The organism is Roseburia sp. AF12-17LB, assembly GCF_003479605.1.
In the GTDB taxonomy this organism is placed as follows: Bacteria; Bacillota; Clostridia; order Lachnospirales; family Lachnospiraceae; genus Roseburia_C; species Roseburia_C amylophila.
This window is the reverse complement of record NZ_QUHR01000002.1, coordinates 288,357-346,027: the sequence shown is the minus strand read 5'-3', so window position 1 is coordinate 346,027 and position 57,671 is coordinate 288,357. Positions and strand designations below refer to the sequence as shown.

Below are 57,671 nucleotides of genomic sequence, written 5' to 3'. Positions count from 1 at the left end.
CAGTAATAGTAATCAGTCAACTGAAAATGGCAATGGTCCAGATGGAACAGCATCCTCTGGTAATAATGGACTTTCTGTTAATATTAATAATGGAGAGGGAAATTTATCCGGGACAGTTCGGATTTTTCTGGTACTGACTGTAATTGCGTTAGCACCATCTATTCTTATTATGCTGACTTCCTTTACCAGAATTATTATTGTGCTTCATTTTGTAAGAGCAGCAATTGGAACGCAGACTGTTCCGCCAAATCAGGTGTTGATTGGACTGGCGTTGTTCCTTACCCTGTTTATTATGAACCCGGTTTTCTCACAGATTAATGAAAATGCATTGAAACCGTTGGATGCCGGTGAAATCACGCAGGAACAGGCCTTTGAGGCAGGAATGGAGCCAATCCGTGAATTTATGTTTAAACAGACACAGGCAAAGGATATCAATACATTTTGTGACATTGCCGGCGTGACTTATGAGACACAGGATGATATATCCAATACTGTGCTGATTCCGAGCTTTATTTTAAGTGAGCTGAGACAGGCATTTATTATTGGATTTGTTATATATATTCCGTTTATTGTAATTGACATGGTAGTAGCATCTGTCCTTATGTCGATGGGTATGATGATGCTTCCGCCAACTACGATTTCTCTTCCGTTTAAGATTCTGCTGTTTGTGCTTGCTGATGGATGGAATCTTGTTATCAGGGAACTGGTAGAGACATTTTACTGATGAAAGAGGTGTAGAAATTGATCACACAGGGAGAAGTTTTAGATATTGCAAGGGACGCTATTTATAATATTATTTTAACTTCGGCTCCATTGCTTTTAATATCACTTATCGTAGGCTTGATTATTAGTATTTTTCAGACGGTTACATCTATTCAGGAACAGACGCTTACCTTTGTACCGAAGATTCTGGCTGTATTTGCAGGAATGCTTCTCTTTGGAGCGTGGATGCTGAATAATATGACTGATTTTATGACGAGATTGTGGTCTGATTTTAGTTTATATATCAGTTGATATACAGGTAGAGATAAAACATGGTTAATTATAGTTTCTCACTGCTTACATTTGAATATTTTTTGCTGGTTCTGGTGAGGATTACTTCTTTTGTTTTTTCGGCTCCATTTTTTAGCATGTCGAATACTCCGGGAAGAGTCAAAATTGGTTTCTCAGTATTTGTATCCATCCTGTTGATTGGAGTATTACCTGAAAGCACGATAGAATATGGAGGAGTAATTGAATATGCCACAATTGTCGTGAAAGAGGGAATTACAGGATTGCTGATTGGTTTTGGAGCAAATATTTGTAATTCCATTGTTTTATTTGCGGGTAATATTATGGATTTAAATATGGGCTTGTCCATGGCGACCGAGTATGATCCGGTAAGTAAAACAAATTCTCCGATAACAGGTAATTTTTATAATTATCTGGTCATGTTATTGCTCATGTCCAGTGGAATGTATCAGTATATCTTACAGGCAATTGTTGATTCTTTCACTCTGATTCCGGTAAATGGTCAGAATTTTATGTGGGATTCCCTGCTTCAGACCATGGTTTCTTATATGACGAATTCCATGGTGCTTGGTTTCCGGGTGGCACTTCCTGTTTTTGCAGTGTTAATGATATTGAACTGTATTCTTGGAATCATGGCAAAGATTGCACCACAGATGAATATGTTTTCTGTTGGTATCCAGCTTAAGATATTGCTTGGATTTCTGGTTTTGTTTTTGACGATACAGCTGCTTCCGTATGTATCCGATTTTGTGTTTACTGAGATGAAACGGATGGTTACCGGAATTGCATCAGGAATGCATGGATAAGCTGGTACATGAATAGGAGATTTATATGGAGGAAAGAGATTTACTTCTGAAATATAATCTGCAGTGGTTCGCAAAAGAGGGACCTGGCGGCGAAAAGACAGAGCCGGCAACTGCAAAAAAATTAAAAGATGCAAGAGAAGAAGGAAAAGTTGCAAAAAGCAAGGAATTTTCCGGAGCAGTAGATTTAATTGTTTTATTCCTGGGATTGAAGATTTTTGGAAGCTATGTTTCAGAAAACTTAATGAATGAGTTTTCAGGTTTCTATCGGAAAATCCCGGATATTTTATTAGAAAATAAGACGGGCATGACAGTAAAATCCAGCCATATGCTAATGTCGCAGGCTGTGATTGAAATGATAAAGGCCATGATACCGTTTCTTTTAATCGGAATGGTGGTAACGTTTTTAGTCAGCGTGCTTCAGGTGGGCTGGAAAATAAGCGGGAAGCCATTAAAACCGGAATTATCAAAGTTTAATCCTATCAATGGTTTTAAACGGATGTTTTCCAAAGATTCTCTGTTTGAACTTGTAAAGTCTATTGTCAAAGTGGCGCTGGTCATGTATGTGGCGTATTCCGAGATTAAGGACAGGCAGGGAGAATTATTTGTTATCTATGATATGGAACTGTTGCAGGCAGTTGCATTGATTGCCGGACTTATTGTGGATGTGGGTTTAAAAACAAGCCTGGTTTACCTGATTGTCGGAATCGCTGATTTGATTTATCAGAAACATAAATTCAAAGAAGAAATGAAGATGACCAAACAGGAGGTAAAGGACGAGTATAAAAATACTGAAGGAGACCCACAGATTAAGGGAAGACAGCGTCAGAGAATGCGTGAGGCATCGCAGCGCCGAATGATGCAGGATGTGCCGAAGGCAGACGTAGTCATTACGAACCCGACCCATTATGCAGTTGCGATAAGGTATGATGCGGAAGTATCCAAAGCACCGGTTGTGGTTGCAAAGGGTGAAGATTTTCTGGCTGCAAAGATTAAGGAAGTGGCAAGAGAAAATCAGGTGGAAATTGTAGAGAATAAACCGTTGGCGCGTATGCTTTATGCAAATGTAAATGTCGGAGCAGAAATTCCACCAGAATTGTATCAGGCAGTTGCAGAAGTGCTTGCGATGGTTTACAATCTAAAAGGCAGAAATTAATACGAATTTAAATGAAAGGAGGAAACCGGAATGAAAAAAGCGGATTTTGGTGTAGCAATCTATCTTCTTGCTGCAGTCATATTCTTTATTATTCCGATTCCTTCTATTTTATTGGATGTCATGCTGGCGATTAATATTTCACTGGCAATGATTATTCTTTTTAATGCATTATTTGCAAAAGAAGTGCTGGATATGTCATTTTTCCCGACACTGTTATTGTTTACCACCATATTCCGAATCTCATTAAATGTTTCTTCCACCCGATTGATTTTATCTACCGGTGAACCAGGAAATGTAGTAGAGACCTTTGGGGGCTTTGTAGGTGGTGGTAATCTTGTAATCGGAGCAATTGTATTTATTGTCCTGATTCTGATACAGTTTATCGTTATCAATAAAGGTTCTGAGCGTGTATCTGAGGTAACTGCACGTTTTACATTGGATGCAATGCCTGGAAAACAGATGGCAATTGACGCAGATTTAAATACTGGTGCCATCACAGAGAAGGAAGCAAGAGAACGGAGAACTAAGATTCAGCAGGAATCTAACTTCTTTGGTTCTATGGATGGTGCAACCAAGTATGTAAAAGGAGATGCAACGGCCGGCCTTATTATTACATTCATCAACCTGATTGGTGGAACAATTATGGGAGTCATGAATGGCGGACTGTCTGCCATGGAGGCACTTCAGAAATATGGTATATTAACCATTGGTGATGGACTGGTCAGCCAGGTTCCGTCTCTTTTGATTTCGCTGGCAACAGGTATTCTGGTAACAAAAGCATCCAGTGAAGCGGATTTTGGATCCATGCTGGTAAAACAGCTTTTTGGAATTCCCAAGGTATTGTATATTGTAGGTGCAACGATAACCTTTCTTGGAATTGCAACTCCGCTGAATCCGGTACTTTTCTGTGCGCTTGGCATTGCATTTTTAGCTGCCGGACGGAAGATACAAAAGGATGTAAAGGTGGAAGAAATCGAAGAGGAAACCAATGCAGATGAAACGGCGGCAGAAGAAATCCGGCGGCCGGAGAATGTGGTTTCACTGCTTCAGGTTGATCCTATTGAACTGGAGTTTGGTTATGGTATTATTCCACTGGCAGATGTAAATCAGGGTGGAGACCTTTTGGACCGTGTAGTAATGATCCGTAGACAGATTGCACTGGAACTTGGAACAGTGGTTCCGATTATTCGTCTGCGTGATAATATTCAGTTAAATCCTAACCAGTATATTATTAAGATAAAGGGAATTCAGGTAACAGAAGGGGAAATCCTTTTTGACCACTATATGGCAATGAATCCGGGATATGTGGAAGAGGAAATCACCGGTATTCCGACCTTTGAGCCATCCTTCCATCTGCCGGCAATCTGGATTACAGAGGGACAGAGAGAGCGTGCGGAGAGTCTTGGCTATACCGTAGTAGATCCGCCATCTATTATTGCCACCCATCTGACAGAGGTAATCCGTTCCCATATTGCAGAACTTCTTACCAGACAGGATGTATCTAATCTTATTAGTAATATCAAGGAAAACAATCCTGCACTTGTGGATGAGCTTACACCAAAGCTTCTTAGTATTGGTGAGATTCAGAAAGTCTTACAGAATCTTTTACAGGAGGGCATCTCTATCCGTGATCTGCTTACGATTTTTGAAAATTTAGCAGACCATGCGGTAACAACCAGGGATACCGATGTATTGACAGAATATGTGCGTCAGGGATTAAAACGTGCAATTTCAAGTAAATACTTTCCGGCAAATGAGACAACCAGCGTGGTAACATTAGATCCGAAGGTGGAACAGGAAATCATGGGTTCTGTAAAACAGACTGAGCAGGGGGCTTATCTGACTTTAGATCCGGAGAAGACCAAGAATATTATGGAATCCTTGAAGCAGGAAGTGGCGAAGTTAGAGAATATTGGAAAGAATCCGATTGTCATTACTTCGCCAATTGTGCGGATGTATTTTAAGAAACTCACCGAGGACTATTTCAAAGACCTCATTGTGGTGTCTTATAATGAAGTGGAATCAAATGTGGAATTACAATCAGTAGGGATGGTGACAGCATAAAATGACGATTAATAAATTTCAGGGCAGAACAAGAGAAGAGGCAGTTGATAAGGCGAAAAAGGAAATGGGAGAAGCCGTTGTGATTATGAATGTAAAGGAAATCAAACCGAAGGGTTTATTCCGGGCATTAAAGAGCACAACTTATGAAGTGACGGCAGCATTAGAGGAAAAGGAACAGACAGTTAATCCTCTTCCTGCGTTACATGCTCCATTAAAGATGCATGACAGCATAAATTTTGCAGCAAATGAAAAAATTGAAATTCCGGCACCGGAACCAGCAGCCATTCATCCGGAAAGCAGTCATGATTTGGAAGAAAAGATAGAAAGTCTTTCTAATTTATTAGAAAAGAAGTTAAAACCGGAAAAAGAAGAAGAACCAAAAGAAGAGGAAAAGCCGGAAAAGGAAACTGATGCTCCAAAGGATATGAAGCATCAGCAGTCTGAGACTTTCCGTTGTATCCGCATGATTTATGAAACATTACTGGATAATGAAGTGAATGAAAGATATGTCAACCAGATATTAGATGATGTGGAGAAGAATTTAAGAGGCAGTGCAAGCATGGACATTATCTTATCCAATGTTTACCAGAAAATGGTATTAAAATTCGGACAGCCTCAAAAGATTGAACTGGTACCGGGACAGCCTAAAATCGTATTTTTTATTGGACCAACCGGTGTTGGCAAGACAACAACCATTGCAAAAGTGGCTTCCAGATTTAAAGTGGATTATGGCAAAAAAGTAGCACTTTTAACAGCAGATACTTATCGGATTGCTGCGGCAGAACAGTTACGTACTTATGCGAATATCTTAGATACACCGCTGACAGTTATTTATTCATCGGAAGAAATGAATGCAGCCATAGAGCGTGTAAAGGATTATGATCTCGTTCTGGTAGATACCGCAGGATTCTCTTATAAGAATGAAGATCAGAGAAAAGATATGAGAAACCTCATAGAAAGTCTGGATGACAAATATGAGAAGGATGTTTATCTGGTATTAAGCGCAACTACAAAATACCGCGATTTGATGGAAATTGTAGATAAATACCATGAGATATCGGATTATAAGATTATTTTTACTAAATTAGATGAAACCAGTAGTTATGGTAGTCTGTTAAATATTCGCATGTATTCTGGTGCGGATGTTTCCTATGTGACAACAGGGCAGAATGTGCCAGATGATATTGAAATTTTCCAGTCACAGAAAATTGTAAAACAGTTATTGGGAGGCAGATAATAATATGGATCAGGCAGAAAAGCTGCGCAATGTAATTAAATTAAAGAACCAGAAGCTTCCCCAGAAAGCAAGAGTAATTACGGTTACCAGTGGAAAAGGTGGCGTGGGAAAATCCAGCGTTACAGTTAATCTGGCAATCCAGCTTCAGAAAATGAATAAGAAAGTTATTATTTTTGATGCTGATTTGGGACTGGCAAATGTAGAAGTTATGCTTGGAGCAATACCAAAACATAATTTGAGTGATGTTATATACCGGGGAATGGATATGCGGCAGATTATAACAGAGGGACCGGCAGGAGTAAGCTTTATCTCAGGCGGCTCCGGCATTGTGGGAATGAATAATCTGTCCAAGGATCAGATTACTTTTTTAGTACGTAATCTGGCACAGTTAGATGAAATGGCTGATATTGTACTGGTGGATACCGGAGCAGGAATTGCAGACAGCGTATTGGAATTTGTTATGGCTTGTCCGGAGGTCCTTCTGGTATCAACACCGGAACCAAGCTCACTGACCGATTCCTATTCTCTGTTAAAGGCACTGCACCGGAATCCGAATTTTGCCAAAAGCGGAACGCAGATTCATGTGGTTGCCAACCGTGTAAATTCTGTGGAAGATGGACAGGCAGTATATGATAAATTAAATACCGTTGTGTCACAGTTTTTAAATGGTAATCTTGAATATCTCGGCATGATACCGCAGGATTCCATGTTTGAAAAAGCAATACGCCAGCAGCAGACAGTATCTTTATATGCACCGGAGACCAAGTCGGCAAAAGCATTTGAGATACTTGCAAATAATCTTATAGAAGGTGCGCATGATATTCCGTTGATGAAGCGGGGCTTTGCCCAGTTGTTTGCTGAATTTTTTAATAACAGATAGGTGATAGAATGATTTCAAATGTTTTACGGGAAGGAATGAAAATTGATATTCATATAGTGAACCAGACGGAAAGGCCAGAATCTGCAGAAAAGGCTGCACCAGTTTACAAGAGTCAGATTTTTGAACTGTTTGAAAATGGTGAAATGGAGATAATGATGCCGATTCAGAGTGGAAAACTGATATTACTTCCACTGGGACTTCGCTATGAATTTGTATTCTATACACCGAATGGATTGTATAAAAGCATTGGTCAGATCTGGGAACGTTATAAGACGGAGAACCGCTACCTGCTCCGGATTGTATTAAATACACCACTGAGCAAATATCAGAGGCGGGAATATTACCGTATGGAATGTGTCCTTGATATGGGGTATTTCCATCTGACAGACGAAGAATCGGAAATGGAACAGACGGAAGACATCATCGCAAGTCTCAGGGATGATAATTTTTATAAAAAGCAGAAAAAGGGCACTATTGTTGATATCAGTGGAGGTGGTGTACGCTTTGTAACGAATGAGCAGTTAGAAGAGGGAAAAGCTGTTCTGATTATTGTGATGCTACAGACGCAGACCGGTGAAAAACAATATTATCTTCCAGGATATATCCTGCGAAGTACGAAGCTGTTAAATCGTGATAATATGTATGAAAACCGACTGAAATTTATTATTCGTGATGATAAAATAAGGGAAGAAATTATCAGGTATATTTTTGCAGAAGAAAGAAAAGCAAGACAGAGAGGAAAAGGATAGGGTTAAATTAATAGAATGAAAAAGAATATTCTGGTTGTTGATGACTCAGCACTCATGAGAAGAGTTATCTGTGATATAATTAATTCAGATAGTGGTTTTCAGGCAACGGATACATGCAGAGATGGCTTGGAAGCATATGAGAAATTGTGTCAGAAAGCATATGACGCAGTTGTTTTAGATGTAAATATGCCAAGAATGAACGGACTGGAACTACTTGAAAGATTACAAAAAGAAAATATAAAAGCAACAGTAGTAATGGTCAGTACATTAACGACAGATGGAGCTGAAGTTACACTCAAGGCAATGGAACGTGGTGCAATTGACTTTATCGAGAAACCAAATAATCTGATAGAGACAAAGGGACAGCGTTTCCGGGAAAAACTGATAAAAGTTCTTGCAACAATAACTGCAGCAGGAAGCACACAGACGTATCAGAAAAAAGTAATTACGAATGTGGTAAAACCGGCAGCTGTCCGGAAGATTAGAACGAAGGATGCAGCCCGGAGCAAGATTGTTGCAATTGCATGTTCCACAGGCGGTCCAAAATCCTTACAGAGTGTAATTCCATTGCTGAAATCCAATATGGATGCACCGGTTCTTGTGGTTCAGCATATGCCGGCTGGTTTTACAAAATCCATGGCAGCCCGGCTGAATGAACTCAGCCCGCTGGATGTGAAAGAGGCAAACGAAGGTGATGTCTTGGAAAAAGGACATGTTTATGTGGCACCGGGAGGAAAACATTTACTGGTACAGCGGTTAGCAGATGGAACGCACTGTATTGTTTTAAGTGATGCACCGGCAATTGGTGGATTAAGACCATGTGCCAATCTGATGTATGAGTCTTTGATGGACAGCGGCTATGATGAAATTACCTGTGTAGTTCTTACCGGAATGGGTGCTGATGGAACAAAGGGAATTTCAGAACTCCAGAAAGAAAAAAATGTATACGTAATTGCTCAGGATGAAGAAACATCTGTGGTATATGGAATGCCAAAGGCAATTGCAGAGACAGGACTTGTTGATGAAATAGTACCATTAGAAAGTGTTGCGGACACAATTCTAAAGAATGTGGGGGTAAATTAAAGATGGATGTAAGCCAGTATCTAGAAATTTTTATTGATGAGACAAGTGAGCATATCCAGAGCCTGAATGATTGCATTATGACTTTGGAAAAGGAGCCGGAAAACAAAGATACCATTAATGAAATTTTTCGTGCAGCACACTCCTTAAAGGGAATGGCAGGAACCATGGGCTTTAAGAGAATGCAGCATCTGACTCATGATATGGAAAATGTATTCCAGGAAGTTCGTAGTGACAAAGTAAAAGTCACCAGTGAAATGATTGATATTCTTTTCCAGTGTCTGGATGCAATTGAAAGTTACCTCGATACGATCAAGAGTACATCAGATGAAGGTACAGAAGACAACGAAGCACTGATTACAGCTTTGAACAAATTCTTAGAGAATGCAGAGAACGGCGGAGCAGCCGCACCTGCAAAGGAAGAGAAAAAAGAAGAAAAGAAAGCAGAAGAACCGGAAAACGGTGATGGTAAAAAGAAATACTTAAGCGTAGAATTTTCTTCCAAAGATAAAGATGCGTTAAAAGCAGCTGAAGAAAGTGGAAACAAAATTTACGGAATTACAGTAGAAGTACAGAAAGACTGCCTTTTGAAAGCGGCAAGAGCATTCCTTGTATTTAAAGCAGTAGAAGAGTTTGGACAGATTGTTGTTTACAGTCCAAGTTCCCAGGATATTGAGGATGAACGTTTTGAACTGGACTTCAGTTTGTTCTTATCATCCAATGCTGCATTAGATGATATTTTAAAAGCAGTTAAAAATGTATCTGAAATTGCGGATGCCGTTGGTGAAGAAGTGAAGACGGCAACCCTATTCCATGAGGGAAATGTACAGGAAAATCTTCCGGCAAATACATCAGCAGCAAAGCCGGCAGAGCAGGCAGTACATAAAGAGAATAAACCGGCACAGACTAAGTCAAAACCGGCAGGCAAACCGGTTACAAACCGTACCGTGCGTGTGGATATCGAAAAACTGGATGCACTGATGAACCAGGTGAGTGAGCTGATTATTGCAAAAAACAGTCTGGTATCCATTGGCTCCCAGGAAGGAGGCAATTTCCAGAATCAGTCATTCCATGAGCAGATTGAGTATCTGGAAAGAATTACAACCAGTCTTCATGAATCGGTTATGAAAGTGCGGATGGTTCCAATTGAGAGCGTTGTAAACAAATTCCCACGTATGATTCGTGACCTTTCCAGAAGATTGAATAAGAAGATGGAATTGTGCATGACCGGTGAAGATACAGAGCTTGATCGTACTGTAGTTGACCAGATTGGCGACCCGTTGCAGCATCTGCTTCGTAACTCTGCTGACCATGGTCTTGAGAGTGCAGAAGTTCGTAAGGAACGCGGTAAGCCAGAAACAGGAACCATTAATCTGAATGCATTCCAGGAAGGAAATAATGTAATCATTGAAGTAAGTGATGATGGTAACGGAATTGATACAGAGAAGGTTAAAGCAAAAGCAGTAGAGCGTGGACTGGTAACACCGGAACAGGCAGAAAAGCTGAGCCAGAAAGAAATTATCGATTTCTTATTTATGCCGAGTTTCTCTATGGCAAAACAGATTACCGATATTTCCGGACGTGGTGTAGGTCTTGACGTTGTTAAATCCAATATTGAAGCATTAGGCGGAGATGTTGAGGTAAAGAGCAAACTTGGCGTTGGAACCAAATTCGTAGTAAGACTGCCACTTACACTGGCAATCATTCAGGCGTTGATGGTAGAAATCCGCGATGAAAAATATGCAATTGCGTTAGGCGCAATTCAGACTATCGAGGATATTCCGGTTGAAGATATTAAATATGTAGAATCCAAGGAAGTAATTAATTTACGTGGTTCTGTTATTCCAATCATCCGGCTGGATCAGATACTTGATATTCCACCGAAGGATGAAGAAGTAGAAAGCCTTACTGTTGTTATCGTAAGAAAAGGCGACCGTTATGCAGGACTTGTTGTAGACAATCTTCTTGGACAGCAGGAAATCGTAATTAAATCACTTGGTAAGTATATTAATAATAATAAGACAATCAGCGGTGCAACAATTCTGGGTGATGGCGAAGTCGCATTAATCCTGGATGCAAATACATTGATTTAACAGGGGGTGTGCAGAGTGGCAGAGCAACTTGAAACAGTAGAAAATATCAGAAAACAGTATATTGTTGTAAAAATCGGAAATGAGCAGTACGGAATCGATATCAGTTATGTAGACAATATTGTCCGTATGCAGAAGATTACAAGAGTACCTAGAGTACAGAATTTCTTTAAAGGAATTATCAATCTTCGTGGAGAAATCGTACCGGTTATGAGTCTCAGAATACGTATGGAACTGGAAGAAGATGTATTTACCAATGCCAGCCGTATTATAATTTTAAAAATTGAACAGCAGAGTGCACTGGGAATAATCGTGGATGAAGTAAAAGAAGTTGTTACATTAGGAACCAATGAAATTGATAAAGTGAGTGGCGATATGAAGAATGCCAAGGTATCTTTTATCGATGGAATCGGTAAAAACGGAGATGAATTAATTTCCCTTCTGGATATTCATTCTATTATAGAAGAAAAAGAAAATGCGTAATTGTTATAGATATAGTGAGGCAAATGCCTCACTATATTCTATATCTTGAAATGACAGCAGGAGGATAAAATTGGCGGATTATACTTTGAACCAGGTAAATGACATGTATGTGGATGTCTTAAAAGAAATTGGAAATATTGGTGCCGGAAATGCAACAACTGCAATGGCAAATATGTTGAATATCCGGATTAATATGGATGTACCAAGAGTTGAATTACTGACCTTTCAGGAACTGGGTTCTGCAATTTGCCCGGAAGATGAGTCAATCGTAGGAATCTATCTGGAAGTAACAGATGATATTACCGGCAGCATGATGTTTCTTATGAAACTTGATTCTGCACATTATCTGGTAAATAAACTAATGGGACGTCCGGCAGATTATGCGGAAGATTTTGATGAGATGGATATGTCTGCATTAAAAGAAATAGGAAATATCATTGCCGGTTCTTATCTGAACGCGCTTTCTGCCATGACGCAGCTTACTATTGCACCATCGGTTCCTTATATTGCAATTGATATGGCGGGAGCTATTTTAAGTGTTCCGGCAATACAGTTTGGTAAAATTGGAGACAATGCACTTATGATTACGACAGAATTCGGAGATGAAGTGATGATAGAAGGATATTTTATTCTGTTACCTGACCTTGAGTCTTATGAGAAGATTCTGAAATCTCTGGGAATTACCTTATAAGGAGAAGGGTATCAATGGGTGAAGTAATAAAAGTTGGTATGGCAGACTTAAATATTTGCAAGGCTCCGGATACAATTACCACATTAGGACTGGGTTCCTGTATAGGAATAGCATTGCTAGACCCGGTTACAAAGATTGGCGGACTTGCACATATTATGCTGCCAGACAGTACAAAGATGAAAAATAATTCGAATATAGCGAAATTCGCAGATACAGGAATTGTAGAGCTGGTTCGCCGGATGACAGAAGCAGGGGCGGCAAAGAGCAGGCTTGTAGCAAAGATTGCAGGCGGAGCCAGAATGTTCGAGGTAAGTGGTAACTCTGAAGTGGGAAATATTGGAGCAAGAAATGCAGAAGCTTCCAGACAGAAACTGAAGGAGCTTGGTATTCCGCTTCTGGCAGAGGATACCGGGCTGAATTATGGACGTACCGTAGAATTACATTGCGATACCGGAGAATTCTATATTAAGTCTGTTGGAAAAGAATTGAAAATTATTTAGATTGAGGATGTAAAGATGAAGACAAAACCGATTCCTGCAATCGTAATGTTGACCGCAGGATTTATTACCTGTATTGTGGCAATTTTTCAGAAAATGGAATTGCTTGCCTTTACAAAGACATTATTGCTTGTACTGATTATATTCTATCTGCTTGGGGGCATTGCGGCGTATATTTTGGAAAAGAATTTTAAAGCTGCAAAGGATGAAGAAAGCAGTACAGAAGAAAAAGCAGATGGTGATGCAGAAGAGTCTGCTGATGAGAAAAAAGAAGATACATCAGAAAAGTCAGAAAAAGAGGAAGAGAAAAGAGCGAAAGAAGAGTAATTATAAGAAACCGGAGGCTATGGCATGAAAACAGTGGACAGAGAAAAACTGTGGGAAAGCTATCAGAAAAATCCAGTATCTGAAATACGGGAACAGATTATCATAGAATATGCTCCGTTAGTTAAATTAGTAGCGGGCAGATTGAGTATGTATCTTGGATATAATGTAGAATATGAAGATTTGGTCAGCTATGGAATCTTTGGACTGATTGATGCAATTGATAAATTTGACCGAAGCAAGGATGTTAAATTTGAGACATATGCAAGCCTTCGAATCCGTGGGGCAATATTAGACCAGATTCGTAAAATGGACTGGATACCGAGGGCTGTTCGCCAAAAACAGAAAAAGATTGACGAAGCAATAAAAAATATAGAAATGAAGACAGGAAAGACGGCATTGGATGAAGAGATTGCAAGCGAACTCGGGGTATCAGAGGATGAATACCTGAACTGGCAGTCCCAGTTAAAAGTTACCAATGTTGTTTCTTTAAATGAGTTTGTGGAGCAGGGAACAGAGCCTGCGATGGATGCGACAAAAAATTCCCATTTTGCACAACCGGAAGATGTGGTGGCAGAAAGCGAATTGAAAGAAGTTTTGGCACAAAGCCTTGAGACCTTGACGGAAAAGGAACGCAGGGTAATTGAACTTTATTATTATGAAGAACTTACCTTGAAGGAAATCAGCAGTATTCTTGAAGTATCTGAATCAAGAATATCCCAGCTTCATACCAGGGCTCTGGCAAAGATGAAAAAGAAAATGGGAAGTTATATGGATATATTGGTTGATGAAAGTTAAAAGGAGGGAAGCTATGGGACAGGCAAATGCTTATTTTCAATTTGTGATAAAGGAACATGCGACTTATATTAAGCTTTTCCCGGCAGCTCTGGAAGGAAATGTTATTGAAATTGGTGAACTGACAGAGTATCTGGAAAGGCATGGCTGCCCGGATTATAATTTAAAGGAACTGGTTGCAGCAATTAACAGCAATGAGATGACAGAGATTATGGTCGGAGATATTTATCCGATTCAGATAAATGAAGAGATGTCCGTAACAGTATCAGCAGATGCCATGGAGGCGGTATGCAGATTTTATCCGGCTGCAGGCGGCACGAATATGAATGTGCAGGAAATCTTAAGGGATTTAACTGCAAAAGGTGTCAAAGCAGGGGTTGATCAGGATGAAATTTTGAAATTTTTCCAGGATAGGGAATACTGTACCGATTTTGTGCTGGCAAAAGGAAAGAAACCGGTAGATGGTCAGGATGCCAGAATTGAATATTATTTTAATACAGATGTTGATTTAAAGCCGAAGAAAAATGAAGATGGTTCGGTAGATTACCGTGAACTGAATGTAATCAGCCATATCAAAGAAGGAGACCTTCTGGCAAAATTATTTCCGGAAGATCATGGAATCAAAGGATATGATGTACAGGGAAAAGAAATTAAACCAAAACAGGTACGCTCTCTCCGGTTAGAATATGGAAATAATATCCGGGTATCGGAAGACAAAACAGAACTGTACTCTGAAGTAACCGGACATGCAAGTCTGGTAAATGGTAAAGTATTTGTATCAGATGTCTATGAAGTGCCGGCTGATGTGGATAATTCCACCGGTAATATTGATTATCCGGGAAACGTTACCGTAAGAGGTAATGTAAAAGGTGGTTTTTCAATTATTGCAAAAGGTGATGTAGTAGTAGAAGGCGTGGTAGAAGATGCGCTGATACAGGCGGGTGGTCAGATTATTGTAAAACGTGGAATTCATGGAATGACCAAAGGAATACTTCGGGCACAGGGAAATGTTATCTGCAAGTTTATTGAAAATGCAACCATCATTTCCGGAGGTTATGTTGAAACAGATTCTATTTTACATAGTAAGGTATCCGCAGCAACGGAGGTTCGCGTAAGTGGTAAGAATGGATTCATAACAGGTGGCGTTATCCGGGCGGGCAGTCTGGTAGAGGCCCAGACCATTGGTTCCAGCCTTGGAGCAGGAACACGTATTGAAGTTGGTGTGGATCCGGAAAAGAAAGAACGTTATGTGAAAGTGCAGGAAGAACTGCTTCAGCTGAATAAGACCATTGAGCAGATTCGGACGATTCTTACTACCTATGGAGAGAAGCTTAAGAATAAAGAAAAACTGGATCAGGGAAAAATCCAGTATATTGAACAGCTTATGCGTGCTTTTAAGGAGAAGGAAGCTCAGCGTACACCATTAGAGCATGAATACGAAAGGCTGCAGAGTATATTAAATGGCAGTAGCAATGCAAGGGTGAAAGTATCAAAGATACTGTATGCGGGAGTAATTGTAAATATTACCGATGTAAGCCTTATTGTAAAGGATGACAGAAGCTTCTGTCAGCTTTATAAGGATGAGGGTGAAGTAAAAATCTCAAATATGTAATGACATATGGTTGAGACAGGCTGGAGGTGTGTGGATATGTCAATTCGTCCGGTAGATATGAATGGAGTTATTCAGAGAACACAGGATGTTGGAACACTGAAACAACAGCAGGATATGAAACCTATGGTGGATCAGCAAAATATACAGATGGAAGTGCAAAGAGAAGAATACCGCCAATCAGAGCAGGTGACCAGGAAAGATGATTCCCAGATGGAAGAACATCGTTTTGATGCAAAGGAAGAGGGAAAGGGTCAGTACCAGCGGCAGGAACAACGGAAAAAGAAACAGAAAGAAGACCGTGTGGTTATCAAAGGTGCAATTGGCGGCTTTGATGTTAAAATATAAAAAGGAGTGTATCTGACAGATGACAGGCGTGGAAATCATCCTGATTCTGGCTGGTCTGGTTATGATGATAGGAAGCTTTATGGTAACAGAAAAGCTATCCGGTGCAGAATTAGACCGTATTGCGGAACTGAGTCAGAATGAGATAAAAAAAATACTGGAAAACAAGTTGAAAGATGCAGAAGCTGCGATAGAAGACCAGATTGACCATGCAATTGAAGATTCCACAGATAAGGTGGAGCGGGCACTGGATAAAGAGACCAATGAAAAAATGCTGGCAATCGGTGAATATTCGGATACCGTTATGGAGAAGATGAATCAGACCCATAATGAGATTATGTTTTTATACAGCATGCTAAATGACAAGCACACAGAACTGACAAAGCTTGCAGGACAAATTGGCGAGATGTCAGCCGAAATCGGTGAGAGCTTAGAAGAGGCGAAAGAGTCTGTAGTTAAAGAAACAGAAGAAGTAAAAGCCACAGAGGAACCGGTGGAGACAGAAGCGGAACCGGCAACCGGAGAGATGGAAGAACAGCCGGAGCAGACGAATCATAACGAAAAAATCCTTGCCTTATACAGTCAGGGAAAATCGTATGTAGAGATAGCAAAGGAACTGGGCCTTGGACAGGGTGAAGTGAGACTGGTTGTAGGATTGTATAAAGGAGTAGATACAAGTGAAGTTTAAGTATTATCTGAGAGGCTTGGGAATTGGTATTCTGATAAGCACGATTATCTTATCCATATCATTTGCAATGAAGAAAAATGACCTTTCAGATGATGAAATCATTGCAAGGGCAAAAGAACTTGGAATGGTAATGGAAGATACCGGAAAGGACACCATACCAAAAGCTACAGAAACAGAAGATGAGATTCCAAAGAGCACGGAAGACGGTTTTAATACAGAACAGACAGATATGCAGCCGGGAACAACTGATTCAGGGGAGATATCGCAGGATGTGGGAACAGATGGAGCGGATGCCGTACCACCGTCACAGGATGGAAGCAATATGGTACAGAAGGAATTTACCGTAGAAGTAGGAGATTCTTCTAATGCGGTTTCGCAGCGTCTGCAGGAAGAAGGTCTTGTGGACAATGCAGAAGCATTTAATAAATATATGGTAGATAATAATTATGCCAATTTTGTCCTGCCCGGAACCGTAACGATTCCGGAAGGGGCTGGCTATGAAGAAATTGCCGGAATACTTACGGATAAAACGATTCATCATTAAAAAAAGGTTGCATAGCATGGCTGAGTATGATATAATCCATGCGTTGCGATAAATTTACACATATACCGATTGTCAGATTGGTGCCGCAAGGTTGTCTGATAATAAGAAGTATATGGAAGAATAACCAAATGGAGGAAAAACAATGAGCGTTATTTCAATGAAACAGTTATTAGAAGCAGGTGTTCATTTTGGACATCAGACCAGAAGATGGAATCCTAAAATGGCTCCATATATCTACACAGAGAGAAATGGTATCTACATCATTGACCTGCAGAAATCTGTAGGTAAAGTTGATGAGGCTTACAAAGCTATGGCAGATATCGCTGCAGATGGTGGTACTATTCTTTTCGTAGGAACAAAGAAACAGGCTCAGGATGCTATCAAAACAGAAGCAGAGCGTTGTAACATGTTCTATGTAAACGAGAGATGGTTAGGTGGTATGCTTACTAACTTCAAGACAATCCAGAGCCGTATTGCAAGATTAAAAGCAATCGAAACTATGGAAGAGGATGGAACATTTGATGTTCTTCCTAAGAAAGAAGTTATCAAATTAAAGAAAGAATTAGACAAATTACAGAAGAACTTAGGCGGAATTAAAGAAATGAAGAAGATTCCAGATGCTATCTTTATCGTAGATCCTAAGAAAGAAAGAATCTGCGTTCAGGAAGCTCATTCCTTAGGAATTCCACTTATTGGTATTGCAGATACAAACTGTGATCCGGAAGAGTTAGATTATGTAATTCCTGGTAACGATGATGCAATCAGAGCCGTTAAATTAATCGTTTCTAAAATGGCAGATGCTGTTATCGAAGCAAATCAGGGAACTGTTGATGTTGACACTGAAGCTGCAGAGGATGCAGAAGAAGCTGTAGAGGCATAAGAACAGTATTTTAAACGATAAGAAACACACAACGTGTGTATAAAACAGGACAGACAGTAATTGCCTGTCCTTACCTTTAGAAAAAATAAATGGAGGAAAATGAAGATGGCTATTACAGCAGCAATGGTAAAAGAACTGCGTGAATTAACCGGCGCAGGAATGATGGATTGTAAAAAAGCATTAGGTGAAACAGACGGCAACATGGATGAGGCTGTTGAATATTTAAGAAAAAACGGACAGGCAAAAGCTGAGAAGAAAGCTGGAAGAATTGCAGCAGAAGGTCTTTGTACTGTTGTAGTAAAAGATGATAAGACAGCAGCAGTTGTTGAAGTTAACTCTGAAACAGACTTCGTTGCTAAAAATGATACATTCCGTGAGTTTGTAGAGGCTGTTGCAACACAGGCAGTAAACTCTGACGCAGCAGACATGGATGCATTCATGGAAGAAAAATGGAATGCAGATGAAAGCAAGACAGTAAAAGATGCATTAGTAGAGAAAGTTGCAGTTATCGGAGAGAACTTAAAGATTCGTAGATTCGAAAAGGTTGTAGCTGAGAATGGTTGTGTAGTATCTTATATCCATGGCGGCGGAAGAATCGGTGTTATCGTTGATGCTGACACAACTGTTGTAAATGATGCAGTAAAAGAAGCATTAACCAACATTGCAATGCAGATAGCAGCTTTAAATCCAAAATATGTTTCCAGAGATGAAGTAAGTGCAGATTACATCGCACATGAGAAAGAAATTCTCTTAGCTCAGATTATGAATGATCCGAAAGAGTCCCAGAAACCGGAAAAGGTTATCCATGGAATGATCGAAGGACGTATCAGCAAAGAGTTAAAAGAAATCTGCTTAGTAGATCAGGTATATGTAAAAGCAGAAGATGGAAAACAGACAGTTGGAAAATACTTAGAGCAGGTTTCCAAAGAAGTTGGTGCTCCTGTATCTGTTAAGAAGTTTGTACGTTTCGAAACAGGTGAAGGTTTGGAGAAGAAAAATGAAGACTTTGCTGCAGAAGTTGCTGCTCAGATAGCAGGAAACTAAGCAAAAGCTTAGCACAAATTGTAAAGGTATATAAAATTCCCCTGTAGAGTGATTTCTGCAGGGGAATTTTCTGACAAAAGAAAGAAAAATCTCAAGAAGTAATTCAATTAAAATTATTTTTTATAGTGATATTTTGTTAAAGTGTGTTACAATAGAAAAGAGATTTTATGACCGGGAGGTCACTACATGGAAGAGAAGACCACGAAGGGGTTAAAGGAACAGCGGGAAAGGCGAAAACGCATTAATCGCATGAAGACGGGGATTATAACATCTATCTTCGCCTGGATGCTGATATCGATTATTTTGTGCGTGGTATTGTTGTGCCGGGTAATTTCTTTACAGAACCAGATAGACAGGCTGGTATCAAGCGGTATTGTTTCCGGAAAGGTACAGCAGGACGAGAACCAGTCGAAAGGAGAAATGTCTACTGGAACGGAATTACAGACAGACACAGAATATCAGGATCAGAATGCAGACAGTTCGATTGTCCAGCCATTGGTGGCAGAGGATGAAAGCAACAAGGCACAGCCGGGAGATCAGCTTAAAGTATATCTTACCTTTGATGATGGACCAAGTTCCAATACGGCAGCTATTCTTGATACATTGGCGCAGTATAATGTGAAAGCAACATTTTTTGTTGTAGGAAAAGAAGATGAAGAGTCCCAGGAGATGTATAAAAGAATTGTAAATGAGGGGCACACACTGGGAATGCATTCTTATTCCCATAAATACAGTGTGATTTACGATTCGCTTGAAAATTTTGAGGATGATTTTACCAAAATACAAAATTATCTTTATGATATAACGGGAGAGGATTGCCATTATTATCGTTTCCCGGGTGGAAGCAGCAATCAGGTCAGTAATACAGATATGAAAGAGTTTATAAAATATCTGAATGATCAGGATGTTACTTATTTTGACTGGAATGTAACCAGTGGTGATGCTACATCACAGGCATATACAGCGGACGAGCTGGTAGATAATGTGTTAGAGGATGTGGTAAAATATAAAACATCGGTTGTGTTACTTCATGATGCAAATACGAAGGAGACAACGGTGGAAGCCTTAGGTCCGATGATTGAGGCACTACAGGCACAGGGAGTAGAGTTACTTCCGATTACTGAGGATACAACTGTAATACAGCATATTAGTGCAGACAGTGTTCAATAGAAAAAATGGAGGTTTTTAAGAATGAGCTTTTTTAAAGATTTTAAAGAGGATTTATCACAGGCAGTGAACGAACTGGTACCGGGTGAAGACGCAACAGAGGCAGCAGAGCAGGATAGCGATGTAGTAGTCAATACATTGGAAGATGAACTGGATGTGGAGTCTGAATTATCCAAATTGGACGGACTTTTAGAAAAGGTTACCAAGGATGCCAATGCTCCGGTAGAGAAGGAAGCACCGGCACAGGAAACAGAAACAAAAGTAGAGACACCAGCTGCAGAAGAAAAAGAAGATTTACATATTCAGGAGGAAAGTAAAATGAGTGAGACAACAGCAAATGAAACCATGACAATGCCAGAAGAGACAGTAACACCGGTACAGCCGGCAACTCCGGCACATTTTGCTCCGGTTCAGACATCAGATGAAGTTTCAGATGAAGTATCTGTAATCACAGAAGGAACATCCATTACAGGTAATATGGCATCTACTGGTTCTTTAGATATCCGTGGAAATATTAATGGTGATGTTCAGTGTAATGGCAAGCTGGTTGTTACCGGAACTATCAATGGAAACAGCAATTCTGCTGAATTCTTCGCTGATGCTGCAAAAGTAGAAGGTGAAGTAGTAAGTACCGGAACTGTTAAAATCGGACTTGGTTCTGTCATTATTGGAAATATTACCGCAAGCTCTGCAGTTATCGCAGGAGCAATCAAGGGCGATATCGATGTTCAGGGACCTGTAGTTGTAGATACTTCTGCAGTTGTTATGGGTAACATCAAATCCCGTTCTGTTCAGATTAACAATGGTGCAGTTATCGAAGGTTTCTGTTCCCAGTGCTATGCTGATATTGATGTGGAAAGTCTTTTTGGAGAGAATAAATAATGAAGAGAGTATTTTTAAAATTAAGTGGAGAAGCACTTGCAGGAGAAAAGAAAACAGGTTTTGATGAGCCGACCGTAACAGAAGTTGCCCGCCAGGTAAAACAGATTGTAGATGGCGGATGCCAGGTTGGAATCGTAATTGGTGGCGGTAATTTCTGGAGAGGACGTTCCAGCGAGACTATCGACCGTACCAAAGCAGACCAGATTGGTATGCTGGCAACGATTATGAACTGTATTTATGTATCTGAAATCTTCCGTTCTGTTGGAATGATGACACAGATTCTGACTCCGTTTGAGTGTGGCAGCATGACCAAACTTTTCTCAAAAGACCGTGCCAATAAATATTTTGAAAAAGGAATGGTAGTATTTTTTGCAGGTGGAACAGGACATCCTTATTTTTCAACAGATACCGGAATTGTACTCCGTGCCATTGAAATGGATGCAGAGGGCATTTTCCTGGCAAAAGCCATTGACGGTGTCTATGACAGTGACCCGAAGGTAAATCCGGCAGCAAAGAAATATGATGAGGTATCCATTCAGGAAGTGATTGATAAGAAGCTTGCAGTAGTAGATTTAACCGCATCTATTATGTGTATGGAAAATAAAATGCCAATGTATGTATTCGGATTAAATGAGCCGGACAGCATTGTAAATGCAATGAGCGGAAAATTTAACGGCACGAAAGTGACTGTATAATAAAGGAGATTATTTATGGATAGCAGATTAAACCCATATGAAGAGAAAATGCAGAAATCATACGAGAATCTTGTGGAAGAATATGCAACTATCCGGGCAGGAAGAGCGAATCCGCATATCTTAGACAGAATTACTGTAGATTATTATGGAACACCGACCCCGTTACAGCAGGTTGCAAATATCAATGTTCCGGAGCCAAGAATGATTCAGATCCAGCCTTGGGAAGCATCCCTTGTAAAAGAGATTGAAAAAGCAATTTTAACATCTGATTTAGGCTTAAATCCAACCAACGATGGTAAAGTAATCCGTCTTGTATTCCCGGAGCTTACCGAGGAAAGACGTAAAGAACTGGCAAAGGATATTAAGAAAAAGGGTGAGAATGCCAAGGTGGCAATTCGTAATATCAGAAGGGATGCCAATGATGCATTCAAGAAACAGAACAAAGCAAATGAAGTATCTGAGGATGAATTAAAAGAATTAGAAAACGATACTCAGAAAATTACGGATAAATATATTGCAAAAATTGATGGTGCAGTAGAGGAAAAGACAAAGGAAATCCTTACGGTATAATCTTATCCATGTACGACACATATGGGGACATAGCGCGATTGCCGTGTCCCCTTTTATGTTGTAAACATCTGTAAAAAGGAGAACAAAGATGAAGATTCCAAAACATGTTGCAATTATTCTGGATGGAAACGGACGCTGGGCAAAGAAAAGAGGAATGCCAAGAAACTATGGACATACCATGGGGGCAAAGAATGTTGAAGTTATCTGTAAAGCAGCGCATGATCTGGGCATAGAATACGTAACCATGTATGCATTTTCCACAGAGAACTGGAACCGTCCACAGAATGAAGTAGATGCTTTGATGAAGCTTTTGAGCAGTTATCTTAAGAACTGTATAAAGACAGCGGACAAGAATAATATGAGAGTCCGTGTAATCGGGGATACCAGCCGGCTGGATGATAAATTCCAGCAGCAGATTGCTGTATTGGAAAGAGAATCTGCCCATAATACGGGACTGAATTTACAGATTGCCATTAATTATGGAGCAAGAGATGAAATGATCCGTGGAATGAAGAAAATGTGGCAGGATGGTATTTCGGCAGAGGAGATTACCGAAGAGAAATATGAATCCTATCTTGATACGAAAGATATTCCGGATCCTGATCTTATGATCCGCACCAGTGGAGAACAGAGGCTTTCCAACTTCTTGCTGTGGCAGTTTGCTTATAGTGAGTTATATTTTACTGAGGTTCCATGGCCGGACTTTACACCGGAAGAACTGCGTAAAGCAGTAGAGGATTACAGCGGAAGAGACCGGAGATATGGAAAGATAGAGGAGGAGTAATATGTTTAAGACAAGATTATTAAGTGGAATCGTGCTGGTAATTCTGGCACTGGTATTCATTATTACCGGAAATGATTTGCTGCTGGCAGTAACCGGAATTATTTCTTTGATTGGATTGTATGAACTGTATCGTGTGTTTAAAATTGAAAAAAGCTGTGCCGGTGTCGTCGGCGGACTGGCAACGATTGTATATTATTGCAATCTGAAATTTCAGTTTATTCCGGATATGATGTTATTTGTCATCGCACTTTTGGTAGTGCTGATGTTTGTATATGTATTTTCTTATCCGAAATATCATACCGAGCAGATGTTAGCAGCATTTTTTGGTGTATTTTATGTATCGGTGATGCTTTCTTATGTATATCAGACCAGAATGCTACCGGGTGGAGCTTATATTGTATGGTTAATTTTCTTATGCTCCTGGGGCTGCGATACCTGTGCATATTGCGTGGGTGTGCTGATTGGAAAACACAAGATGGCACCGGTGCTTTCTCCGAAGAAATCCTGGGAAGGAGCTGTTGGCGGAGTAGTGGGAGCAGCATTATTAACCCTGATTTATTGCTTTGTTTTCCAGGGCTCTATGGGAAGCACCAACCGTGATATCATTATGCTTTGCATGATTTGTGCGATTGGGGCAATCATATCTATGATTGGAGACCTGACTGCATCTGCAATCAAACGTAATTATGACATTAAAGATTATGGCAAACTGATTCCTGGCCATGGTGGAATCTTAGATCGTTTTGACAGTGTAATATTTACAGCGCCAATTATTTATTATCTTGCATTATATCTGATTGGCAAGTAGGAGGAAACATGAAGAAGATTGCAATTTTAGGTTCCACTGGTTCCATCGGAACCCAGACACTTTCTGTTGTAAGAGAACATGGAGATATTGAAGTAACTGCACTTGCGGCAGGACATAATATTGCAAAATTAGAAGAACAGATCCGGGAGTTTCATCCGGCTTTGGTTGCTGTATGGGCAGAAGAGGATGCGATTGAGCTTCGGACAAGGGTTGCAGATTTGAAGGTAAAGGTGGCTTCCGGGATGGAAGGACTTTTAGAAGTAGCAACGGAAGAGAAAGCAGAGATTCTTGTAACTGCCATTGTGGGTATGCTTGGTATCCGTCCGACCATAGCCGCTATGAAAGCAGGAAAGGACATTGCACTAGCTAATAAGGAGACTTTAGTTACCGCAGGACATATTATTATGCCGCTGGCAAAGGAATGTAATGTGAAAATCCTTCCAGTGGACAGTGAACACAGTGCAATCTTTCAGTCTCTGCAGGGAGCCGGAGACAATAAAATTGCAAAAATACTTTTGACAGCTTCCGGCGGACCATTCCGTGGAAAGAAGCGGGCGGAATTAGAACAGGTAAAAGTGGAAGATGCATTGAAGCATCCGAACTGGAGCATGGGACGTAAAATCACTATTGATTCCGCAACCATGATAAATAAGGGACTTGAAGTCATTGAAGCAAAATGGCTGTTTGATGTAAATGCAGACCAGATTCAGGTTGTAGTACAACCACAGAGTATCATACATTCTATGGTAGAGTATGAAGACGGTGCAGTCATTGCACAGCTTGGAACGGCAGATATGCGGCTTCCAATCCAGTATGCCCTGTATTATCCGAAACGGTTACACTTAAGTGGAGACCGGCTTGATTTCTGGAAAATGAAGGCAATTACATTGGAAGAGCCGGATATGGAGACTTTTTACGGATTGAAACTGGCTTATGAAGCCTGTAGAAAGGGCGGTAACATTCCGACTGCTTTTAATGCAGCAAATGAGAGAGCGGTAGCAATGTTCTTAGACGGAAAGATCCGTTTCTTGGAGATTCCGGAAATTGCACAGGCGTGTATGGAGCAGTGTACCTATATTGCCAGTCCGTCCGTAGAAGAAATCCTTGCAACAGAGCAGGCTGCGTATGAGTATATAGAGAGCAGGTGGTAGATTGAAAATAATCATTGCAATCTTAATGTTCAGTTTTATTATTATTTTTCATGAACTGGGACATTTTTTGCTGGCAAAGAAAAATAAAATCAAAGTAAATGAATTTTGTCTGGGACTTGGACCAATGCTATTTGGAATTACAAAGGGAGAGACAAAATATTCCATAAAACTGCTGCCTTTTGGTGGAGCATGTATGATGGAAGGCGAAGACGGAGAGTCGGAAAGTGAAGGCTCCTTTAACAGCAAGTCCGTATGGGCGAGAATAGCAGTTGTAGCGGCAGGACCGGTTTTTAACTTTATTCTGGCATTCCTTCTGGCACTGATTGTTATCGGGACAGCCGGATTTGACCGGCCGGAGGTAAAAGGTGTTATGGAAGGATATCCGGCAGAGGAAGCAGGACTTCAGGCTGGAGATATCATTAAAGAAATCAATGGAAAGAACATTCATATTTATCGTGAAGTAAGTGTTTACACGCTGTTTCATTCCAATGAGAATCTGGAAGTGACCTATGAAAGAGATGGAGAGGAATATACCTGTACCATCAGCCCAAAATATAATGAAGAAGCAGGAAGAAATCTCTTTGGAATCTATGGAAATACCATGCGTGAGCGGGGTAATATTTTTGAGACTATAAAATATAGCGTATATGAAGTGAAATACTGGATAGAAGTTACCATGGACAGCTTGAAGATGTTAGTGACCGGAAGAGTCAGTGTCAATGAACTTTCGGGACCGGTAGGTATTGTAAAGAATATTGGTGATACTTATGACGAGAGCAAGTCAGCTGGAACGCTATCGGTGGTATTGACATTAATTAATTATTCCATAATGCTGACTGCCAATCTTGGAATTATGAACCTGCTTCCATTACCGGCATTAGACGGAGGAAGACTGGTATTTCTGATTATAGAAGCCGTCAGAAAGAAACGGGTGGATCCGGACAAAGAGGGCATGGTTCATTTTGTCGGACTGATGCTGCTTCTGGCATTGATGGTGCTTGTTATGTTTAACGATATTCGAAAATTATTTTAAATAATCCTGCACAGGAGGAAAAGCAATCATGGAACGAAAAGATACGAAAGTGGTAAAAATAGGAGACCGTATCATCGGTGGAAAAAATCCAATCCTGATACAGTCAATGACCAATACAAAGACAGAGGATGTAAAAGCAACCGTAGAGCAGATTAACCGTCTGGCAGCGGCAGGCTGTGATATCATCCGCTGTGCGGTGCCGACAATGGAAGCCGCAGAAGCATTGACTGAGATTAAGAAGCAGATAGCAATACCACTGGTTGCAGATATTCATTTTGATTACCGGCTGGCTATTGCTGCCATGGAGCATGGAGCAGATAAAATCAGAATCAATCCGGGCAACATCGGAAGCAAAGAGCGTGTGCAGGCTGTGGTAGACGTAGCAAAGGAAAGAAATATTCCAATCCGTGTGGGAGTCAACAGCGGTTCACTGGAAAAAGATTTAGTAGAAAAATATCATGGTGTTACTGCAGAAGGCATTGTAGAAAGTGCTTTGGATAAAGTGCATCTTATTGAAGATATGGGATATGACAATCTCGTGATCAGTATCAAATCTTCAGATGTTATGATGTGTGTAAAAGCCCATGAACTGATTGCTGAGCAAACCAATCATCCCCTGCATGTGGGAATTACAGAGGCAGGAACGATTATCAGCGGAAATATTAAATCCTCCATTGGACTGGGACTGATTTTAAATCAGGGGATTGGAGATACCATTCGTGTTTCATTAACCGGAGATCCGTTAGAAGAAATCAAATCAGCAAAACTGATTTTAAGAACCTTGGGACTCCGCAAGGGTGGCATTGAGGTAGTATCCTGTCCGACCTGTGGAAGAACAAGAATCAACTTAATCGAACTGGCAAATCAGGTAGAGAATATGGTAGCGGACATTCCTTTAGACATCAAGGTTGCTGTTATGGGCTGTGTAGTCAACGGACCGGGAGAAGCAAAGGAAGCCGATATCGGAATTGCCGGCGGTGTGGGAGAAGGACTAATTATAAAGCATGGTCAGATAGACCGTAAAGTACCGGAGAATCAGCTCTTAAGTGAATTAAGAAAGGAACTTTTGAACTGGAATAAGGAGTAGGAAAAATTATGGCAAAACTGTTTTTTGAAGTTTTTCCGACATTAAAGATTACCGGAGAGATGAGTGCACTTTTGAAAGAAACAGAGATTACAAAAGTGGCATCGAATTCCGCACAGAATGCACTGCGGATTTATTTAGAGAGTACAAGGCTAATTCCCAAACCGGAAATCTATCATATTGAACAAGAAATCAGACAACAGCTATTTCCGCACAAGGAGATAGCTGTTAAAATCATAGAAAAATTTAATTTATCCAGCCAGTATACACCGGAAAAACTGATGGCGGTATACCGGGAGAGTATTTTAGAAGAGATTCGCAATTACAGCGTACTGCTCTATAATCTGATGCGCTGCAGCAAAATGGAATTTGACCGGGAAGACCATATGATTCTTACCTTAGAGGATACCATTGTTGCCACAGAGCGGAGTAATGAACTGATTGATATCTTAGAAAAAATCATCTGCGAACGTTGTGGATTAAAATTAATGATTGAGCCACAGTATGAGAAGCCGGCAGAAAATGATTATTTAAAGAGTGCAGACAGCCAGATTGAAACAGAGGTTGCCCATATCGTGGCACGAACCGCTGCTGCAAGAACGCAGAATGCGGATGGCATGGAACAGCCTGCTGCCAATGAAGCAAACGCACAGCCCGATGCTAGAGCGTCAGAAAAGGAAAAAACACCTGCTGCCCCGGAGAAAAAACAGACTACCGGCACAGAAGGTGCAGGAGCAGCACCTGCTGCTGGAAAGAATAACTTTTCCGGCGGAAAGGATTTCAAGGGAAAATCTTCCTTCCAGAGAAGAGATTTTGTTAAAAAATCAGACAATCCGGATGTTATTTATGGCCGTGATTTTGAAGAGGATGCAATTCCGATTGAGACCATCGTAGGTGAAATGGGAGAAGTTGTCATCCGTGGACAGATAATGACATTAGATACAAGAGAAATCCGTGGTGAAAAGACAATTATCATTATGTCGGTAACGGATTTTACGGATTCCATTGTGCTTAAAATCTTTACAAAAAATGAGAATCTACCGGAACTGATGGGAGATTTGAAAAAGGGAGCATTTCTTAAAATTAAAGGTGTAACGACCATTGATAAATTTGACAGTGAGCTGACCATCGGCTCCATTGTCGGAATTAAGAAAATCCCTGATTTTACTACAATAAGAATGGACAACAGCCCGTTAAAGAGAGTAGAGCTTCATTGCCATACCAAGATGAGTGACATGGATGGTGTTACTGATGTAGGAGATCTGGTAAAAAGGGCATATAAGTGGGGACATAAGGCACTGGCGATTACCGATCATGGAAATGTCCAGGCATTCCCGATTGCAAACCATGCACTGCCGGATGACCCGGACTTTAAGATTATCTATGGTGTGGAAGCTTATCTTGTGGATGACTTGAAGGACATTGTAGAAAATTCAAAGAATCAGTCTCTGCAGGATACCTATGTGGTATTCGATATAGAGACCACCGGATTTTCACCGCTGGTAAATAAAATTATTGAAATTGGTGCGGTAAAAGTAGAAAAAGGGAATATAACCGAGCGCTTTTCCACTTTTGTTAATCCGGAAGTGCCGATTCCGTTCCACATTGAAAATCTGACCGGAATCAAAGATGATATGGTAATTACGGCACCGGTGATTGCAGAAGTTATGCCGGAGTTCTTAGCCTTCTGTGATGGTGCTGTTATGGTAGCACACAATGCTGATTTTGATATGAGCTTTATCAAATATAACTGTGACCGTTTAAGCATTCCTTATGATTTTACCATTGCAGATACTGTTGCCATGGCACGAATGCTGTTGCCGAATCTGAACCGTTTTAAGCTGGATACCGTAGCAAGGGCATTAAATATTTCGCTGGAGAATCATCACCGTGCGGTAGACGATGCAGCATGTACCGCTGAAATATTTGAAAAGTTTGTAAAAATGCTTGCTGACCGTGGCATCAATACACTGGATGAATTAAATGCCGAGGGACATGTCAGCAAAGAGACCGTTATGAAGATGCCGACCCATCATGCTATTATTCTTGCAACGAATGATCTGGGTCGTGTGAATCTCTATAAGCTGATATCCTTATCCCACCTTGATTATTTCCATCAGAGGGCGAGAATTCCAAAGAGCGAATACTTAAAACACAAGGAAGGCTTACTGATTGGTTCTGCCTGTGAGGCGGGAGAACTTTATCAGGCAATTTTACAGGGACGGCCGCAGGAAGAGATTATCCGTCTGGTGAAGTTTTATGATTACCTTGAAATCCAGCCTCTTGGAAATAATGCATTTATGATAAAAGATGAAAAAGCACCGATTTCCACCATGGATGAATTAAAGGACATTAACCGCCGGATTGTAAAATTAGGAGAAGAATTCCATAAGCCGGTTGTGGCAACCTGTGATGTGCATTTTATGGACCCGGAGGATGAAGTATACCGTCGTATTATTCTGGCGGGTAAAGGCTTTAAGGATGCCGATGAGCAGGCTCCGCTATATCTTCGTACCACAGAAGAAATGTTGGAGGAATTCAGCTATTTAGGCAGTGAGAAAGCGAAAGAAGTTGTTATCGATAATACCAATAAGATCGCAGATATGTGCGAGCGCATTTCTCCGGTTCGCCCGGATAAGTGTCCGCCGGTAATTGAAAATTCCGATCAGATGCTGCGTGATATCTGCTATAACAAGGCACATGAGATGTATGGAGAGGATTTGCCGGAAATCGTATCGGAGCGGTTGGAGCGGGAGTTAAAATCCATTATCGGAAACGGTTATGCGGTAATGTATATCATTGCCCAGAAGCTGGTTTGGAAATCAAATGAGGATGGTTATCTGGTAGGTTCCCGTGGATCCGTAGGTTCTTCTTTTGCGGCAACCATGTCCGGAATCACGGAGGTAAATCCGCTGGCACCGCATTATTACTGTGCCCACTGTCATTACAGTGATTTTGATTCGCCGGAAGTAAAGAAATATGGCGGACAGTCCGGTTGTGACATGCCGGATAAGCGGTGTCCGAACTGTGGCAAGCCGTTAGTGAAAGCCGGTTTTGATATTCCGTTTGAAACATTCCTTGGATTTAAGGGGAATAAAGAGCCGGATATTGATCTTAACTTTTCCGGTGATTACCAGAGTAAATCCCATAAGTATACAGAAGTAATTTTCGGCGCGGGACAGACCTTCCGTGCCGGAACCATTGGTACGCTGGCAGATAAAACCGCATTCGGTTATGTAAAGAATTATTATGAAGAGCATGGTGTGCATAAGAGAAATTGTGAGATAGACCGGATTGTGCAGGGCTGCGTGGGAATCCACCGGACCACCGGACAGCATCCGGGAGGTATCGTAGTATTGCCGGTGGGGGAAGAGATTTATTCCTTTACACCGATTCAGCATCCTGCTAACGATATGACAACCGATATTATTACGACGCATTTTGAGTACCATTCCATTGATCACAACTTATTAAAGCTTGATATTCTCGGACACGACGATCCGACCATGATCCGTATGCTTGAGGACTTAACCGGAATTGATGCACAGAAGATTCCGTTGGATGATAAGTCCGTCATGTCCTTATTTAAGAATACCAGTGCACTGAGTATTACACCGGATATGTTGACAAACTGTACACTTGGAGCACTTGGAATTCCAGAGTTTGGAACAGACTTTGCGATGCAGATGTTAATTGACGCAGATCCGCAGTCCTTTTCCCATCTGATTCGAATTGCAGGTCTTTCACACGGTACGGATGTATGGTTAGGAAATGCCCAGACATTGATTGAAGAGGGAAAAGCAACCATTTCTACGGCAATCTGTACCCGTGATGATATTATGATTTATCTTATCAGTATGGGACTTGACAGTGAGGAATCCTTTACCATTATGGAGTCTGTCCGTAAGGGAAAGGGCTTAAAACCAGAGTGGGAGGAAGAAATGACTGCCCACGGCGTACCGGACTGGTATATCTGGTCCTGTAAGAAGATTAAGTATATGTTCCCGAAAGCCCATGCGGCGGCATACGTTATGATGGCATGGCGTATTGCTTACTGCAAGGTGTTTTATCCGCTGGCATATTATGCAGCATACTTTTCCATCCGTGCAACCGGATTCAGTTATGAGCTTATGTGTCAGGGAAAGGATAAGCTGAATTACTTCATGCGTGATTATGAGAAACGAAAGGATTCACTATCGAAGAAGGAGCAGGATACCTATAAGGATATGCGTATTGTGCAGGAAATGTATGCAAGAGGCTATGAGTTCTGGACCATTGATTTATATAAAGCCCAGGCATCCCGTTTCCAGATTATTGATGGCAGACTGATGCCTGCCTTAAGTACGATAGATGGTCTTGGCGAGAAGGCGGCAGAGGCAGTGGTAGAGGCTGCCAAGGATGGTCCATTTCTATCCAAGGATGATTTCAGACAGCGGACCAAAGTTAGTAAGACCGTAATTGATCTGATGGGAGACCTTGGATTATTCGGGGACTTGCCGGAATCGAACCAGCTTTCTTTATTTGATTTTTAATACATAGGAAGGTATAATTGTTAAAAGGAGTGAGGAGCATGAACGAAGTATATGAAAAGCTTTTAAAATGTTATGCATGTTTTGAAGATAAGATTGATTTTAAACCACAGGCAGCATTGATTTTAGGCTCCGGATTAGGAGATTATGCTGACACGAATATGAAGGTGGAAGCAGTGCTTGATTATCACGATATCGAAGGGTTTCCGGTATCAACGGTACCGGGGCATAAGGGGCGCTTCGTATTCGGTTATGTAGGGGATGTGCCGGTAGTATGTATGCAGGGACGTGTGCATTATTACGAAGGTTATTCCATGCAGGATGTTGTGCTGCCAACAAGATTAATGAAAATGATGGGCGCAAAGGTACTCTTTCTTACCAATGCTGCAGGGGGAATACAGCAGGGAATGAAAGCCGGAGATCTGATGATGATTACCGGGCAGATTGGCTGCTTTGTACCATCTCCTTTAATCGGGGCAAATATCGATGAACTGGGGGAACGGTTCCCGGATATGAGCCATATCTATGATGAGGATTTGCAGAAAATAATCCGAAAAGCTGCCATTGAAGCAGATATTCCGCTTCGGGAAGGCACTTACCTGCAGTTATCAGGACCGAATTTTGAGACACCACAGGAAATTTCCATGTGCCGCGTACTGGGGGCAGATGCGGTAGGCATGAGTACAGCCTGTGAAGCCATTGCAGCAAATCATATGGGAATGAAAATCTGCGGTATTTCCTGTATTTCAAATCTTGCGGCAGGAATTTCACCATTTTCCCTGACACACCGTGAAGTTCAGGAGACAGCAGATCGTGTTGCACCATTGTTTAAAAAGCTGGTGACTGATTCTATTACCGGTATGAATACATTTCTGTAAGAAAATGGTATAGTGGGAAGCAGCTATAGAAATTAAATATAAGAGGCAGATATCTATCAGGAGAAGGTAGAAGATAAGGAGGGGATTGCGTATGAATATACGTTTTTACAATGCCAGAATCTTAGCGCCGTCAGAGGGACATTCTTTTCAGGTGATAACCGGGGAATTGTGGGTAAAGAAGAATGAGATTATCTATATCGGGGATGGCCTTGATACGGAACGTGTTTTTGAAAAAGAGCCGGCAGGAATGATTCTTTGGGACAGGGAAATTGACGCAGAGAAAAACCTGCTGCTGCCGGGATTTAAAAATGCCCATACCCATACGGCTATGACATTTTTACGTTCCTATGCGGATGACCTGCCATTACAGGACTGGCTGACAAAGCAGGTATTTCCAAAAGAGGCACTGCTTACGGCAGATGATATATACTGGCTCAGCATACTAGGCATCATGGAATATCTGACCAGTGGCATCACTTCAAATTTTGATATGTATTTCTTTCCGGAGACAATTGCAAAGGCTTCCATAGACTGTGGATTCCGGACCATGCAGGTCAGCAGCTTCAATGATTTTACAAGCTCCATTGAAGAGATGGAAGAAATTTATCATAAAGTCAATGAAATGAGTGACTTAACCGGTTATGTGCCGGGATTTCATGCGGAATATACCACCTCAAAAGAGCATTTAAAACAGGTGGCAGCATTATCCGAAAAGCTGCATGCACCGGTGTATTTTCATAATTCCGAGACTGCACTTGAAGTAGAACAGTGTAAGGAGCGTTATGGAATGACACCGACCCGGCTGATGGAAGAGCTTGGAATGTTTCAATATGGCGGCGGTGGTTATCACTGTGTATATTTTGAAGATGAGGATTTTGAAATTTTTCGAAAGAGAAATCTTACGGCAGTAACGAATCCTGCATCGAATCTGAAGCTGGCAAGCGGAATCGCACCGATTGACCGCTTTATAAAAGAAGGAATTAATCTTGCTATCGGAACAGATGGTCCGGCAAGTAATAACTGCCTTGATATGTTCCGGGAAATGTTTTTAACTACCGGTCTGGCAAAGGTCAGAGAAAAGGATGCAGCCTGTGTTGGTGCAGAAGAAGTACTTTATATGGCAACGACAGGAGGAGCTGCTGCCATGGGATTAAATGAATGCGATAGTCTGGCAGAGGGAAAGAAAGCAGATTTAATCATGCTTGATTTAAAACAGCCGAATATGCAGCCGGAAAATAATCTCGTCAGGAATATTGTATACAGCGGAAGCAAACAGAATGTAAAGCTTACTATGGTAAATGGACAAATTCTTTATGAAGATAACACATTTCAGATTGGATTTGAACCGGAAGAAATATACCGGAAAGCAAATGAAATTATTGGCAGAATGAAATGAGAGGAACGATATGAAAGTAATATTTGTACATCATAGCTGTTTTGTGGTGGAAATGGAAGATGTGGTTTTGATATTTGATTATTTTGAAGGAAACCGTGTAACCGGTTATACTTTTACCGGAGTGCTTCCGGTATTTGACAAAGACAAATCCATTTATTTCTTTGCAAGCCATAAGCATCAGGACCACTTTGATATGAATATTTTAAAACTGGCAGAGGATTATGAAGACATTCATTTTATTTTGTCAAAAGATACCAAAATGAGTCCGAATTTTATGAAAAAACACGGTATTCCGGAGCGGGCAAAGAAATGTATCGAATATGTCATTCCGGATAAGAAATATGAAATCGGAAAAGTGAAGGTAAAAACCCTTCGTTCCACGGATGCCGGTGTGGCGTTTCTGGTAAAGACCTGTGGCAAGACCATTTATCATGCAGGAGACCTTCATAACTGGAAGATGGAGCATGTGGGAGAGCTGATTAATGGCAAGATGGAGCGGGACTACAGACACCAGATACGCAAGTTAGAAGGTGAGCATATCAATGTGGCATTTGTGGTTTTAGACCCGAGACTTGGTGTGTATACTGACCTTGGTTTGGCTTATTTTATGAAAAATGTGGAAGCTGATTATGTATTCCCGATGCATATGTGGCAGGATTATTCTGCCATTGAAAAATACAAGCAAAAATGTGATAATCATTTGTATACGGACCGAATCATGGATATCGAAAAAGAAAATCAGGTATTTGATATGGACAATCTCAAATGAAATTCTTGAATTATGCCATTAATTGGTCTATACTTAATACGTTTCCTGCTTAGGGGAAGGAAACTATTTCGTTACACGGGAAATCGGTAAAAAGTGGTTCCCGTAGTTAAAAACAGGAGGAAGAATGTATGGATAATTTTCTCGCATTTGGAGGCAGTTTTTTACAGTATGTAGTTATTTTTGTGATTCTGGTTGCAATTGCAGTTCTCGGTGTATTCACAGGTATTGCACTGCGGAAACGGAAAGATGCAAAGGAACTGGCATTACATGAAGATAAAAAGGAAGAAAAATAGTTTTTTGGAGGAATTATTGTGAAGAAATACGGAGTAAATGACTTAAGAAGAATGTATCTTGAATTCTTTGAGAGCAAAGGACATCTGGCAATGAAGAGCTTTTCTTTAGTACCACATAATGATAACAGTCTTCTGCTTATCAATGCTGGTATGGCTCCATTAAAGCCATATTTTACAGGACAGGAGATTCCGCCGAGAAGAAGAGTGACAACCTGTCAGAAATGTATTCGTACCGGAGATATTGAAAATGTAGGTAAGACAGCAAGACATCTTACCTTCTTTGAGATGCTTGGAAACTTCTCTTTTGGTGATTATTTCAAACATGAAGCAATTGCATGGTCATGGGAATTCCTGACAAAAGTGTTAGAGCTTGACCCGGAGCGCCTGTATCCGTCTATTTATGGAGAAGACGAAGAAGCATTTGAAATCTGGACCAAAGAAGTCGGTGTTCCGGCAGAGAAAATTACCAGATTCTATCGTGACCCGGAAACCGGAGAATGTGATAACTTCTGGGAGCATGGTGCAGGACCTTGCGGACCGTGTTCTGAAATCTATTATGACCGTGGAGAAAAATACGGCTGTGGAAGTCCTGACTGTAAAGTAGGATGTGAGTGCGACCGTTTCATGGAAGTATGGAACAACGTATTTACACAGTTTGAAGGAGATGGCAAAGGTGGTTATACCGAGCTTTCCCAGAAAAATATTGATACCGGAATGGGATTAGAGCGTCTGGCAGTTGTTATGCAGGATGTAGACTCCGTATTTGATATTGATACTATGAAAGCAATCCGTGATAAGATTTGTGAATTATCAGGAAAGACTTATCAGCAGGATGCATTAGATGACGTTTCTATCCGTCTGATTACAGACCATATCCGCTCTGTAACCTTTATGGTATCCGACGGAATTATGCCAAGTAACGAAGGAAGAGGTTATGTTTTAAGAAGACTGATTCGTCGTGCTGCAAGACATGGCAGATTACTTGGAATTGATGGACTGTTTCTGGCAAAACTCAGTGATACTGTTATTCGTGAGAGCAAGGATGGTTATCCGGAATTAGAGGAGAAGAAAGATTTCATCTTCAAGGTATTATCTCAGGAAGAAGAAAAATTCAATAAAACAATTGATCAGGGACTTGCTATCTTAGCAGAGATGCAGGACAAGCTGGAAAAAGAAGGAAAGAAAGAATTATCCGGAGCGGATGCTTTCAAGCTTTATGATACTTACGGATTCCCTCTTGACCTGACCCAGGAAATCTTAGAAGAAAAAGGATTTACCATTGATGAAGCCGGATTTAAGGCCGCAATGGAAGAGCAGAGAGAGAAAGCAAGAAAAGCAAGAAAAGTAACCAACTACATGGGTGCAGATGTTACCGTATATGAATCCATCGACCCAAGTATTACAACTGAATTTGTCGGATATGAGAACAATACTTATACCTCAAAGATTACAGTAATGACTACCGAGACTGAAATCACAGAAGCTTTATCCGATGGTGAGATTGGAACTATTTTCGTAGAGAAGACTCCATTCTATGCAACCATGGGTGGACAGGTAGCAGATACCGGTGTTATCAGCAGCAAGGACGGAAGCTTTGTCTTTGAAGTAGAAGATACCGTAAAGATGCTTGGCGGCAAAGTCGGACATATTGGTAAAGTTACCAAGGGAATGATTAAGACCGGTGATGAAGTAGAACTTTCCATTGATGCAGACAGAAGACTTGCAATCGGAAAGAACCACAGTGCAACACATCTTCTTCAGGAAGCCTTAAGAGAAGTACTTGGTACCCATGTACAGCAGTCCGGTTCTTATGTAGACGAGCACAGATTAAGATTTGACTTTACACATTTCTCAGCAATGACAGCAGATGAGATTACCAAAGTGGAAGACATTGTAAACCAGAAAATTGCAGAAGCACTTCCTGTTATAACAGAAGTAATGTCTTTAGAGGATGCAAAGAAGACCGGTGCAATGGCATTATTTGGTGAGAAATACGGTGATAATGTCCGTGTTGTAAAAATGGGAGATTTTTCTACCGAGCTTTGCGGTGGTACCCATGTAAGCAATACAAGTGCAGTCCAGGCATTTAAGATTATTTCCGAGGCTGGAATCCAGGCTGGAGTCAGAAGAATTGAAGCCCTGACATCCAAAGGTGTATTTGAATATTATGACCAGTTAGAAGAAACCTTAAAAGAGGCTGCAAAATTATTAAAAGCGACACCTGCAAATCTTGTTGAGCGTGTAAATCATGTATTAGGCGAAGTAAAAGCATTACAGTCTGAAAATGAATCCTTAAAGAGCAAAGCGGCAAAGGATGCATTAGGTGATGTTATGAATCAGGTGGAGGAAGTAGCTGGTGTGAAACTTTTAGCAACCAGCGTTTCCGGTGTAGATATGAATGGTTTAAGAGACTTAGGAGACCAGCTCAAAGAGAAGCTTGGCGAAGGTGTTATCGTATTAGCTTCTGATTGTGATGGCAAAGTAAATCTTGTTGCAATGGCAACTGAGGAAGCAATGGGCAAGGGTGCACATGCCGGTAACCTCATCAAGGGAATTGCTGCGAAGGTTGGCGGAGGCGGCGGTGGCCGTCCCAATATGGCTCAGGCCGGTGGTAAGAATCCGGCTGGCATCAAAGATGCTTTGACAGAAGCAAAGACTGTTCTTGCACAGCAGTTAGCATAAAATATACTGAATTAAAAATATTTTCCGGAAAATTGGAAAAACAGAAAAAAAACGGTTGACGTACGGGAAAATTATGCTATAATCTTTGGTAGTGCAATAAAATTACCCAAACAGTTGAATATGCACAATACGCAACTGGAGGGAGGTTAGGTGTGAGACAATGTCAAATGTAATCGTAAAAGAAAACGAGACGTTAGATAGCGCTTTACGCAGATTCAAAAGAAACTGTGCGAAAGCTGGTATCCAGCAGGAAATCCGTAAAAGAGAGCATTACGAGAAACCAAGTGTTAAACGTAAGAAAAAATCGGAAGCTGCAAGAAAACGTAAGTACAACTAATAAGATAGAAAGCTGTCACATTTGTGGCAGCTTTCACTTTTTTACTTTACAGGAAATTGTTTTCCTGTAAAGTAAAAAACGCTCCGCGAGGATGCACACTGCGGCGTATAAGGTAGATGTCGCAAGCGACCGCCGCAGGCGCGAGAATGTGCCAAGGCACATTCTCTGTTCTATTGCCAAGCTTATGGGTTGCCAATTATCTATAAGAAGCTATCGATGACAGTTTCTGTAGGCGAGAAACAAATTTTAGAGCATATTTTATAAGACAAGTCATATATTAGTCGTGAGGAGAAATCCTTGCGACTTTTTTACTTTACAGGAAATTGCTTTCATGTAAAGTAAAAAATGCTCCGCGAGGATGCGCACTGCGGCGTATAAGGTAGATGTCGCAAGCGACCGCCGCAGGTGCGAGAATGTGCCAAGGCACATTCTTTTTTACGCATGTTTCTCGTAGTTACGCGAGTAGACTAGAAAGAATATATTGATAGACCGAAAGAAAGGAGTGAATCCGGAAACAATGTTAGAACAGGTACTTCAGATTTTCCCAGCAGAGCTTCGGAAAATGCTGCTTGCAAATAAAGATAAATTAAAGGAGACAGAGGAAATACGCATTCGTATAAACCAGCCGATGATTCTCTGGGATGGGAGAAAGGAATATTTTTTAGATAAGCTAAGTGGCAGATTAAGTGTGGAGGCGGAAGGAAGTTATTACATAAAGGAAAGTGATATTTCTGCGATGCTGACTTTTTTAAGCAGGTATTCCATTTATGCCTATGAAGAAGAGTTAAAGAGTGGATTCCTGACCTTAGAAGGTGGACACCGGGTAGGAGTAACCGGACAGATCCGGATGGAGGGAGAAAAGGTGGAACAGCTTGCTTATGTCGGATCATTGAACATAAGAATTGCACATCAGAAGATTGGATGTGCAAAGGAAATTCTGCCCTTTATCAGAACAGAACAGAGTGTGAGAAATACGCTTTTCGTATCTTCCGTTGGGATTGGAAAGACAACCCTGCTCCGGGACAGTATTCGTCTGATTTCCGGAGATGAGACAAGCAGAATACACTTTAAAGTAGGGGTGGTAGATGAACGTTCTGAGATAGCAGCCTGCTGCCATGGAATACCGCAGAATAATCTTGGCATACGTACAGATGTGATAGACCGGTGTAAAAAGGCTGTGGGAATGCGGATGCTTCTTCGTTCCATGTCGCCGGATGTAATTGCAGTGGATGAACTTGGCTCTATGGAAGATTTTCAGGCAGTGGATGAAGTATTGCATTGTGGCTGCAGTATTCTTGGAACCATTCACGCGGCTGATATGTTGGAGTTACAACAAAAGGAACAGCTTCAAAAATGGCTAGAACAAAAGATTTTTGAGCGGTATGTCATCTTAAAAAAGGATGATGAAGGAAGAAGACATTTTATGATTTATGATGGGACATGGGAAAAAATATGGTCCGATTGATAGGAGCAGTGCTGATACTTTTTGGAACAGTTGGAATTGGGTATGACAGAATGCGGCAGATAAAGCGTCATTATGAAGGGCTTTTAGACTGGCGGGAATGTATGCTCAAAATACAGGGAGATATGCAAAGCTTAAAGAAACCGCTGCCGGATATTATTGCAGAATTGGAGCATCATGCACCGGAAGTCTTTCAGTCCTTTTTTATGCAGGTTCATAAGGAACTGATGCAGTATGAGAACAGCAGTCCGAAAAGCTGTTGGAAGGAGGCATGGAAGTCATGGAAAAAAAGGGAAATCTTTACGAAAGAGGAGGGACAGCTGTTTTTGGAGTGCGGAAGGCTTTTGGAACAGGGAAGCGGAGGAATATTTGAAAAAGAGGCAGAGCTACTGATAGAGAGAATCAATATTTTGATTCAAAGGGAACAGACAGAGATGCGAGAGAGGATAAAAGTCAGCATGTACCTGTGTGCTACCGCAGGAATATTTCTGGTGCTGATTCTGGTTTAATGGAGGAGAAGATGAGCGTAAACCTGATATTTAAAATTGCGGCAGTCGGTATTTTGGTGACGGTAATCAGCCAGGTGCTAAAGCACAGTGGGCGGGAAGAACATGCATTTTTAACCAGTCTGGCAGGACTTTTGATTGTGCTGTTCTGGATTGTTCCATACATATATGATTTGTTTGAAACGATGAAGTCACTATTTTCGTTGTAGAGGAGAAATATGGATATTATTCAGGTTGGATTACTGGGGATCACTGCGGTTTTCCTTGCTCTTTTTATCAAAAATTACAAAAGCGAATACAGCATTTTAATCAGCATTGTGGCATGTATTTGCATCTTTATCTTTCTGATAGGAAAATTGGAGCTTGTATTGACTTACATCAATAGTGTGGTGGAGCTGATTCCTGTAGATGGAAGGTATCTTGCCATGATTTTAAAAATGATTGGAATTACTTATGTAGCAGAATTTGCAACAGATATCTGCAGAGAATCCGGGTATCAGGCAATTGCCGGACAAATTGAAATCTTTGCCAAGCTGTCGATTCTTTTAATCAGTATGCCGGTGCTGATGGGATTTATTGAAACGTTAGGGGCTTTTTTATGAAGAAACAACCATTAAAAAATGCGTTTAAAATGTTTGTAAGAACGGCAGGATGTTTCATTATAGTTTTCATGTTCTGGCTCATGCCAGGAGGACTTGTACAGGCATCTTCCGTATCAGCAGCATCAGATAACAGCAGGACAGGGACGGATAAGGATTATACGGATGATTTTATGGAACAGCTGGATTTATCAGAGATTGAGCAGTATTTAAAGGAACAGGATGCTACAGAAGAGATTAGTTTCTATGAACTGATTAAAGAGCTGGCAACCGGAAACTTTTCCTATGACGGACAAAAGCTGACGCAGGCAGTGGGAAGGATTCTGTGGGGAGAATTGCAGGATAATAAGGCAATACTGGTAACCGTTCTTTTACTGGCAATCAGCTGTGCATTTCTTAAAAATTTCTCCGATATTTTTCATAATACTTATATATCGGAGGTCTGCTTTTTCCTGATTTATATGGAGATGACAGTCCTGTTGCTGCAGTCCTATCAGATGATGAGTGATATTGTGGTAACGGCAATGAATCAGATTGTAGATTTTATGAATATGCTGATTCCAGTATTTGGCATGTCTCTGGCATTTTCCATGGCAAATTTTACAGCGGCAGGATTTTACCAGATTGCTTTTATCGTGGTTTATATTGTTCAGTGGGGAATGCTTGCCTGTCTGGTGCCAATGACGAAAATCTTTATCATGATGGAATTTATGAATTATATGATAGAAGGGGAACGTTTTAGCAGAATGTGTGAACTGATGGAAGAAATAATCCGCTGGTGCTTAAAATGTGCGATTGCAGCAACCATTGGTCTGAATGTGGTACAGACCATGGTGGTTCCGGCCATTGACCGCTTGAAAATGAGTACCGTTACAAAGACACTTGGAATGATACCGGGAATGGGAAATATAACAGGAGCAGTCAGTGAACTGATGCTTGGAGCGGGTATGGTCATTAAGAACAGTGTTGGAACAGCCGGGGTATTGATTTTACTTTTGCTGGTGATGTTTCCACTATGCAAAATGTTTTTGCTGAGTCTTATGTATAAAGTGACAGCAGCAGTAACCGAACCGGTATCGGATAAGAGGATCGCAGGAAGCATGAACGGCATTTGTCTGGGCTGCCAGCTGCTTACAAGGATTTTACTTACTTCGCTTGTACTTTTCCTTGTGACGATTGCCATGATTACTGCAGTATCCGGATTCCTTATGGGATAGAGGAAAGAAGAGAAATAAGAAGGGGAAGAGAGAGCAATATAAAATGGATGCAATTTTAAACTGGATGAAGGGAATTCTGATCCTTTTTCTGATTGGACATGTGATGCTGTATCTGGTACAGAATAAAACTTATGAAAAATATGTGCATTTCTTTCTTAGGATTCTGATTCTGCTGGCGGTAATGGCACCCATTGCTTCTAGGTTAATTGATGAGGATACGCTGATACAGAATATGGAACAGGCACAGTTCTTTCAGGAACTTGAAAATGTACAAAATATAAATGCCATAAGCAGTGCGGAGACTGCAGATTATCGTTTACAATATGAAGAAGCCTGTGGCGGGCGGGTAGAGGATACCCTAAGGCAGAAAGGCTATGCGGTGGCATACAGCAGGGTAACATTAACTGAGACTTATGAAATAGAACGTATTACAATCGGGATTGAAAAGTCTGGGGATAACATTGAAAAAAATAGTTCCGTCCATGTTTCGGATATTGAGATACCGGCAATTGAGATAAAAGAAACAGAAGAGAAAAAGGAGCATACAAGTCAGGAATATGCAGAATTAGAAAAATTTGTATGTGAAAATTATCTGGTTGATAAGACGCAGATTCAGATAGAAGAGGTGAGAAGATGAAAATGCAGGATTTTATGCAAAAGATAAAAGAAAAGAAACTAAAACGGTCAGATTGGATGATTTTAGTCCTGGCAGGCATATTGATTCTGATTATCGCATTGCCCACAGATACAAAAGAAAAAAAACAGGCAGAGGAAGCAAAAGAAAATATTTCAAAGGAAAATAATACCATGGAGGCATCTAAGGATGAAATAGAGCGGAAATTAGAAGATATTTTAGAAAAAATCGACGGAGCCGGAGATGTAAAGGTGATGATTACTTATCAGGACAGTGGGACGCAGGTGGTGGAAAAGGATAAAAATACTTCTGAAAATTCTTTAGAGGAAAGTGACAGCACTGGTGGAGTAAGAAGCACAAAGGAACAGCAGCTACAGGAAAGTACGGTATATGAGGAAGCAGATGCCGGAAATACCCCCTTTGTTTCTAAGGAACTTCTTCCCAAAGTGGAGGGAATTTTAATTGTGGCATCCGGTGGTGATAACCAGAAGGTGAAACAGAATATTTCCGAGGCGGTTTTGGCATTATTTCAGGTAGAAGCACATAGAATAAAAATAGTAAAAATGAGCGGACTGGAGGACAGTAAATGAAGAAAGTATTTAAGAAAAATCAACTCATTATAACCGCATTGGCATTGATGATAGCAGTGGCTGGTTACTTAAGTTTTACCGACAAGAATGGCAAAGATGAAAAGGTGGCAATGGAGGCTTCTGCGGATACGGCAGATTTATCTTATGAGATATCGGCAGAGGATGACTTAGCGGAAGCAGATATTTTTACCGATACGGAAGATAACAGTAGTGAAGCTGTATCAGCGGCAGACAATGTGGTTGAAGAGAGCCTAGAGAACCCGGGCGAAGCCGTCATGGCAAGCAGCAGCATGGATTATGCGTCAGAAATGAAACTGGGCCGGGAACAGGTACGTTCTAAAAACAAAGAGACTTTGCTGGAAATTATCAATAATACAAATATAGATGAAGCTGCAAAGCAGGATGCCTTAAATCAGATGGTGGCAATGACGGATATTGCAGAACGGGAAAATGCAGCTGAGATGTTGTTAGAGGCAAAAGGATTTACGGATGTAGTTGTCAGCATTACTGATAATACAGCGGATGTGGTACTTGATATGGGGGAAGTAACAGATGCCAAACGTGCCCAAATAGAGGATATTGTAAAGAGAAAAGCCGGCATTGAGGCAGAAAATATCATTATCACACCAATTCAGAAAAATACTGCACAGGAGAATCCGGCAACAGAAACCACCGAAAATTCAGACACAACAGAACAGACAAATTAAAGGAAGCAGCCCCGCTCTTAGATACTTGAAAACGGGGCTGAAATTAGTATAATAATAGCATAAGAAAAAGAAACGACAGAACCATGAGAAGAGAGGGAATGCCTATGAAGAGAGTGTTTTTAATTGTATTAGACAGCGTTGGGATCGGAGAAATGCCGGATGCGGCAGAGTATCATGATGAAGGAAGCAATACCTTACTTGCAGCTTCACGAAGTCCATATTTTTCCATGCCGAATATGCGCTCGCTGGGCTATTTTAATATTGACGGAGTCCACATTGGAGGAAAAGAAGCAAATCCGAAAGGTGCATTTGCCAGACTGACAGAGGTGTCCAAAGGAAAAGATACCACCATCGGACACTGGGAGATTGCAGGCGTGATATCCAGTCATCCTCTGCCAACATTTCCAAATGGATTTCCACAGGAAATCATAGAAGAATTTGAGCAGAAAACCGGACGCGGGGTACTTTGCAACCGTCCATATTCCGGCACGGAGGTTATCCGGGATTATGGAAAAGAGCATATGGAAACTGGAAAACTGATTGTATACACATCAGCAGATTCTGTTTTCCAGGTGGCAGCTCATGAAGAGGTAGTGCCGATTGAAGAACTGTACCGGGATTGCCAGATTGCAAGAAATATGCTGACTGGGAAAAACGGAGTGGGAAGAGTCATCGCAAGACCGTTTATCGGAGAACCGGGGAATTTTACCCGTACTGCAGGAAGACATGACTTTTCCTTAGAACCGCCGGCAGTTACCATGTTAGATCAGCTGACGGAAAGTGGGAAAACAGTGCTGTCTGTTGGAAAAATCATAGATATTTTTGCAGAACGCGGAATTACAGATTTTGTACGAACAAACGGAAATGATGATGGAATTGACAAAACATCAGCCTATATGGACAAAGATTTTACTGGATTATGTTTTACAAATTTGGTAGACTATGATATGTTGTATGGACATAGGAATGATGTAGATGGTTATGCAAAAGCACTGACACACTTTGATGAGCGGCTGCCGGAGCTTTTGGCAAAGTTACGGGAGGATGATATTTTAATGATTACAGCCGACCACGGATGTGATCCGAGTACACCTTCTACTGACCATTCCAGAGAGTATACACCACTTCTTATGTATGGAGCGCATATTACTCCGGGTAAGAACTATGGCACAAGAGGCAGCTTTGCAGACATTGCCGCAACCATATTATCTTACTTCGACATAAAGCAAAAATGTGCGGGTGAGCCGCTGGAATTATAGGAGGTCCCATTTTGGCTGATTTTAGAAAAGAGATAGAGAAACGAAGAACATTTGCGATTATTTCCCATCCGGATGCCGGTAAGACAACCCTGACAGAGAAATTTCTTCTGTATGGAGGAGCTATTAACCTGGCAGGTTCTGTAAAAGGAAAAGCAACTGCAAGACATGCAGTTTCCGACTGGATGGAAATAGAGAAGGAGAGAGGTATTTCCGTTACTTCTTCTGTATTGCAGTTTAATTATGGTGGATATTGCATCAATATTCTGGATACACCGGGACATCAGGACTTCTCGGAAGATACCTATCGTACCCTGATGGCTGCTGATTCTGCAGTTATGGTAATCGATGGTTCAAAAGGTGTAGAGGCACAGACCAGAAAACTGTTTAAAGTCTGTGTAATGCGTCACATTCCGATTTTTACATTTATCAATAAAATGGATCGTGATGCTAATGATACCTTTGATTTATTAGATGAAATCGAAAAAGAACTTGGCATTGCTACCTGTCCGGTTAACTGGCCGATTGGCTCCGGAAAGAATTTTAAGGGAGTTTATGACCGGAATACGAAAAAAGTCATGCTGTTCTCTGATACCTTGAAGGGAACCAAGGAAGGTGAAGAAAAAGATTTTGATATTAATGATTCGGCATTGACAACAGAAATCGGGCAGGAATACCGGGATAAATTGGATGAAGAAATTGAATTGTTAGATGGTGCAAGTGCAGAATTCGATATGGAACTTGTGTCCAGGGGAGAACTGTCACCGGTATTCTTTGGTTCTGCTTTAACGAACTTTGGTGTAGAAACTTTCTTAAAGCATTTCCTTTCCATGACTACATCACCGCTTCCGAGAAATTCAGACAAGGGGCTGATTGATCCGTTTGGTTCCGATTTCTCTGCTTTTGTCTTTAAAATCCAGGCAAATATGAATAAGAATCATCGTGACCGTATTGCATTTATGCGAATCTGTTCCGGAAAGTTTGAAGCCGGCATGGAAGTAAAACATATCCAGGGTGGAAAAGCAATCCGTCTTTCCCAGCCGCAGCAGTTGATGGCACAGGAGAGAAAGATTATAGAAGAAGCATATGCCGGAGATATTATCGGAGTCTTTGACCCGGGTATCTTTTCAATCGGTGATACTTTAACCACTGCGAAAGACAACTTCGAATTCGAAGGAATACCGACTTTTGCACCGGAGCATTTTGCAAGGGTACGTCAGGTAGATACCATGAAGAGAAAACAGTTCGTCAAAGGTGTCATGCAGATCGCACAGGAGGGCGCAATCCAGATTTTCCAGGAATATCAGGGTGGTATGGAAGAGATTATCGTAGGCGTAGTAGGTGTACTGCAGTTTGATGTATTAAAATACCGTCTGGAAAATGAATACAATGTGGAAATCCGCTTGGAGAAGCTTCCATATGAGCATATCCGCTGGATTGAAAATAAAGATATTGATATGGACAAGCTTACCGGAACTTCCGATATGAAGAAAATCCGTGACCTTAAGGGCAATCCATTGCTGTTATTTGTCAATGCATGGAGTGTCGGCATGACTCTTGACCGGAATGATGGTCTGGTATTATCGGAATTCGGTAAAAATTAAGCGGGTATAAACAAAATTAAGAAGAGACATACTTAAAAAAGAAAAAATAGAAGCTTTTCTATAAAAGTAAAGGAGGATAACGAAATGGTAGTAAAGATTACAAATGACAATTTTGAAGAAGAAGTATTAAAGTCAGATAAACCGGTACTTTTGGATTTCTGGGCAGACTGGTGCGGTCCGTGTAAAATGATGTCTCCGGTTGTAGAAGAACTGGCGGATGAATTAGAGGGACAGGTAAAGGTTGGAAAAGTGAATGTGGATGAAGAAGCAGCACTGGCTTTAAAATATCAGATTATGAGCATTCCGACCCTGGTTGTAATGAAAAAAGGTGTTTTTGAGGGAAAGAGCATCGGTGTGCAGGATAAAGACGAAGTATTAAGGCTTTTAGCTTTATGATTGCAGCTGATAAGAAAATCCGGATGGTATATCTTAATATACTGTCCGGATTTTATCATACAATTTTTATAGATGCGTAATAAATGCCTGATTCATATTGCTATAAAAATATATCATTGCATATAAAAAAATATAGAAGTTATTTTTCAGCAAGTTTCTGTTCTAACTGACCGATGATGCGTCCTTTGTCCATCGGGGAAAGTTTATGGAAAAGCTGGAGCAGTAAATGTTCATCCGGGTCGGATGGGAAAGCATGATATTCTGATTCTTCTGCAATCTGAAGGTTGGAAGCCGGCTGGTATTCACCGGTCAGAAGATAGTATACATCAACATCTAAAAATTCACTTATTTTTACAATTTTATCAGAAGAAGGATTTGTACCCTTGGATTTCCAGCTGCTGATAGCAGCGGGAGAGATTCCGGTGTATTCCGATAATTCTTTTTGTGAAAGCTTCTTTTCCCGTAATAATGCAAAGATACGTTGGCTGATTGTCATAGTGTACTCCTTTATCAGGTATTAAATAATATTGTATAGAAAATAAAAAATAAAATAAAATACGCAAATATGAATTGACAAATTCATATTTATGAATTATAATGTAATTTGTGAAATTATTTTCATATTATACATCATTTTTTATATAAACACAAATGATAAAGAAGAAAAGGGGAGACTTTTATGGCAAAGACAAAACGGCAGATTACTCCAATGGGGAAAGAAATAAAGCGCAGGCTGGTAGAACTTGAGATGAGTCAGGAAGAACTTGCAACATCGGTTGGGTGCAGTCCGCAGTATATCAATCATATCATTTATGGAGAACGGTCTGGTGAGAAGTACTTAGAACAGATTTTCCTGATTCTTGGTATGGATGAATATCATGATTAAAAAGATGGAACGATTGCCAGAGGTTTCCATTGTTTATAGAAAATTAATTTGTAACCGGAATCTTATTATGTTAAGATAAGGATACCTTTCCATGAGAGACTTCAGAAAGAAGTCTTTTTTTCTTTACATGAGAATATTTACAGTCTATAAAATATTTGGCTATTCTGCCGGGTATACCCACTTTACAGAATGTATAGGGACAGAAAAAAATATTTTCTAAAAATGCAGTTGACATTTGGAAGAAAGTATACTACTATAATATCAGAAAACGAACATAAGTTCGCATGAAGGAGAATTGACATGGCGAGAGATGTAAAAGATACGAGAAGAGACAGCAGTAAAGAAGATAAATTAAAGGCACTGGATGCTGCTATATCCCAGATTGAGAAACAGTACGGAAAAGGTTCTGTTATGAAACTGGGGGATGAGAGCAACCGGATGAATGTGGAGACTGTTCCGACAGGAGCATTAAGTCTTGATATTGCTTTGGGATTAGGCGGACTTCCTAAGGGAAGAATTATTGAGATATATGGACCGGAGTCCAGTGGTAAGACGACCGTTGCCCTGCATGCAGTCGCTGAGGTACAGAAGCGTGGAGGAATTGCCGGATTTATTGATGCTGAGCATGCATTAGACCCGGCATATGCGAAGAATATCGGAGTAGATATTGATAATCTTTATATTTCACAACCGGATAACGGAGAACAGGCACTTGAGATTACAGAGACTATGGTCAGATCCGGTGCAGTAGATATTGTAATCGTAGACTCTGTTGCAGCACTGGTGCCAAAGGCAGAGATTGATGGTGATATGGGAGATTCCCATGTGGGCTTACAGGCAAGACTAATGTCACAGGCACTTCGTAAGCTGACTGCAGCAATCAACCGTTCTAACTGTATTGTAATCTTTATTAACCAGTTGCGTGAAAAGGTTGGAGTTATGTTTGGTAATCCGGAGACAACAACCGGTGGCCGTGCATTGAAATTCTATTCTTCCGTACGTCTTGATGTACGTCGAATTGAATCCTTAAAACAGGGTGGAGAAATTGTCGGTAACCGTACCCGTATTAAAGTAGTGAAGAATAAAGTGGCACCGCCATTTAAAGAGGCTGAATTTGATATTATGTTCGGAGAAGGAATTTCAAAAGAAGGAGATATCCTTGATCTGGCTTCTGAACTTGGTATTGTAAATAAGTCCGGTGCATGGTATGCATATAATGGAGATAAGATTGGCCAGGGTCGTGAAAATGCCAAGACTTATCTGAAAGAGAATCCTCAGGTCTGCCAGGAAATCGAAGAAAAAGTAAGAGCTCATTATGCAGTGGATAAGAGTGAAGAAGAAACAGAGACTCCAGCTGCAAACGGACCGGAAGTTCTTGATGCAGAGTAATGGACAGAATTGTTTCGGGGATAACAGTATATAAGAAAAACAAATATAAGGTGTGTATGGATGATGGTACACACCTTGTATTATATAAAGGTGAGGTGCGCCGCTACAGATTACAGGAAGGGCAGACCGTAGACGAGGCACTGTATCAGGAACTCTTTTATGAAGTAGTAGGTAAGCGGGTGAAAAAACGGGCACTTGCACTTTTAGAGAAGATGGACCGGACAGAACAGGGGCTTTACCGGAAACTGGCTGAGAGTGAATATCCGGAAGAACTGATTCTTAATGCCATAGAGTATGTGAAGAAATATCATTATATTGATGACATGCGCTATGCAAGAAATTATATCAGTTACCGACAGGGCAGTAAGAGCCGCCGCCGGCTACAGCAGGAACTGATGCAGAAGGGAGTTCCCAAAGAAATTACAGAGCAGGCCTTAGAAGAAATCTATGAAAATAATGATACAGAAAAAATTGCTGAAATATTAAAAAAGAGACATTATAATCCGGAGCAGCCGGATGCAAAGGAAATGCAGAAACAGTATGGATATCTGATGCGGAGAGGATATAAAAGTGAAGACATTTTACGTGTAATGAAATGTCCGGACTACTTGACATAATATTAGAAAAAGTATAAAATTTATTTATTGTTATTTATGACAGATGAATGAATATTTATGTTATATGAACAATGAAAATTGAATAAAGGAGGTGCTCCTGTGCAGGCAGTAATTATAGCTGTTGTAATTACATTTATTGTCACATGTGCTATCACCTGGTTTGTTGCAAATGCATACCAGAAAAAGCAGACTGCTTCAAAGATTGGCAGTGCAGAAGATAAAGCCCGTGAGATAATAGATGAAGCTGTGAAGACCGCTGAGACGAAGAAGAGAGAATCTTTGCTTGAGATTAAAGAAGAGTCGATTCGTACGAAGAACGAATTGGACAAGGAAATCAAGGAAAGAAGAAACGAAATTCAGAGAAACGAGCGCAGAGTGGAACAGAAGGAATCCAATCTGGATAAGAAACTGGAAGCCATTGAGAAGCGCGAAGCAGGTTTTGCAGCAAAAGAAGAAGAGCTGAACAAACAGAAAGCTGAAATTACAAAGCTTCATGAAGAGCGTGTACGGGAACTAGAAAGAATCTCAGGACTTACCTCCGACCAGGCAAAAGAATATCTATTAAAAACTGTTGAAGAAGATGTAAAGCTTGATACTGCAAAATTAATCAAAGAGATGGAGCATCAGGCAAAAGAAGAAGCTGGAAAGAAGGCAAAAGAATATGTGGTTACTGCAATTCAGAAATGTGCTGCAGACCATGTGTCAGAGACAACCATCTCTGTAGTACAGCTTCCGAATGATGAGATGAAGGGAAGAATTATCGGACGTGAAGGAAGAAATATCCGTACGTTAGAAACACTGACTGGTGTAGATTTAATTATCGATGATACACCGGAAGCAGTTATCCTTTCCGGATTTGATCCAATACGAAGAGAAGTTGCTCGTATTGCATTAGAGAAATTGATTGTAGACGGACGAATTCATCCGGCTAGAATTGAAGAAATGGTAGAGAAAGCGCAAAAAGAAGTTGAAACCATGATTCGTGAAGAGGGTGAAGCTGCTACTTTAGAAGTAGGTGTACATGGCATTCATCCGGAACTTGTGAAATTGTTAGGCCGAATGAAATTCAGAACCAGTTATGGTCAGAATGCATTAAAGCATTCTATAGAAGTAGCACAGCTTTGTGGCTTACTTGCGGCTGAAGTTGGTGTAGACGTAAGATTGGCAAAACGTGCAGGACTCCTGCATGATATTGGTAAATCAGTAGACCACGAAGTAGAAGGCTCACATATTCAGATTGGTGTGGATTTATGTAGAAAATACAAAGAATCTCCGCTTATTATCAATGCGGTAGAGGCACACCATGGCGACGTAGAGCCAGAGTCATTGATTGCTTGTCTGGTACAGGCAGCCGATACAATTAGCGCAGCAAGACCAGGTGCAAGACGCGAGACAATGGAAACATATTCCAACAGATTAAAGCAGTTAGAAGATATTACAAATGAATTTAAAGGTGTAGATAAATCTTTTGCAATTCAGGCGGGTAGAGAGATTCGTGTAATGGTAGTTCCTGAACAGATAAGTGATGCTGAAATGGTATTGCTTGCCCGTGATATTTCAAAGCAGATTGAATCTGAATTAGAATATCCAGGTCAGATTAAGGTAAACGTAATTCGTGAATCACGTGTAGTTGATTACGCAAAATAAGCAGGAAATAAGTGTCCGAAGAGTGAAAGCTTTTTGGACACTTATTTTTTTGCAAGAAAAACAAGTAATGAGGAAAAAGCTGTAAGAAAAAAGGAGAATACAATGGAACAGAATCATCAGGAAGAAAAAAGAATCAGAAGAGTTAACAGGGAGTTGAAATATCAGGGCGCAATCGTGGATGTTTATTCAGACACCATTGAGACACCGGATGGAAATATTGCATACTGGGATTATGTGGAACACAGAAAAGGAGCTGCGGCAGTTGTGCCGGTTACACCGGAGGGCAAAATCTTAATGGTACGCCAGTATCGGAATGCATTAGACCGTTATACTATTGAATTGCCGGCAGGATGCAGAGATTCCCTGACAGAGGATACGAAAATAAGTGCCATGCGGGAATTAGAGGAAGAGACGGGCTTTCAGTGCGGTCATATCGAAAAGATGCTTTCTTTAAAGACGACCGTAGCTTTCTGTAATGAGTTTATTGATGTATATCTGGCAACGGATTTAAAACCGGGAAAACAGCATCTTGATCCAGAAGAATTTATTGAAGTAAGGGCATATGACCCGGAAGAATTATTGGAAAAAATTTATGCCGGAATAATCCAGGACAGTAAAACCGTAGCTGGTATCTTGGCATATTGTTACCGTTACCGGAATAATATGAAATAAGAAAATTAAGACAAGTGAATACATGGAAAGAGTATCGGGGATAAGAAGAGAAAAGCATCTTCATCTGTTAGAGGTGTTATTTTTAGGCTGTTTTGTGATTGGCATTATAGCTGCTAATTTGTATGGAAGAAGCCGTCTGCAGCAATATGGCATATTAAATGATTATTTCATACAGCAGTTAAAATATATTACGATAGAAAAACATGATTATTTTATTTATGTACTATCAGCAAGAGTGCCGGTTGTCCTTACATTAATCTTCTTTGGAATGACACCGTGGTACCGGGTTATGAATAGTATATTTCTGATATGGAGCGGCTTTTCTTTTGGTTTCCTGTGCGTGATGGCAATCAGCAATATTGGCGCAGGTGCCATCTGGCTTATGATGATTGCGTTATGCCCACAATTTATTTTCTATGTGTCCGGATACCTGCTGTTATTAAAGTTAGAAGAAAAGTACCAGTGCGGAAAGGAACATGGAAAGCTTGGGGAATGGATCCTTTTGTGGGGGATTATATTATTATTGTTCTTTATCGGATTCTTAACAGAGGCATATCTGAATCCAGGTATGGTGCACTTCGTGTTGAAAAAAATATAAAAAATTTTACGAAATTTTTACAACATATTGTGGGTAGAAAAATAGAAATAAGATACATGTGGTAGATTTATGTAAATCAGCAAAAAACAGGCGAAAATATGAATTGCTTTTCCAAATTAGAATCATTATAATAGGGATTGTACTTGCCTTTTGGAAAAGAATAGAAGGGCATAAGAGAAAAAGAGTTAGGTGGTTACAGTTATGACACAGGAAATAGATGCTTTTATGAAGTATCTTCAGGAAGTAAAGAAAATATCGAAAAATACAGCGGTTTCTTATGAGACGGATTTGCGCAAAATGAAGGAATTTCTGTATTCTGAAGGTGTGCTTTCTGTGGAGGATGTCAGACAGGAACACTTAAAAATATATATGGAAAAGCAGGAGCAGGAAGGAAAGAAACCGGCAACGATTTCCAGAGGACTTGCATCCATGAAAGCCTTTTTTCAGTATCTTATGGTACAGAATTATGTAAACCAAAATGTGACGGATGGATTAAAGGCACCCAAGATAGAGAAGAAAGCTCCGGTTATTCTTTCTATGGAAGAAACCAGCCGGCTTTTAGACCAGCCAAACGGAAATACACCGAAGGAATTAAGGGACCATGCGATGTTAGAATTGCTTTATGCGACGGGAATCCGTGTCTCTGAATTGATTTCTTTGAAGTTAAGCGATATGAATTTGAAACTGGAATATATTACCTGCAAAGATGCTCATAAAGAAAGAATTATTCCTTTTGGAGAAGTAGCAAAAGAGGCTCTGCAGCATTATCTGGAAGAGGGAAGATCATATCTTGTCAGTGAAGAGGGCAGTGAATATCTTTTCACCAACTGTTCCGGCAAAGAAATGAGCCGTCAGGGTTTCTGGAAATTAATTAAAGCCTATGGAAAGAAAGCCGGAATTGAGACAGAAATAACACCGCATATGCTGCGTCATTCTTTTGCAGCTCATCTGGTAAGCAATGGGGCAGATTTGAAAGCGGTTCAGGAAATGTTAGGACATGCAGATATTTCTACCACGCAAATCTATGCACAGATGAAACAGAGCAGAATCCGCGAAGTATATGCCAAGGCACATCCGAGAGGATAAAGAAGAAACTACGGGAAACACGCTTTGCGGGTTTCTTGCTACTTGCATAAATAGAAAAAGGGGGCAGCCATTTTTTAAGAAAATGACTGCCCCCTTTTTCCATTGTCAGGCATTCGTAAGGAGCTGCCGGAGGCAGCTCCTGTAGATGGAATTATTATTTATTCATTTCTGCAATGTCATAGATAAGACGAGCGGAATCTTCCCAGCCTAAGCATGGGTCAGTAATGGATTTACCATAGATGTGTTCGCCGATTTTCTGATTGCCCGGTTCAATGTAGCTTTCAATCATAACACCCTTAATCATCTTGTGAATTTCAGGGGAGAGCTGGCGGTTATGCATCACTTCTTTGACGATACGGATCTGCTCGAAGTATTTTTTATTGGAGTTAGAGTGGTTTGCATCTACGATAGCAGCTGGATTCTTAAGGTCACGTTCATTATACATTTCAATCAGACGCATAATATCTTCGTAGTGGTAGTTCTGTGTGCTGTTACCATGTTTGCTTACAGCACCACGGAGAACAACGTGAGTTAAGTCGTTACCAGGAGTCTCTACTTCATATCCGCGATATACGAAATGATGTGGATGCTGGGCAGCATATACGGAATTGAGCATAACGGAGAAGTCACCACTGGTCGGGTTCTTCATTCCGGATGCAACATCAAACCCACTGACTACAAGACGATGCTGCTGGTCTTCTACAGAACGTGCACCGATAGCAACGTAGGAGAGCAGGTCGTCAATGTAACTCCAGTTTTCCGGATAAAGCATTTCGTCGGCAGGGGTCAGACCACTTTCTTCAATGGTACGGATGTGCAGCTTACGCATTGCAATCAGTCCGGCAACCATATCAGGAGCTTTCTCAGGGTCAGGCTGGGTAGCAATACCTTTATAGCCTTCGCCGGTTGTTCTTGGCTTATTGGTGTAGACACGAGGGATAATAATCAGACGGTCTTTGACATCTTCTGCAATTTTGGTCAGGCGGCTGACGTAGTCGCAGACAGGTTCTTCGCTGTCAGCGGAACAAGGTCCGATGATAACTAAGAAACGGTTATCTTCGCCGGTTAAGACTTTACGAATTGCAGCATCCCGTTCTTTTTTTATCTGTGCCAGTTTCTCCGGAAGCGGATACTCTTTTTTGATTTCTTCCGGACTTGGTAATTGGTTTAAAAAATTAAAACTCATATTTTTAGTCTCCTTTAGTAAAAAAAACTTGCTTTTTTTATATTATAAGATTCGTTTTTAACTGTCAATGATATGATTTAATAATAATTTTATACTTTTTTAATTGACCTATCTTAATCATGGTGCTATTATTGTTTTCACATGTTAATAGTTAACAATGTTAAATAAATAGAAAATATAAAATGTAAAGAAAGGGAGGTGAAAATGATGCAGGGTTGTGGAAATGAAATATTTTCCATATTTAATCGTTTTCATCGTTTGAAAATCTCATCAATTCTGCCGGGGGTCTCATCCGTGGAAATGGGAACCTTAAAGACCATCGAGCATTGCCGCAAAGAAAAAGAGATGGCTACCAAAGAGACAGATGCCAAAGAGCCGGATAGCAAATCGATAGATGCAAAGGTTACGGTATCGGAAGTGGTACGTTATATGCGTGTGGCAGCACCGGCGGTGTCCCGGACACTTCGTTCCCTGGAAGAGAAAAAATATGTTGAACGTATGGTGTGTGAGGGTGACCGGCGGAATGTTTATGTGAGAGTAACTGAGGAAGGAAAAGAGGTTTTAAATGAATGCAACCGGATTTTGAGTGAATTATTAAAGTCGGTTACGGAGAAAATGGGAGAAGAAGATATGAACCGGCTGATTGGCTATCTGAATAAATTAGAGCAGATAGCAGAGCTTGAGATTGAAAAGAGAAGACAGTTGAAACAGCAATTAAAATAGAAATATTTTATAAATAATATAGAAAAGGAAGGAACAGGAAAGATGCGGAAAATATTTAAAAATATGCTCCCGTACTGGCATATCATCGTGGTAATATTTCTCCTCCTTGGAGTGCAGGCTTATTGCGATTTGTCGTTGCCACAATATACATCCGATATCATCGATGTAGGAATCCAGAATAAGGGAATCAAACATATTTTGCCGGAAAAGATGCCGGAGGAAGAATATCAGCTGGCAGAACTTTTTATGACAGATGGTGAAAAGGATACTTTTGAAGCGGTCTATGAAAAAAAAGACGATACTTATGTATGTACTGCGGATAAAGAGACATTAGAAACATTGGATGATGAACTACTGACACCAATCGTACTGACTTACCGTATGGCAAATATGAGTGAAACGGATTTTAAGAATACGATTGCGGAAGCATTGGAGCAGAATCCGCAGAACCAGATTACCAAAGAAAGCTTAGATGAGATGTCCATTGAAGAAATCGGACAGATGATGCAGATGGAACTGACCACATATGAAGCGGAAAATGATGATGGCGAAATGGTAACTTATGTGGATATGCGTCCGATGATGAAGCAGCTGATTGCAAGCGGTGCAATGACGCAGGATGGTATAGCACAGTCCAGAGAATATATGGAAAATATGATAGATTCTGTGGGGAGCAGTACCTTACATGCCATGGGAACAGCATATGCAGCATCCTGTGACGAAAAGGCAGGACTTGATGTGGAGCATATCCAGAAGAATTATCTCTGGTCAGAGGGTGGAAAGATGGCAGCTATGTCATTACTCATGCTGGCAGTTGCAGTGGTAGTCGGATATCTTGCATCCAGAGTCGGCGCAGGAGTCGGAAGAGACTTAAGAGAGAAAATCTTTGGTAAGGTAGTAGGCTTTTCCAATACTGAGATGGATAAATTCTCTACCGCTTCCTTAATTACAAGAAGCACCAATGATATTCAGCAGATTCAGTTTGTAACAGCAATTATGCTTCGAATGCTTTTATATGCACCAATCATCGGAATTGGTGGAATTTATAAAGTATTAAAGACCGGAGCACATATGGAATGGATTATCGTAATGGCAGTACTGGTAATTTCCGGACTGGTTATGGTGTTGATGTCCATTACACTTCCGAAGTTCAAAATAATGCAGAAGTTAGTGGATGCCCTGAACTTAGTATCCAGAGAGATTCTTACGGGACTTTCCGTAATCCGTGCTTTTGGAAGAGAAAAAAAGGAAGAAGAGCGGTTTGATGAAGCAAACCGGAATCTTACCAGAACACAGTTATTTACCAACCGTGTCATGACTTTTATGATGCCGGGCATGATGTTTATTATGTATGGAGTAACCATACTGATTGTCTGGGTATCGGCACATCGTATTGATGCCGGACAGCTTCAGGTAGGAGCAATGACCGCATTTATTACTTATACCATGCAGATTGTTATGGCATTCCTGATGCTTACCATGATGTCTATTATGCTGCCGCGTGCCGGTGTTGCAGCAGACCGGATTGATGAAGTTATTACTACAAATTCTTCTATTATAGAAAAGGCAGAAAAAGAAACAATTGAAAAACATACCGGAAAAGTGGAATTCCATCATGTAAACTTCCGTTATCCGGGTGCAGATGAAGATGTATTGGAAGATATTGATTTTACAGCAGAACCGGGAAAGACAACAGCGATTATCGGAAGTACCGGCTGTGGAAAGTCAACGCTGGTTAATCTGATTCCGAGATTCTATGATGTAACAGCCGGTAAGATTACCTTAGATGGTGTGGATATCCGGAATTTAAGCTTAGCTGAATTAAGAGACGAAATCGGATTCGTACCACAGAAGGGAATTCTGTTTTC

Annotated in this window: 58 protein-coding genes and 1 pseudogene (2 of these 59 cut by a window edge); 57 read left to right on the top strand and 2 right to left on the bottom strand. The window is 40.7% G+C overall.

The features are described 5' to 3' along the window. From fliP to trxA, 48 genes and pseudogenes are all read left to right on the top strand, one after another. On the top strand, positions 1-724 hold the 3' portion of the coding sequence (gene fliP / locus DWV68_RS04320) for a flagellar type III secretion system pore protein FliP (RefSeq protein WP_117841165.1). Its footprint begins 134 nt before the window's first position; only the last 724 of its 858 coding nucleotides appear in the window; its start codon lies beyond the left edge, outside the window; it ends in the stop codon at positions 722-724. A 20-nt stretch (positions 725-744) separates the two neighbouring features. Further along, positions 745-1,014: a flagellar biosynthesis protein FliQ gene (gene fliQ, locus DWV68_RS04315; protein WP_197420812.1), complete on the top strand. Its 270-nt coding sequence runs from the start codon at positions 745-747 to the stop codon at positions 1,012-1,014. Between the two features lie 20 nt (positions 1,015-1,034). Further along, on the top strand, positions 1,035-1,817 hold the full coding sequence (gene fliR / locus DWV68_RS04310; protein WP_118057397.1) for a flagellar biosynthetic protein FliR: 783 nt from the start codon (positions 1,035-1,037) through the stop codon (positions 1,815-1,817). A 25-nt stretch (positions 1,818-1,842) separates the two neighbouring features. After that, positions 1,843-2,970 (top strand): flagellar biosynthesis protein FlhB, encoded by a 1,128-nt coding sequence (flhB, locus tag DWV68_RS04305; RefSeq protein WP_118057396.1) that lies wholly within the window; start codon positions 1,843-1,845, stop codon positions 2,968-2,970. A 30-nt stretch (positions 2,971-3,000) separates the two neighbouring features. Then, the gene (flhA, locus tag DWV68_RS04300) at positions 3,001-5,034 is read left to right on the top strand and encodes a flagellar biosynthesis protein FlhA (RefSeq protein ID WP_022243294.1); all 2,034 of its coding nucleotides are present in this window, start codon (positions 3,001-3,003) and stop codon (positions 5,032-5,034) included. A 1-nt stretch (position 5,035) separates the two neighbouring features. After that, positions 5,036-6,271, top strand: a complete 1,236-nt coding sequence (flhF, locus tag DWV68_RS04295; RefSeq protein ID WP_117841163.1) for a flagellar biosynthesis protein FlhF — start codon at positions 5,036-5,038, stop codon at positions 6,269-6,271. Between the two features lie 4 nt (positions 6,272-6,275). Next, positions 6,276-7,151: a MinD/ParA family protein gene (locus DWV68_RS04290; protein ID WP_117699044.1), complete on the top strand. Its 876-nt coding sequence runs from the start codon at positions 6,276-6,278 to the stop codon at positions 7,149-7,151. 8 nt (positions 7,152-7,159) lie between these two features. Next, positions 7,160-7,900, top strand: a complete 741-nt coding sequence (locus tag DWV68_RS04285) for a flagellar brake protein (protein WP_118638756.1) — start codon at positions 7,160-7,162, stop codon at positions 7,898-7,900. Between the two features lie 15 nt (positions 7,901-7,915). Further along, complete coding sequence (locus DWV68_RS04280; protein ID WP_117699041.1) at positions 7,916-8,983, top strand: protein-glutamate methylesterase/protein-glutamine glutaminase; 1,068 nt, start codon at positions 7,916-7,918, stop codon at positions 8,981-8,983. A 2-nt stretch (positions 8,984-8,985) separates the two neighbouring features. Further along, positions 8,986-11,073 carry a chemotaxis protein CheA gene (locus tag DWV68_RS04275; RefSeq protein ID WP_117947059.1) on the top strand — a complete coding sequence of 696 codons (2,088 nt, stop codon included), beginning with the start codon at positions 8,986-8,988 and terminating at the stop codon, positions 11,071-11,073. Positions 11,074-11,088: 15 nt separating this feature from the next. Then, positions 11,089-11,553, top strand: a complete 465-nt coding sequence (locus tag DWV68_RS04270; protein ID WP_022243288.1) for a chemotaxis protein CheW — start codon at positions 11,089-11,091, stop codon at positions 11,551-11,553. 70 nt (positions 11,554-11,623) lie between these two features. After that, positions 11,624-12,244 carry a chemotaxis protein CheC gene (locus tag DWV68_RS04265; protein ID WP_022243287.1) on the top strand — a complete coding sequence of 207 codons (621 nt, stop codon included), beginning with the start codon at positions 11,624-11,626 and terminating at the stop codon, positions 12,242-12,244. A 14-nt stretch (positions 12,245-12,258) separates the two neighbouring features. Then, on the top strand, positions 12,259-12,744 hold the full coding sequence (locus DWV68_RS04260; protein WP_022243286.1) for a chemotaxis protein CheD: 486 nt from the start codon (positions 12,259-12,261) through the stop codon (positions 12,742-12,744). Positions 12,745-12,759: 15 nt separating this feature from the next. Next, positions 12,760-13,068, top strand: coding sequence for a hypothetical protein (locus DWV68_RS04255; protein WP_117699038.1), 309 nt, complete (start codon positions 12,760-12,762; stop codon positions 13,066-13,068). Positions 13,069-13,092: 24 nt separating this feature from the next. Beyond that, positions 13,093-13,863, top strand: a complete 771-nt coding sequence (locus tag DWV68_RS04250; protein WP_117841159.1) for a sigma-70 family RNA polymerase sigma factor — start codon at positions 13,093-13,095, stop codon at positions 13,861-13,863. Positions 13,864-13,876: 13 nt separating this feature from the next. Beyond that, positions 13,877-15,472 (top strand): FapA family protein, encoded by a 1,596-nt coding sequence (locus DWV68_RS04245; RefSeq protein WP_158561846.1) that lies wholly within the window; start codon positions 13,877-13,879, stop codon positions 15,470-15,472. Between the two features lie 36 nt (positions 15,473-15,508). Further along, a complete protein-coding gene (locus DWV68_RS04240) occupies positions 15,509-15,817 on the top strand; it encodes a hypothetical protein (protein WP_117698701.1) in 309 nt (102 codons plus the stop codon). 19 nt (positions 15,818-15,836) lie between these two features. Further along, complete coding sequence (locus DWV68_RS04235; RefSeq protein WP_117698702.1) at positions 15,837-16,502, top strand: DUF6115 domain-containing protein; 666 nt, start codon at positions 15,837-15,839, stop codon at positions 16,500-16,502. Further along, a complete protein-coding gene (locus DWV68_RS04230) occupies positions 16,492-17,046 on the top strand; it encodes a hypothetical protein (protein WP_118057390.1) in 555 nt (184 codons plus the stop codon). Before DWV68_RS04235 ends, DWV68_RS04230 begins: the two co-directional genes overlap by 11 nt. Before the next feature lie 142 nt (positions 17,047-17,188). Then, positions 17,189-17,926 (top strand): 30S ribosomal protein S2, encoded by a 738-nt coding sequence (gene rpsB, locus DWV68_RS04225; RefSeq protein WP_022243279.1) that lies wholly within the window; start codon positions 17,189-17,191, stop codon positions 17,924-17,926. 105 nt (positions 17,927-18,031) lie between these two features. Continuing rightward, positions 18,032-18,970, top strand: coding sequence for a translation elongation factor Ts (gene tsf / locus DWV68_RS04220; RefSeq protein ID WP_022243278.1), 939 nt, complete (start codon positions 18,032-18,034; stop codon positions 18,968-18,970). 186 nt (positions 18,971-19,156) lie between these two features. Then, a complete protein-coding gene (locus DWV68_RS04215; protein ID WP_117841156.1) occupies positions 19,157-20,140 on the top strand; it encodes a polysaccharide deacetylase family protein in 984 nt (327 codons plus the stop codon). A gap of 21 nt (positions 20,141-20,161) precedes the next feature. Further along, entirely contained in the window at positions 20,162-21,019 is an 858-nt protein-coding gene (locus DWV68_RS04210; RefSeq protein WP_118057389.1) for a polymer-forming cytoskeletal protein, read from the top strand. Further along, positions 21,019-21,714 (top strand): UMP kinase, encoded by a 696-nt coding sequence (gene pyrH, locus DWV68_RS04205; protein WP_022243275.1) that lies wholly within the window; start codon positions 21,019-21,021, stop codon positions 21,712-21,714. The genes DWV68_RS04210 and pyrH overlap by 1 nt, the downstream gene beginning before the upstream one ends. Before the next feature lie 15 nt (positions 21,715-21,729). Continuing rightward, a complete protein-coding gene (gene frr, locus DWV68_RS04200; protein ID WP_022243274.1) occupies positions 21,730-22,284 on the top strand; it encodes a ribosome recycling factor in 555 nt (184 codons plus the stop codon). An 82-nt stretch (positions 22,285-22,366) separates the two neighbouring features. Beyond that, a pseudogene (locus DWV68_RS04195) lies at positions 22,367-23,068 on the top strand (isoprenyl transferase); the annotation flags it as partial. Between the two features lies 1 nt (position 23,069). Beyond that, positions 23,070-23,876 (top strand): phosphatidate cytidylyltransferase, encoded by an 807-nt coding sequence (locus DWV68_RS04190; RefSeq protein ID WP_117841155.1) that lies wholly within the window; start codon positions 23,070-23,072, stop codon positions 23,874-23,876. An 8-nt stretch (positions 23,877-23,884) separates the two neighbouring features. Further along, the gene (gene dxr / locus DWV68_RS04185) at positions 23,885-25,027 is read left to right on the top strand and encodes a 1-deoxy-D-xylulose-5-phosphate reductoisomerase (protein ID WP_117698708.1); all 1,143 of its coding nucleotides are present in this window, start codon (positions 23,885-23,887) and stop codon (positions 25,025-25,027) included. A gap of 1 nt (position 25,028) precedes the next feature. Next, on the top strand, positions 25,029-26,060 hold the full coding sequence (rseP, locus tag DWV68_RS04180; RefSeq protein ID WP_118665099.1) for an RIP metalloprotease RseP: 1,032 nt from the start codon (positions 25,029-25,031) through the stop codon (positions 26,058-26,060). 28 nt (positions 26,061-26,088) lie between these two features. Beyond that, a complete protein-coding gene (ispG, locus tag DWV68_RS04175; RefSeq protein ID WP_118057388.1) occupies positions 26,089-27,147 on the top strand; it encodes a flavodoxin-dependent (E)-4-hydroxy-3-methylbut-2-enyl-diphosphate synthase in 1,059 nt (352 codons plus the stop codon). Between the two features lie 8 nt (positions 27,148-27,155). After that, a complete protein-coding gene (locus DWV68_RS04170; protein ID WP_118057387.1) occupies positions 27,156-31,676 on the top strand; it encodes a PolC-type DNA polymerase III in 4,521 nt (1,506 codons plus the stop codon). Between the two features lie 38 nt (positions 31,677-31,714). Next, positions 31,715-32,551, top strand: coding sequence for a purine-nucleoside phosphorylase (locus DWV68_RS04165; RefSeq protein WP_118057386.1), 837 nt, complete (start codon positions 31,715-31,717; stop codon positions 32,549-32,551). Positions 32,552-32,642: 91 nt separating this feature from the next. Then, positions 32,643-33,947, top strand: a complete 1,305-nt coding sequence (locus tag DWV68_RS04160; protein WP_118057385.1) for an amidohydrolase — start codon at positions 32,643-32,645, stop codon at positions 33,945-33,947. Between the two features lie 10 nt (positions 33,948-33,957). Next, complete coding sequence (locus DWV68_RS04155; RefSeq protein WP_118057384.1) at positions 33,958-34,716, top strand: MBL fold metallo-hydrolase; 759 nt, start codon at positions 33,958-33,960, stop codon at positions 34,714-34,716. Between the two features lie 128 nt (positions 34,717-34,844). Further along, positions 34,845-35,009, top strand: a complete 165-nt coding sequence (locus DWV68_RS04150; protein WP_117698712.1) for a vanadium nitrogenase — start codon at positions 34,845-34,847, stop codon at positions 35,007-35,009. Between the two features lie 18 nt (positions 35,010-35,027). Beyond that, entirely contained in the window at positions 35,028-37,691 is a 2,664-nt protein-coding gene (gene alaS, locus DWV68_RS04145) for an alanine--tRNA ligase (protein ID WP_330408383.1), read from the top strand. Positions 37,692-37,851: 160 nt separating this feature from the next. Next, complete coding sequence (gene rpsU, locus DWV68_RS04140) at positions 37,852-38,028, top strand: 30S ribosomal protein S21 (protein ID WP_021737899.1); 177 nt, start codon at positions 37,852-37,854, stop codon at positions 38,026-38,028. A 517-nt stretch (positions 38,029-38,545) separates the two neighbouring features. Beyond that, positions 38,546-39,493, top strand: coding sequence for a stage III sporulation protein AA (gene spoIIIAA, locus DWV68_RS04135; RefSeq protein ID WP_147337980.1), 948 nt, complete (start codon positions 38,546-38,548; stop codon positions 39,491-39,493). Further along, positions 39,481-39,999 (top strand): stage III sporulation protein AB, encoded by a 519-nt coding sequence (locus DWV68_RS04130; RefSeq protein WP_158561845.1) that lies wholly within the window; start codon positions 39,481-39,483, stop codon positions 39,997-39,999. Before spoIIIAA ends, DWV68_RS04130 begins: the two co-directional genes overlap by 13 nt. Before the next feature lie 11 nt (positions 40,000-40,010). After that, on the top strand, positions 40,011-40,205 hold the full coding sequence (gene spoIIIAC / locus DWV68_RS04125) for a stage III sporulation protein AC (RefSeq protein WP_022243260.1): 195 nt from the start codon (positions 40,011-40,013) through the stop codon (positions 40,203-40,205). A gap of 9 nt (positions 40,206-40,214) precedes the next feature. Continuing rightward, positions 40,215-40,598, top strand: a complete 384-nt coding sequence (locus tag DWV68_RS04120; RefSeq protein WP_117841147.1) for a SpoIIIAC/SpoIIIAD family protein — start codon at positions 40,215-40,217, stop codon at positions 40,596-40,598. After that, positions 40,595-41,812, top strand: coding sequence for a stage III sporulation protein AE (locus DWV68_RS04115; RefSeq protein WP_118057381.1), 1,218 nt, complete (start codon positions 40,595-40,597; stop codon positions 41,810-41,812). The genes DWV68_RS04120 and DWV68_RS04115 overlap by 4 nt, the downstream gene beginning before the upstream one ends. Before the next feature lie 43 nt (positions 41,813-41,855). Further along, a complete protein-coding gene (locus tag DWV68_RS04110; protein ID WP_118057380.1) occupies positions 41,856-42,449 on the top strand; it encodes a stage III sporulation protein AF in 594 nt (197 codons plus the stop codon). Next, positions 42,446-43,036: a stage III sporulation protein AG gene (locus DWV68_RS04105; protein ID WP_118057379.1), complete on the top strand. Its 591-nt coding sequence runs from the start codon at positions 42,446-42,448 to the stop codon at positions 43,034-43,036. The genes DWV68_RS04110 and DWV68_RS04105 overlap by 4 nt, the downstream gene beginning before the upstream one ends. Further along, positions 43,033-43,743 carry a SpoIIIAH-like family protein gene (locus DWV68_RS04100; RefSeq protein ID WP_118057378.1) on the top strand — a complete coding sequence of 237 codons (711 nt, stop codon included), beginning with the start codon at positions 43,033-43,035 and terminating at the stop codon, positions 43,741-43,743. The genes DWV68_RS04105 and DWV68_RS04100 overlap by 4 nt, the downstream gene beginning before the upstream one ends. Positions 43,744-43,847: 104 nt before the next feature. After that, a complete protein-coding gene (locus DWV68_RS04095; RefSeq protein WP_117947075.1) occupies positions 43,848-45,002 on the top strand; it encodes a phosphopentomutase in 1,155 nt (384 codons plus the stop codon). An 11-nt stretch (positions 45,003-45,013) separates the two neighbouring features. Then, complete coding sequence (locus DWV68_RS04090) at positions 45,014-46,603, top strand: peptide chain release factor 3 (protein WP_118057377.1); 1,590 nt, start codon at positions 45,014-45,016, stop codon at positions 46,601-46,603. Between the two features lie 84 nt (positions 46,604-46,687). Further along, positions 46,688-46,999, top strand: coding sequence for a thioredoxin (trxA, locus tag DWV68_RS04085; protein ID WP_022243252.1), 312 nt, complete (start codon positions 46,688-46,690; stop codon positions 46,997-46,999). 139 nt (positions 47,000-47,138) lie between these two features. On the opposite strand, the gene DWV68_RS04080 is transcribed toward trxA, so the two are convergent. After that, the gene (locus tag DWV68_RS04080) at positions 47,139-47,495 is read right to left on the bottom strand and encodes a helix-turn-helix domain-containing protein (protein ID WP_022243251.1); all 357 of its coding nucleotides are present in this window, start codon (positions 47,493-47,495) and stop codon (positions 47,139-47,141) included. Positions 47,496-47,678: 183 nt separating this feature from the next. Between DWV68_RS04080 and DWV68_RS04075 the strand changes: the two genes are divergently transcribed. From DWV68_RS04075 to xerD, 7 genes are all read left to right on the top strand, one after another. Then, positions 47,679-47,885: a helix-turn-helix transcriptional regulator gene (locus DWV68_RS04075; protein ID WP_022243250.1), complete on the top strand. Its 207-nt coding sequence runs from the start codon at positions 47,679-47,681 to the stop codon at positions 47,883-47,885. Between the two features lie 300 nt (positions 47,886-48,185). Beyond that, a complete protein-coding gene (recA, locus tag DWV68_RS04070) occupies positions 48,186-49,274 on the top strand; it encodes a recombinase RecA (protein ID WP_022243249.1) in 1,089 nt (362 codons plus the stop codon). Beyond that, positions 49,274-49,891, top strand: coding sequence for a regulatory protein RecX (locus tag DWV68_RS04065; RefSeq protein ID WP_118057376.1), 618 nt, complete (start codon positions 49,274-49,276; stop codon positions 49,889-49,891). Before recA ends, DWV68_RS04065 begins: the two co-directional genes overlap by 1 nt. A gap of 126 nt (positions 49,892-50,017) precedes the next feature. Further along, positions 50,018-51,538, top strand: coding sequence for a ribonuclease Y (gene rny, locus DWV68_RS04060; protein WP_416390266.1), 1,521 nt, complete (start codon positions 50,018-50,020; stop codon positions 51,536-51,538). A 102-nt stretch (positions 51,539-51,640) separates the two neighbouring features. Continuing rightward, on the top strand, positions 51,641-52,210 hold the full coding sequence (locus tag DWV68_RS04055; protein ID WP_118057420.1) for an NUDIX hydrolase: 570 nt from the start codon (positions 51,641-51,643) through the stop codon (positions 52,208-52,210). Positions 52,211-52,232: 22 nt separating this feature from the next. Then, positions 52,233-52,808 (top strand): stage II sporulation protein M, encoded by a 576-nt coding sequence (locus tag DWV68_RS04050; RefSeq protein ID WP_118057375.1) that lies wholly within the window; start codon positions 52,233-52,235, stop codon positions 52,806-52,808. A 201-nt stretch (positions 52,809-53,009) separates the two neighbouring features. Beyond that, positions 53,010-53,894, top strand: a complete 885-nt coding sequence (xerD, locus tag DWV68_RS04045) for a site-specific tyrosine recombinase XerD (RefSeq protein ID WP_118057374.1) — start codon at positions 53,010-53,012, stop codon at positions 53,892-53,894. Positions 53,895-54,048: 154 nt separating this feature from the next. On the opposite strand, the gene DWV68_RS04040 is transcribed toward xerD, so the two are convergent. Further along, a complete protein-coding gene (locus DWV68_RS04040; RefSeq protein ID WP_022243243.1) occupies positions 54,049-55,080 on the bottom strand; it encodes a 3-deoxy-7-phosphoheptulonate synthase in 1,032 nt (343 codons plus the stop codon). Positions 55,081-55,284: 204 nt separating this feature from the next. Here DWV68_RS04040 and DWV68_RS04035 point away from each other — a divergent pair, with 204 nt between their 5' ends. Both DWV68_RS04035 and DWV68_RS04030 read left to right on the top strand, forming a co-directional pair. Further along, positions 55,285-55,803: a MarR family winged helix-turn-helix transcriptional regulator gene (locus DWV68_RS04035; protein WP_117947078.1), complete on the top strand. Its 519-nt coding sequence runs from the start codon at positions 55,285-55,287 to the stop codon at positions 55,801-55,803. Between the two features lie 42 nt (positions 55,804-55,845). Next, on the top strand, positions 55,846-57,671 hold the 5' portion of the coding sequence (locus DWV68_RS04030) for an ABC transporter ATP-binding protein (RefSeq protein ID WP_118057373.1). 493 nt of this gene lie beyond the right edge of the window; the window shows 1,826 of its 2,319 coding nt (coding positions 1-1,826); the start codon lies at positions 55,846-55,848; the stop codon falls past the right edge of the window.

Excerpts from the sequence above, each read along its gene's own strand:
- fliR (WP_118057397.1), top strand. The coding sequence starts at position 1,035 with ATGGTTAATTATAGTTTCTCACTGCTTACATTTGAATATTTTTTGCTG.
- flhB (WP_118057396.1), top strand. The coding sequence starts at position 1,843 with ATGGAGGAAAGAGATTTACTTCTGAAATATAATCTGCAGTGGTTCGCA.
- flhA (WP_022243294.1), top strand. The coding sequence starts at position 3,001 with ATGAAAAAAGCGGATTTTGGTGTAGCAATCTATCTTCTTGCTGCAGTC.
- flhF (WP_117841163.1), top strand. The coding sequence starts at position 5,036 with ATGACGATTAATAAATTTCAGGGCAGAACAAGAGAAGAGGCAGTTGAT.
- DWV68_RS04290 (WP_117699044.1), top strand. The coding sequence starts at position 6,276 with ATGGATCAGGCAGAAAAGCTGCGCAATGTAATTAAATTAAAGAACCAG.
- DWV68_RS04285 (WP_118638756.1), top strand. The coding sequence starts at position 7,160 with ATGATTTCAAATGTTTTACGGGAAGGAATGAAAATTGATATTCATATA.
- DWV68_RS04280 (WP_117699041.1), top strand. The coding sequence starts at position 7,916 with ATGAAAAAGAATATTCTGGTTGTTGATGACTCAGCACTCATGAGAAGA.
- DWV68_RS04275 (WP_117947059.1), top strand. The coding sequence starts at position 8,986 with ATGGATGTAAGCCAGTATCTAGAAATTTTTATTGATGAGACAAGTGAG.
- DWV68_RS04260 (WP_022243286.1), top strand. The coding sequence starts at position 12,259 with ATGGGTGAAGTAATAAAAGTTGGTATGGCAGACTTAAATATTTGCAAG.
- DWV68_RS04255 (WP_117699038.1), top strand. The coding sequence starts at position 12,760 with ATGAAGACAAAACCGATTCCTGCAATCGTAATGTTGACCGCAGGATTT.
- DWV68_RS04250 (WP_117841159.1), top strand. The coding sequence starts at position 13,093 with ATGAAAACAGTGGACAGAGAAAAACTGTGGGAAAGCTATCAGAAAAAT.
- DWV68_RS04245 (WP_158561846.1), top strand. The coding sequence starts at position 13,877 with ATGGGACAGGCAAATGCTTATTTTCAATTTGTGATAAAGGAACATGCG.
- DWV68_RS04240 (WP_117698701.1), top strand. The coding sequence starts at position 15,509 with ATGTCAATTCGTCCGGTAGATATGAATGGAGTTATTCAGAGAACACAG.
- DWV68_RS04235 (WP_117698702.1), top strand. The coding sequence starts at position 15,837 with ATGACAGGCGTGGAAATCATCCTGATTCTGGCTGGTCTGGTTATGATG.
- rpsB (WP_022243279.1), top strand. The coding sequence starts at position 17,189 with ATGAGCGTTATTTCAATGAAACAGTTATTAGAAGCAGGTGTTCATTTT.
- tsf (WP_022243278.1), top strand. The coding sequence starts at position 18,032 with ATGGCTATTACAGCAGCAATGGTAAAAGAACTGCGTGAATTAACCGGC.
- DWV68_RS04215 (WP_117841156.1), top strand. The coding sequence starts at position 19,157 with ATGGAAGAGAAGACCACGAAGGGGTTAAAGGAACAGCGGGAAAGGCGA.
- DWV68_RS04210 (WP_118057389.1), top strand. The coding sequence starts at position 20,162 with ATGAGCTTTTTTAAAGATTTTAAAGAGGATTTATCACAGGCAGTGAAC.
- pyrH (WP_022243275.1), top strand. The coding sequence starts at position 21,019 with ATGAAGAGAGTATTTTTAAAATTAAGTGGAGAAGCACTTGCAGGAGAA.
- frr (WP_022243274.1), top strand. The coding sequence starts at position 21,730 with ATGGATAGCAGATTAAACCCATATGAAGAGAAAATGCAGAAATCATAC.
- DWV68_RS04190 (WP_117841155.1), top strand. The coding sequence starts at position 23,070 with ATGTTTAAGACAAGATTATTAAGTGGAATCGTGCTGGTAATTCTGGCA.
- dxr (WP_117698708.1), top strand. The coding sequence starts at position 23,885 with ATGAAGAAGATTGCAATTTTAGGTTCCACTGGTTCCATCGGAACCCAG.
- ispG (WP_118057388.1), top strand. The coding sequence starts at position 26,089 with ATGGAACGAAAAGATACGAAAGTGGTAAAAATAGGAGACCGTATCATC.
- DWV68_RS04170 (WP_118057387.1), top strand. The coding sequence starts at position 27,156 with ATGGCAAAACTGTTTTTTGAAGTTTTTCCGACATTAAAGATTACCGGA.
- DWV68_RS04165 (WP_118057386.1), top strand. The coding sequence starts at position 31,715 with ATGAACGAAGTATATGAAAAGCTTTTAAAATGTTATGCATGTTTTGAA.
- DWV68_RS04160 (WP_118057385.1), top strand. The coding sequence starts at position 32,643 with ATGAATATACGTTTTTACAATGCCAGAATCTTAGCGCCGTCAGAGGGA.
- DWV68_RS04155 (WP_118057384.1), top strand. The coding sequence starts at position 33,958 with ATGAAAGTAATATTTGTACATCATAGCTGTTTTGTGGTGGAAATGGAA.
- DWV68_RS04150 (WP_117698712.1), top strand. The coding sequence starts at position 34,845 with ATGGATAATTTTCTCGCATTTGGAGGCAGTTTTTTACAGTATGTAGTT.
- rpsU (WP_021737899.1), top strand. The coding sequence starts at position 37,852 with ATGTCAAATGTAATCGTAAAAGAAAACGAGACGTTAGATAGCGCTTTA.
- spoIIIAA (WP_147337980.1), top strand. The coding sequence starts at position 38,546 with ATGTTAGAACAGGTACTTCAGATTTTCCCAGCAGAGCTTCGGAAAATG.
- DWV68_RS04130 (WP_158561845.1), top strand. The coding sequence starts at position 39,481 with ATGGTCCGATTGATAGGAGCAGTGCTGATACTTTTTGGAACAGTTGGA.
- spoIIIAC (WP_022243260.1), top strand. The coding sequence starts at position 40,011 with ATGAGCGTAAACCTGATATTTAAAATTGCGGCAGTCGGTATTTTGGTG.
- DWV68_RS04120 (WP_117841147.1), top strand. The coding sequence starts at position 40,215 with ATGGATATTATTCAGGTTGGATTACTGGGGATCACTGCGGTTTTCCTT.
- DWV68_RS04115 (WP_118057381.1), top strand. The coding sequence starts at position 40,595 with ATGAAGAAACAACCATTAAAAAATGCGTTTAAAATGTTTGTAAGAACG.
- DWV68_RS04110 (WP_118057380.1), top strand. The coding sequence starts at position 41,856 with ATGGATGCAATTTTAAACTGGATGAAGGGAATTCTGATCCTTTTTCTG.
- DWV68_RS04105 (WP_118057379.1), top strand. The coding sequence starts at position 42,446 with ATGAAAATGCAGGATTTTATGCAAAAGATAAAAGAAAAGAAACTAAAA.
- DWV68_RS04100 (WP_118057378.1), top strand. The coding sequence starts at position 43,033 with ATGAAGAAAGTATTTAAGAAAAATCAACTCATTATAACCGCATTGGCA.
- DWV68_RS04095 (WP_117947075.1), top strand. The coding sequence starts at position 43,848 with ATGAAGAGAGTGTTTTTAATTGTATTAGACAGCGTTGGGATCGGAGAA.
- trxA (WP_022243252.1), top strand. The coding sequence starts at position 46,688 with ATGGTAGTAAAGATTACAAATGACAATTTTGAAGAAGAAGTATTAAAG.
- DWV68_RS04080 (WP_022243251.1), bottom strand. The coding sequence starts at position 47,495 with ATGACAATCAGCCAACGTATCTTTGCATTATTACGGGAAAAGAAGCTT.
- DWV68_RS04075 (WP_022243250.1), top strand. The coding sequence starts at position 47,679 with ATGGCAAAGACAAAACGGCAGATTACTCCAATGGGGAAAGAAATAAAG.
- recA (WP_022243249.1), top strand. The coding sequence starts at position 48,186 with ATGGCGAGAGATGTAAAAGATACGAGAAGAGACAGCAGTAAAGAAGAT.
- DWV68_RS04065 (WP_118057376.1), top strand. The coding sequence starts at position 49,274 with ATGGACAGAATTGTTTCGGGGATAACAGTATATAAGAAAAACAAATAT.
- DWV68_RS04055 (WP_118057420.1), top strand. The coding sequence starts at position 51,641 with ATGGAACAGAATCATCAGGAAGAAAAAAGAATCAGAAGAGTTAACAGG.
- DWV68_RS04050 (WP_118057375.1), top strand. The coding sequence starts at position 52,233 with ATGGAAAGAGTATCGGGGATAAGAAGAGAAAAGCATCTTCATCTGTTA.
- xerD (WP_118057374.1), top strand. The coding sequence starts at position 53,010 with ATGACACAGGAAATAGATGCTTTTATGAAGTATCTTCAGGAAGTAAAG.
- DWV68_RS04040 (WP_022243243.1), bottom strand. The coding sequence starts at position 55,080 with ATGAGTTTTAATTTTTTAAACCAATTACCAAGTCCGGAAGAAATCAAA.
- DWV68_RS04035 (WP_117947078.1), top strand. The coding sequence starts at position 55,285 with ATGATGCAGGGTTGTGGAAATGAAATATTTTCCATATTTAATCGTTTT.